Source organism: Actinomadura sp. SCN-SB (assembly GCF_043906805.1).
Classification (GTDB): Bacteria; Actinomycetota; Actinomycetes; order Streptosporangiales; family Streptosporangiaceae; genus Spirillospora.
This window is the reverse complement of the sequence record NZ_JBIMPP010000026.1, coordinates 1-55,426: the sequence shown is the minus strand read 5'-3', so window position 1 is coordinate 55,426 and position 55,426 is coordinate 1. Positions and strand designations below refer to the sequence as shown.

Sequence of the window (55,426 nt, the reverse complement as noted above, 5' to 3'; positions counted from 1 at the left end):
CGCGGATCGCGTGCTCGGGGGTGAGGTTCTCGGGATGGGCGTAGACCTGCCAGAACACCATCCTGCGTCCCCAGGCCCGGCGGGACAGCGCGGCGAGCGGCCGCCTGTTGAACCGGCACCCGAACCAGGTCGCGAACAGGCTCACGGCGCAGTACAGGGGCTGGCGCCGCCTCCACAGACCGGCGGGGGAGAGCAGGGTGAGCGAGGCGACCGGCCTCAGGCCGGCCAGTTCCAGCCCCACCCAGCCGCCGAGGGAGTTCCCGGCCACGTGCGGGTTGTCGATGTCCAGGTCGTCCAGGGCGGTCGCCAGGGCCTCGGCGTGACGGCGCGGCGTCCACGGCCGGTCGCCGTCCAGTCCCTGGGAGTCGCCGTGGCCCGGCAGGTCCACCGCGTACACGGTGTGCGACTCGGCGAGCCGGTCGATCACCGGCCCCCACGCGTGGTGCGAGCCCCCGATGCCGTGCACGAGCACGAGCGGGGGGCCGTCGCCGACCTTGACGAACGCGAGCCCGTGACGGGTCCGCTCGGGCGGGATCGCCTTCCAGTTCCGGCTGCTTCGACTCATGCCGTATGGACGAGATGGACGCTTCCGACTGTGACACGGCACGGTGAGGGCGGCTTGGCCTTTGCTTTCCTTTGTCACGGACGTTGTGCCTTACTGGGGAAGGTCTGATTCGATCACACGGCAGGCGGGTGACCTATGCGTTTCGTGTCCTTCTTCGCCGGGGACGGCGTCCACCTCGGGGTCGAGACGGAGAGCGGGGTGGTGGCCGACCTGACCGAAGCGGGCGGGGACGGCGTCCCCGGGTCGGCTCGCGAGCTGGTCGCCGGTGGGAGGGACGCCCTTGAACGGGTGCGCGCGAGACTCGCGGCCGGGGCGCCGACGCTGCCTCTGGACGGGCTGGAGCCGGCGCCGTGCGTCCCCGAGCCACCCAAGATCATCTGCGTGGGGCTCAACTACCGGCGGCACGCCGAGGAGTCCGGCATCCCCGTGCCCGAGCACCCCGTCTACTTCCCCAAGTACCGCAACGGCCTGGCGGGCCACGGCGCGAAGGTCGCCATCCCCGAGGCGACGTCGCAGGTCGACTACGAGGTCGAGCTGGTGGCCGTGATGGGCGGCCCCGTCCGGAACGTCACCGCGGCGCGGGCGCTCGACCACGTCTTCGGGTACGCGACGGGCAACGACCTGTCGGCGCGCGAGCTCCAGATGCGGTCGAGCCAGTGGACGTACGGGAAGGCCCTGGACGGCTTCGCCCCGCTCGGCCCCTATCTGGTGACCGCCGACGAGGTGCCCGACCCGCAGGACCTGGACCTGCGGACCTGGGTCAACGGGGAGCTGCGGCAGAAGTCCAGCACCCGCGACATGGTGTTCTCGGTCGCCGAGCTCGTCGCCGACCTCTCCCGGGTCATGACGCTGGAGCCGGGCGACCTCATCTACACCGGCACGCCGGAGGGCGTCGTCCTCGGCATGGAGGAGAAGGTGTGGCTGAAGGCGGGCGACCAGGTCGTCTGCGAGGTCGGCGGGCTCGGCCGGCTGGAGACCACGCTCGTGGACCGCTAGCGGCCGTCGCGGGCCAGCCGCTCCTCGATGCTGGTGAGCCGGGCCAGCACCACCTGGATGTCGTGCTTGGTCGCGTTCTGGTACTCGGGCTTGAGCCGCACGGACAGGTGGCCGCTCGGCTCCAGGACCCCGATGGCCACCTGGTCGACCGACTCGCCGTTCTGCACCCGCACCGCCTGGTCGAGATCCTCCCGGCGCAGGGAGAGCCGGCGGATCTGCCGCCGGAGCGGCCTGCCGTCCGCGATCACCGTGGTCGGCGCGCCCTCCAGCACCCGCGCCGCGGTGGGGCTGCGCGCGATCACGGCGTCCAGCAGGCTGCTGACCGCCACCAGGGTCACCGCGCCGATCAGCCCGCCGGTGAGGCTGTCATCGGGGCCGATGACCGCGTTCTGGACGACGTTCGACAGCAGGAAGATGACGACGAAGTCGAAGGTGTTCAGCTGTGAGAGCCCCCGCTTGCCGGTAAGCCGGAACAGCAGCACGATCAGCGTGTACACCACGATCGTGCGCAAAATCTTGTCGAGCACGGGAATCTGGAGGAGGTACACGTCCCGCCACATGGCCCGGCCCCGTCAGATGCGCCCGTAGACGCTCGCGGCGGCCATGCCGTAAGCGAGGTGGGGAACGACGTCGCTGACCCAGTCCGCGGCGCTCCACCGGCGGGGATCGGTGACGCCCAGCAACGTCATCGGCGCGTTGGAGCCCACCATCGCCAGGACGGTGAACGCGAGCGCGCCGGCCGGCCAGGGGACGCGCCTGCCTCCGGCCAGCAGCCCGTACCCGGCGCCCGCGGCCAGGCCGACGCCGTAGCCGAGCAGGGCGCCCAGACCCGTCTTGCGGTTCTCGGCCCGTTCGCCCGTCCCGAGGTCGACGCCGGTCGCGCCGGCCAGCCGCTCCACGCTCTGCTCCGGCGTGCTGCTCCCCGACCGGCCCCGCACGGCCATGTCCAGGTAGGACGCGATGTTGAGCGCGGTCGTCCCGACGGCCCCGGCGATGACTCCGTTCACCAAGTTCCTCATGGGCCGCCCCTACCCAGCGTCCGGGAGGCGTCACCTCGCCGTCGGAGGCGGGCTAGTCGTAGGAGGCGATGGTGCGGGCGTGGGCGTCGAGGACGTGGGTGAGCAGCGCCGGGGGACGCGTGCCGTCGCCGCCGTCCGGCAGCACCTCGGGGGTGAGCGTCCAGTCGATGCCCACCCACGAGTCGCCGACGGTGCCCTGGCTGGACGGCAGGTTGTTGCACGACTGCCGGATCCGGAGGGCGCGCACGGACTCGGCGGCCGGTGTGTCGGTCTCCACCAGCATCACCGGGACGCCGACCAGCGGCCCGTCCTCCGCCAGGCGCAGCAGGTGGTGCGCGTCGTCGCCGTCCAGCGCGGCCCCCGCGTCCATGATCACCACGAGCCGCACCGGCGGGCCGGCGCCCGGACCGGACGGCGCGTCGCCCTCGGGGCCGCCGATGCGGCGCAGGTCCACCAGGTCGAGCAGCCGCCGGAGCCGCTCGGCCGCCGCCGGCCCGGTCGCCACCCCGCCGCCCAGCAGCATGCCGCCGATGACCGGGTCCAGGGTGTTCAGCCAGCCCGCGCCCGACAGCCCGGCCGCGTCGATCACCTCAAGCCCGGCCAGTCCGGGCGGCACGGCGGCCAGGAACCGGGTGACCAGCGACCAGGCGTAGGCGGCGGAGTCGCCCGGCACCGTGCCGCGCGAGATCCACACACCGCGCCGCCACGGCACCGGCAGGACGAGCGGAACCCGCAGCTCGGGCAGCTCCGCGGTGGACAGCCGTCCCAGCAGGATCCCTTCGGCCAGGTCGGCGCGGGGGCGCCAGGTCAGCCAGGACGGCGCGTCGAACGGCGACGCCTCGGGGGCGACGTGCGGCTCCACCCGCGCCAGCTCGTCGCGGAGCTGCGCGGCGTCGGCCCGCAGCCGCTGGTTCGCCGCCGCCATCAGCTCGTCGAAGCGCCCGCGCGGCGCCCGTCCCGCGATCTCGTCGTCGCGGATGGTGAGCGCGTGCTCGGTGGACGAGCGGAACGCGGCCATCGACCGGCTCGCGTCCTCCCAGACCAGCCAGCACCGTTCGAGGTACCCGACCTCCGAGGAGGACGGCGCCTGCTGCTGGGGAGGCGCCGGGTCCGGAGGTGTCGGGTACGGGGGCGCCGAGTGCGGGGGTGGCGTCTGCGGCGGGACCCGCGGCCCCGGTGGCGCGCCGACGGTCGGGCCGGGCGGCGGCGCGCCCATGCCGGCCTCGGCGTCACCCGGGTCGTCGACCTCCACGCCGTGCGTCTCGACCAGCTCGGCCAGCCCGCCGGCGTAACCCTGCCCGACCGCGCGCACCTTCCACCGGTCGGCCCTGCGGTAGACCTCCAGCCCGATGATCGCCTTCTCCGGGCCCAGGCCCGCGACGGTGAACAGCGCCATCGGGTCGCCGTTCGCGGTGGTGAGCTGCACCTGCGGCGGCGGCACCGCCCCGAACGAGACACCGCCCCCGGCCAGGCTGACCGCGATCAGCACCGCCTGCACGTCCGCCGGGACGGCGTCCAGGTCGAGGTCGATGCGCTGGCGGGCGCCGCCGTCGCTCCAGCGCACGCCCGGCGCCTCGGGGGCGTTGTAGAACACCAGGTCGGCGTCGGAACGCACCCGCAGGTCACCGCCCACCAGCAGGGCGCTGACGTCCACGGGAACGGCACAGGACACGGTGGCGGTCACCCGCCGTGCGGGCAGCGGGGTGTTGGCGCCCCGCGCGAGTTCGAGCATCGCCGGTCAGGCCAGGCCGGCGATGGTCGGCAGCATGTCCTCGAAGGTGCGGCCGTGGCACGGCTCGCCGATCGCGTTCATCTTCCATTCCTGGCCGTGCCGGTACAGCCGGGCCATCACCATCGCGGTGTGGGCGCCGCCGCCGGTCAGCGTGTACCGGGCCAGCTCGCCGCCGTCCACCTCGTTGACCAGCCGGCAGAACGCGTTCTCCACCTCGTCGAAGGTCTGCCCGTTGAACGAGCTGACGGTGAACACCAGCGAGCTGACGTGCACCGGCAGCCGCGCCAGGTCCACGATCACCGACTCGTCGTCGCCGTCCCCCGCGCCGGTCAGGTTGTCCCCGGTGTGCCGGACCGAGCCGTCGTCGCTGACCAGCTTGCCGAAGAAGACCACGTCGGCGATGCGGCCGTCGGCGAAGAGCACGCAGGAGGCGTCCAGGTCGATCTCCCGCTGCCGGGAGCCGAAGAAGCCCTTCTTGCGCACCGCGTCCCAGCCCAGGCCCATCCGGACCATGCGCAACGCCCCGCCCGCCTTGTCCAGCGAGATCCGCTGGCCCTTCACCATCGAGACGGTCACAACCCGTCGCCTCCTCATGTCCCATATGCCGCACCGCTCCCCGAGAGCGCGCCGGCCCCGTCATCCCGATCACCGCAAAGGCGAGCAGGGTGCGACAAAGCCTCGCAGCCCGGCCACCCGGTTGTCATCCGGTTCACTGCGGATGACCAGCGATGGCACCGGCGGGAGGGCGCCGGATCAGCAGGGTGCCCGCGAGGACGACGGCACCGGACCCCACCAGGACGACCTGCGACGGTTCCAGGCCGAACAGGATGACGTGCGAGCGGTTCAGCAGGTCGGCCACGAGCCCGGAGACCAGCGCGGCGAGGGCCAGGCCGAACCGCAGGACGGCGTGGAAGGCGGTCAGCGCCAGGTTGCGCCGGTCGCCCTCCAGGCTTTCCTGGAGGTAGGTGATCCCGCCGATCAGCGCCGCGGCGGCCGACGCGCCGAACAGCACGGCCCCCAGGTAGGCCCAGGCCGTCGAGCCGAGCCCGCCCATCACGGCGATCACCACGCCCTGGGTGGCCGTCCCCAGCCGGACCTGGGCGAGGAGGTTCTTCCCCTTGCGCCTGCGCAGCACGATCAGGCCGATCAGCGCGCCGATGCCGAACAGCATCACCAGCAGGCCGAACCCGATCGGTCCCGCGTCCAGGACGTTGCGGACGAACTCCACGCCGAGCGAGAACAGCGCGCCCAGTCCGAGCGCGACCAGGGCCATCCCCGGGAGGACGGCGCGGACCACGGGCAGCCGCAGCGCCGCGACGAAACCGCCGGACGGCTCCTTCTCCGCGGTCGGCCTCCGCTCTCCGGGACCTTCGGGCTCTTCGGGACCTTCGGGCTCTTCGGGACCGGGGCCGAGGTCCGGGATCGACCTCACCACGAAGTAGGAGACCAGATAGGTGAGGGCGTTGACCCAGAACACGATCACGTAGCGCCAGTGGCCGCCCCAGCCCACGGTGTCGGAGAACCACAGGACGAGCCCCAGCGCCCCCGCCGCCACCGGGATCATTCCGTAGGACGTCGCCATGGTGATCCCGTTGGCGACCTCCAGCGTGCCGGTCTCGTGCTCCTTCTCGCCGTCCTCGATGAGGAACGGGATGGCGGCGTCCCGGGCGGGCAGGAAGCACAGGCTGACCACCTCGATGGCGAACGCCCAGAAGTACACCCAGCCCAGCCAGGGCAGGAGGGGCAGCAGCACCGCCATCCCGACGCGGATCAGGTCGGAGGTCAGCATCACGTCCCGCCGCCGCCACCGCGTCACGACCCGCGCGGCCAGCGGCGCGCCCAGCGCCGAGGGCAGCAGCCGCAGCACCAGCACCCCGCCCACCGCGGTCGTGGAGCCGCTCAGCTCCAGCACGAGGTACATCAGGGCGAGGGTGCCCATCCAGTCGCCCAGCACGGAGATCGTCTGGCCGATCATGAGCCGGCGGAAGTCCCGGCGGTTCAGCTGCTCCTTGAGGCCCATCCGGACGTCTTCCCCACCGGGTCGCCGCTCAGGAGGGCGTCCAGCCGATCGGCCGCCCGCTGCCAGCTCCAGTGCTCGCGAACCCACGCGCTACCGGACCGGCCCATCGCCCGTGCCCGGTCCGGATGGGACAGCAGGTCGTTCAGCGCGTCCACGAGGACGCCGGGGCGCTCCACGTCCAGCAGGACGCCGGTCTTCCCCTGCACGACCGACTCAGGGCTGCCTCCGGAGCGTCCCACCACGACCGGAAGCCCGCACGCCGACGCCTCCAGCGTGGACAGCCCGAGCCCCTCGGTCTGGAGCCCGCGGCGGTCGTCCCGGCACGGCATGACGAAGACGTCGGCGGCGGCGTGGTAGGCGGGCAGGTCTTCGGACGGCACCTCCCCGGTGAGCGTGACCTTGCCGGGGGACAGCTCGTCCGCCAGGGAGCTGAGGCGGGGCCGCATGGGGCCGTCGCCGACGATGACCAGCCGCGCGTCCGGGAAGCGCCGGACGACCTCGGGCCAGGCCCGTATCAGGACGTCGTGCCCCTTCCTGTGGACGAGGCGCGCGATGCTGAGCACCACTGGACCATCGCCCAGTCCATGCCGGTCGCGGATCGTGCCGCCGTCCAGGCCGGGACGGAACCGGTCGGTGTCCACGCCGCCCGCGAGCTGCACCAGGTGCGTCCGGTCGCCGACCACCCGTTCGAGGACCTGCCGCGTGGACGCGCTGAGATAGGTGAGGACGTCGAACTGGCGGGCGGCCACGCCGAGCGCCGCCCGGGTGGGCGCCACCCGGCTCCAGCCCAGCTCCTGCCCGTGGGTCGAGCAGATCAGGCGCTCCACCCCCGCCGCCCGGATCAGCGGCGCGTACAGGCCGAACGGCGCGGCGGCGGTGATCCAGCCGACCTTGGCGCGGTGCCGCGCGACCAGCCTCCGCAGCCCTTTGAACAGCAGGTATCCGTGCCGCCTCACCACCGGGAAGTCCAGCCCGGCGTCGAACTCCGCCGCCCCCGGCCACGCGGGCGCCACCACCAGCAGCCGGTCGGCGGGCAACCGGCGCACCAGTTCCCAGGTGAACGTCTGGACGCCGCCCACCTCGGGTGGAAAGTGGCCGGTGAGCACCAGCGCACGGTAATCCCCCATAGCACCGGGCTTCCCCCCGAGTGCCCCGCCATGCGCCGACGCGCGCATCGGACCGACGCGCCCGTACGGGGGCCCGGCACCGGGCGGACCCGGAAGCCCAAACGGAGGTCATCCGGCGGTATGGAACCGTCGCGAGATCGGGTCTGGTCATCACGGCGCGGAAATGTGACGTTACATCTCAGGCACGCAACGTGAACATCGCGGGACAGCTCCCATGACAGCGCGGTGGGCGCCGCGGTCGGGCTCGCGTCCGGCGCGTTGTCCTCAGGAGGCGGCCAGGACCGCGGCGCCCCCGGTGACGAGCGCGATGACCTTGACCGCCTCCAGCGCGATGTAGGCGTGGTGGGCGTGGGAGCGCGGCGCCTCCTCACCGGCCAGGATCCGGTCCGACCGGCGGGTCAGGCGCGGGCGTACCAGCGCGAGCTGCGCCGCCAGCGTCACGATGGCGACGGCCAGGGCGACCGCACCGGTCGTGGACGGGTCGCCGAGCAGGAGCCCGGCCACGACCATCACCGCCAGCACGGTCTCGGCGGCGTTGAGCGCCCGGAACACCAGCCGCCCGATGCCCAGTCCCAGGGGGATCGTCACCCCGGGGGCGCGGAACTTCAGCGGCGCCTCCATGAAGGAGATGGCCAGGACCATCCCGAGCCAGGTGAACGTCGCGGCGGCGGCCAGCGAGGTCATGGGCGCTCTCCTTCCCTGCTGGGGTCGTCGGCCTCGCCGGGAGTGCCGGGGGCCGTGCCGAGGTGGACCAGGCACAGGTCCGGCTCGGCGTACGGCGTGAGCCGTTCGACGGTGATCGGTGTGTTCAGGGCGGCCATCGTTCCCTGCATCAGGCCCAGGTGGATGGAACAGATCACCTGCGGCCTGTCCGAGGCCAGTTCGAGGAACGGACAGTGGCGCAGGCCGATCTGGCCGGGACGGCGCTCCGGCTCGTGCTCGGGGGCGAAGCCCAGGTCGTCCAGCATCGTCATGAGGTGGCCGATCGCCTCGTCCTGGGCGGCGAACCCGTCTTCGGTACGCGCCGGGCCGGACGGTGCGGCCGTGCGCCGTGCCCAAGCGCGCCCCACCTCGGTGGCCTTCTCCACCGGGTCGGGCTCGGAGGCGAAGGCGTCCGCCAGGATCCCGGCGAGCAGCCGGTAATTGCGCGGCCCCGCCGGATCCATGCCGGCGGGGGCGCGGAACATCAGCGGCGGTCGCCCCGGCCCGGCCGCTTCCGGCTGGGCCTCCTCCACCTGGCCGTTCTCCAGCAGGGCGTTGAGGTGGAAGCGGACGGTGTTCGGATGGACGCCGAGGCGCCCGGCGATGTCGAGGATGCTGAGCGGGGACGCCGACGCGCGAACGGTCGCGAGGACCTCCTGGCGCCGACCGTGGTCCCGCCGCTTGGGCGTTCCCGCGCCGCGTTCCTTCATGACACGGGCCTCGGCTGCTCCGCCACCAGAGGCGCGTCGGCGGCGACAGGGCCGAGCCGGGACGCTCCACCCGGTGAGCCGAGCGGCGCGTCCCGGCCGGGCAGCGTCAGCGTGAAGAATTCGGCGTTGTCCTCCAGGTAGGGCTTCCACTTCTGGGGGAGGTCGTCCTCGTAGTAGATGGCCTCGACGGGACAGACCGGTTCGCAGGCGCCGCAGTCGACGCACTCGTCCGGATGGATGTACAGGCTGCGCGCGCCTTCGTAAATGCAGTCGACCGGGCACTCGTCCACGCACGCCCGGTCCATCACGTCCACGCACGGCTCGGCGATCACGTACGTCACGAGGCCGAGTTTACACAATCTCCTGTTGTATAAATCCCCGCCCCCCCGGACGGACCGCCAGTAACATACACTCGTGTATGTATGTGCGCGGGAAGGGAGCGAGCGATGCGGGTGCTCACCTGGAACGTGTGGTGGCGTTTCGGGCCCTGGCAGGCTCGCCGGCAGGCGATCGCCGACACCCTCGAACGGCTCGACTGCGACCTCATCGGCCTGCAAGAGGTCTGGGACGACGGCCAGGAGAACCTGGCCGGGTGGCTCGCCGACCGGCTCGGGATGCACTGGACGTGGGCGGCCTCGGACCGTCCCGGACGCTGGCACAAACGGTCGGGCGAGGACGGGATCGATGTCGGCGACGCCGTCCTGACCCGGTGGCCGATCGGCGACCGCGCCACCTTGCGGCTCCCCACCGCGGGCGGCCGGGACGACGGCCACCAGGCGCTTCACGTCCGCGTGGACGCCCCCGGCCATCCCATCGCGTTCTTCACGACCCACCTCAACTCCGCCCCGCACGAATCGGCGGTTCGCTGCGCCCAGGTCACCGCCCTGGCCCGGTTCGTCGCCGAACACGGGGCGCACACCCCTTTCCCCGTCGTCCTCACCGGTGACTACAACGCCCTGCCCGATTCCGACGAGATCCGGTTGCTGGGCGGCTACAAGACCGCCCCCGCCGTGCCCGGCCAGGCCCTGATGGACGCTTGGGAGTACGCCGATCCCTCCGCGCCGGGCGATACCTGGGACAGGGCCAATCCCTATGCCGCTCGCATGCACGAGCCCTCGGGACGTATCGACTACATCCACGTCGGCCCCGCCGGTCCTGGCGGGATCGGCCGTGTCCTGTCCGTACGCCGGGTGGGCGACGGCCCGGTCAACGGTGTCTGGCCCTCCGACCACGCCGCCGTCCTCGCCGAACTCGCCACCCGATCCGACGACGAGGAGTCGTGACCATGCCGCCCTCACCATCCCGGCAGGCGGGATCCCCGCGGAAGCGCGGGCTCGCGTTCGGCCTGAGCGCCGTGCTGTCCCTGCTCCTGTCGCCCATCACGGCGATCTACGCGGCGCTGATCGGCACCTTGGGGTTCGGTGCCGCCCTGATCGCCGGGCGGGGCGTGACCCTGCCGGCGGCGGTGTTCGGGGGCATCGCCGCCGGCGCCCTCCCGTACATCGTGGCCGGGCTGGTCATGTGACGCGGGATAACGTACGTACATGAACGTAGGTAAGTCGGCCCAGCTCGCGCGCCGCCGGCCGACCCAGGCGGAGCGCAGCGCCCGCACGCGATCCGCCCTGCTCGAATCCGCCGCCAGAGGGCTGTCCCGCTACGGCTACGGCCACCTCGTGCTCGAAGAGGTCGCCCGCGATGCCGGATACACGCGCGGCGCCCTGTACCACCAGTTCAAGGACAAGCAGGACCTGGCGCTCGCCGTGATCGACTGGGTGCACGAGAACTGGTTGCGCGAGGTCGGCGAACCGGCCCGGCGGGAACCCACGCCGGTCGCCGAGCTCCTCGCGATGGCGCGCGGGCACGCCGTCTTCTGCCGGCGGGACATCGCCCGGGTGATCATGGCGCTCAGGGTCGAGTTCAGCGGTCAGGACCATCCGGTCGGCCAGGAGATCGAACGGGCCGTCGAGACGGCCGTCAAGCGCATCACCCGCCTGGTGAACGCGGGACGCAAGGACGGAACGATCCCGTCCGGCCCGCCCGCCCGGGCGGTCGCGCTGGCGTACATGGGAGCGCTGGAGGGCACCGCCATCGCGGTCGCCGGGCATGCGCCGCACGACGAGGAACTGACCGCCCGCGCGGTGGCGGGCGTCCTCGGCCTGGACGGCGCGAAGGCGGGGGCCTAGCCGCATGCTCCTCACGTCGCGCTCCTATGCCGAATACCGTGCGATGTTCGACCTCGCCGACGAGGACCTGACGGGTGTCACGGTCGACTGCGCCGCCGGTGGGTCGAGCTTCGCCGCCAAGGCCGCCGGCGACGGCGCCCGCGCGATCGCCATGGACCCGCTCTACGCGCAAGGAACCAAGGCGGTGGCCGATCGACTGCCCGCCGATCTGGCCCGGTGCCAGGAGATGTTCCGGGCCGAGAGGAGGCGTTTCGTATGGGACTGGTACGGCTCGCCTGACCGGCACGAGGAGATGCGCCGGGCCGCCGCGTCCGAGTTCCTCGCCGATCTGCGGCGGCACCCGGGCCGCTACGTCGCCGCCGGCCTCCCCCGCCTGCCGCTGGCGGACGCGAGCGCCGACCTCGTCCTGTGCTCGCACCTGCTGTTCACCTGGGCCCGCGACCACGATCGGGACTGGCACCGCAGGGCGATCCTTGAGCTGTGCCGGGTCAGCCGGCGCGAGGTGAGGATCTTTCCGCTCGTCCACATGGGCCATGGCGAACCGGTCGCGTTCCTCGACGCGCTCCGCGCCGACATCGAAGCGGCGACCGGCGCGCACAGCGAGTGCCCGACCGTACCGTACGAGTTCCAACGCGGCGCGAACCGCATGCTCAGGATCTACACGACCGCCGAAAGGTCGTCGCCGGGTTAGCCCGCCCTACCGATGGGGTTCCGCAGGGTGTGCGGCATGGGCCAGGAGGGCGGCGGCACCGGCGGACAGCGGGATCTGCCAAACACGCAGCAGCCCGCAGCGGCACCGCGCGTACACGATGAGGCCGGTCGAGGTCAGATGGCGCGACACGACGTGCATCGGCTCATCTTCGCGACGCCCGCACCAGCGGCAGCGGTCCGGCTCGGGTACGGTGGTCGGCTCCACGATGCTCGTCGATTCCATGCGGCCAGTCTGGAACCCAAAGAGCATGTAGGTCTATCTACTATTTTTTGGGGATTTTATTTAGAGTCACCTTAATGATTGATCTGAGGCGACTCCAGGTCCTGCGGGTCCTCCATCAGCACGGCACCGTGACCGCGGCGGCCGCCGCGCTGAACCTCACCCCGTCCGCCGTCTCGCAGCAGATCCGGCAGCTCTCCCGGGACGTCGGCGTGGAGCTGCTGCTCCATGAGGGACGGCGGGTGCGGCTGACCCCGGCGGCCCACACGTTGCTGGCCCACGCCGACACGCTGCGCACGCAATGGGAACGCGCCCTGGGCGACCTGGCCGCCCACAAGGACGCGCAGGCCGGGCTGCTCCGGTTCTGCGGGTTCCCCACCGGGCTCGCCGCGTTGGTCGTTCCGGCGGCCTCCCGGCTGCGGGCGGCGCATCCACGGCTCGATCTGCGCATGATGGAGGCCGACGCCCATCAGTGCTTCGACCTGCTGCTGACCGGGGACGCCGACATCGCCGTCGTGGTCGTCACCCCCGACGCCCCGCCGCTGGACGACGCCCGCTTCGACCAGCGCCCGCTGGTGAACGACCCGCTCGACCTGGTGGTGCCCGTGGACCACCCGCTGGCGGACCGCGAGAGCGTCGAGCTCGCCGAGGCGGCCTGCGACGACTGGATCGTCCCGGTGGGGGAGGCCTCGCACCGGCAGGTGATCCTCGCGGCCTGCGCCGCCGCCGGCTTCGCGCCGAGGATCACGCACAACGCCAAGGAGTGGCCGGCCGTCATCGCCCTGGTGTCCAACGGCTTCGGCATCTGCCTCATCCCGCGCCTGGCGCCGCTGCCGGCCCATTCCGCCGTCGTCCGGATCCCGCTGAGCGGCGACCCGACGCCCGCGCGCCGTATCGCCAGTTGCGTACGTCGCGGAAGCCACGACCAGCCGGCCATCGCCCATGGCCTGGCGGCGCTCGACGAGGTCGCCCGGCCGCTCCCGCCCGAGCTGGTGCCGCCCGGCCCGATCGAGGAGATCATCCGGGCCGCGGCGCAGCCGCCGCACCGCCACTCCGGTTGAGCCAGGCGCCCGTCTCCGCGGCGCAGCCCGAGCGGATCACTACATTCAGTAGGGTTGCGGTTACTGAGCGGGCGCGTCGGTGGTCCGGGGGGACGCGGTGATCGGTGATGTCGTCCACTACATCCTCATGCTCCACGGCGTCGCGGCGCTCACCGTCATCTTCGCGTTCCCGTTGCTGGAGTCGGCGGTGTTCGCCGGGTTCGTCTTCCCGGGGGAGATCGCGGTCCTGCTCGGCGGTGTACTGGCGTCCCAGCATCGGGTCTCCCTCGCGGCCGCGATGGCCGCCGCCTCGGCCGGGGCCATCGCCGGCGACACCATCGGGTACGAGGTCGGGAAGCGGTGGGGGCGGCGCCTGATCCACATGACGGCGGGACGCCTCGTCAAACGGCGGCATCTGGATCGCGGCGAACGGTACCTCGCCGAGCGCGGCGGGAAGGCGGTCTTCGCCGCACGGTTCACCGCCGCGCTCCGGGTGCTGGTTCCCGGCCTGGCGGGGACGGCCCGCATGCCGTACCGGACGTTCGCCCTCTACAACGTCACGGGCGGGATCGCCTGGGCGGTCACGACCACGTTGATCGGTTACCTCGCGGGAACGAGCCTGGAGCGTGCCGAGCATCTGGCCACTCGTACCGGTCTGGCCGTCCTCGGCCTGGTGCTGGTGTTCGTCGCCACGGGCGCGCTGGTCAGGCGGCTGCGGCGGTCGGACCGCCGGCCGTTCGCGATCGCGGGCCGGTGGCGCGACAGCCGCCTGCGCCGTCGCTTCCCCCGCCAGGCGGCCTGGGTCGAGCGGCGGCTCGACCCGGCCCAACCGACCGGGCTTCCCCTCACCACCGCTGTGGCGGTCGCGGCGCTCGGCACCTGGACGTTCGCTGCGCTGGCGCAGGACGTTCGGGAGTACGAGGAGATCGCCCGGCTGGACCCGTGGATCATGGAGTTCGCCCAGGACCATCGCGTCGGCGGGATCACCCAGGCCATGGAGATCATCCAGTGGCTCGGCTCCTGGGGCGTCCTCACGTTCATCCTGGCCGTGGCGTCCGTGACGCTGCTCCGCCGCCGTGACCTGCTCGGTACGGCCGAGCTGTGGGTGGCGTTCGCGGGCGCCGGGCTCCTCAACGAGGGCGTCCGCGTCCTTGTCGGGAGGCCGCCGCCCCCGGTGGCGGACATGCTCGCCCAGCGTCCCGCCTACCCCTCCGGCCATGCCGCCATGAGCATCGCCGCCTGGGGCGTTCTGGCCCTGTTGCTGGCGCGCGGTCACCCGCTCCGCGTCCGCGCCGCTCTCCTCGGCGGCGCCGCGGCCGTGATCCTGCTGGTGGGCGTCTCACAGGTCTATCTCGGCGCGCACTGGTTCACCGACGTGCTCGGCGGCTACATCCTCGGCGGAACCTGGCTCGCGCTCGCCGCCGCCTTCGACCTCGTCCACCGCCGGCGAGGCCGCGACGGATCCCAGGCGCCCCCGGCCGTCCGCCGCTGAGCGCCGCTCACCAGCGGCCGGGCCGGACCGTGGCCTCGTCGGGGCTGTCCACCGGCCAGGGTGGGACGGTCGCCGCCACCACGCGCAGGCCCTGCTCCCCCGCGCGGAACTGGAACGTCGTGCCCAGCGGGATGGTCAGGCACACGCCCGGCTCCAGCGTCGTGATCTCCTCGCGGCCGTCCTGGGCGCGCCACATCTCGCCCGCGCCGTCGGTGACGAACCAGATCTCCTCGACGGTGGCGTGCGACACCGCCTTCGCCGTCTGCCCCGGTCGCAGCTCGAACTGGGCGAAGCCGGCCGCTCCGGGGAGCACGCACAGCGGCCGGACGGTGGCACCGTCGGGCGCGATGACCTCGGGGGCCTGGTCGAGTCGCGCCGTCGCGAAGGGTTCGGTCATAGGGCCGCAGCATAGGAGGTTATGGACCTGACACCCGAACCAGAAGCAACTCGGACGAAGGGGTGCACGGGCGGCCGACCGGCACCCGTTCGACTCTCCATATAAGGGGTGATGCGGTACTAAGGTGTGTATGCGCGGCTAGCGTGCCATGCGCTGGAGGCCGGTCCGGCGCCGCGCGGCGCGGTTGTCGAATGGGGGCGCGGTGGACGCTGAGTTCATCCAGTCGGTGGCTCGGGTCGGCGACTACGTCGAACTGTCCCTCATGAACGGGGCGACTTTCGAGGGCGTACTGGAAGAGCTCACTCTCGTCCGGTTGAAACTCCGCCGACCCGATCAGCAGCCGGTGGTCATCGCCCTCGCGTCGGTGGTGATGGTGACGCCGAAGACGCCTCCCGTCGCCGAGCCGGCGGCGGCATCCCCCGTAACGCCCGCGGCGCCTGTGGCACCTCCCGCCCCCGTAGCGCCGGCGCCCGCGCCGGCCGCTCCAACGCCGCCCGCTCCTGCGCCTTCCGCCGCGCCCGAGCCGCCCGCCCCGCAACCCGCCCCCGCCGCCCCGGCCGAGGAGCCGTCTGCGCCGCCACCCGCCGCCGAAGAGCCCCCGGCTCCGGTGCCGCCCGCCCGTCCCGCGCCCGAAGGAAAGCCCGCGGGCGAGACCCCGGATCTGCGGGACGCACTCGCCGAAGTGGCGGCCCTGGATACGGTCCCGGTCGACTTCGACGTTTATGTGAGGCCGGACGCGCGCCCCGCCCTCCAGCAGATCCGCAATTCCTACGAATACGCGGAGCGGATCAATGAGCTGGATCTCAAGTTCAACCGGGTCGGCCATTTCTACACGCGCGCTCTGCACCTCTGGAACGGGGACCAGACGAACGCGGAGCTGACCCGTCTGCTCGGTGCCCTCGCGCTGCTCAAAGGGGACGAGGAAACGGCGCAGCGCCGCCTGGCGTTCGCCGCCGACGCGGGGGACGTACCGGCGCACCGGCTGCTGGCCATCGCGGCGGCACGCCTCGGCGACGGGGAGACCGCGAAGTACTCGCTGCTCCAGTACTTCCACGCGGTCGCTCCCGACTACGACGTGCCCGCCTGGGACGCGCTGCTGGACCTTCTGGACGCGCAAGGCAACCGCGACCAGCTCGGGGAACTGCTCGGCTCCTCCGCCTACGACGAGGCCGCGGAGGAAGTGGTCCGGCGGGCGCTGTCCGGCAAGCAGCCCGTCACGACGCCGATGCCGAAGCCGGCCGGTGCCGTTCCGAAGGCGGCCGTTCTCAAGACCCCGCCCCCGCCCGCACGGGACCCCGCCCAATCCGCGCACACCGGGAACTCAAGGCAGGGGACGCGGCGCCTCTCCGAACACGCCCGCCGCAGGGAGGACCCGTACCAGCGCGCCAAGTTCCTCGAACACCAGGTGAAGGACCTGGACGCCGCGAAGAAGGCGTACCGCGAGGCCATCCGCAAGGGAGGGCCCAAGCGGGAGAGCGCCGTCAAGGACCTGGCGTGGCTGACCAAGCGCACCGAGGGCGCGGAGGCGGCGCTGCGCATCATCGAGGAGGAGTGCGAGGGGATGGTCCGTCCCGGCGACAGCCTGGACAACATCCTCATCGACTTCCTGACCGGGGCGCGCCGGTACACCGAGGCGCTGAAGGTGCTCGACCGCCAGTTCCGGCGCAGCGACCTGACCAGCAGCAAGCGGTACCACCTCCGCCACCAGATCGCCTACGTCAAGCTGGCCGCCGGCGTCGACTCCTCGACGGAGTGGCGGCAGCTCCTCGACCAGGCGCCGGACAACCCGGCGGCGCAGCGCGGCCTGGCGCTGGCCCTGATCCAGCGCGGCAACCCGGCGGACCTGGCCGAGGCCGAGCAGGCGATCGAAGGGCTCACCGACGACCGGGCCGCGAACATCCGGATGCAGATCGAGGCGCTGCTCCAGGGCGAGGACCCCGGCTCGGGCACGACCAGCCTGGTCCAGCACCTGTTGCAGTCGGAGATGCCCGGCCTCGGCGACCCGACTCCCCCGCTGGTCGCCTACGTCGTGGGGAAGTTCTCCGACGAGGCCCGCACCGGGAAGGGCGGCAAGCCGTTCAGCCAGCGCGACCTGAACGTCATCGCCGAGTCGGCCCGCCAGTTCGCGCTGACCCACCCGGAGAACAGCGCCCGGTTCTACATCACCGCCGCGAGCATCGCCAAGGACCTCGGCGACCGCAGGGCCCAGGAGTTCCTCTACCTGGGCCTGACGACCCTGGCCGACATCGTCCTGGACCGGCAGGAGCACGAGTCGGCGCGCGACCTGTACTGCGCGGCGCTCGCCGCGGCCGACGAGCGCGAGGACAGCGACGGGGTCCCGGACGTGCGCTGGGCCCTGATCGGCTATCTGCGCTCGCTGCGCGGCCGGACGACCAAACAGAACCGGCGGCGCGACCGGGAGAGCACGGCGCCGCTGACCGAGGCGGTCGGCAAGATCCTTTCCGACGAGCGGCGGCACGGGCGGGACTCGTTCCTGCTGATGCCGCAGCTCATCGCCGACACCAGCCTGGCCAGGGACCTGGTGCTGACGGCGGTGACCTCGCGTCCCGAGCTGATGGAGGCCAGCGTGGGCTTCCTGCGGGACGAGTACGGCATCGAGGTCGAGCCGGTCGGCCAGCAGGTGCGCCAGGGCTGGCAGCAGGCCGGTGAGCAGTGGAGCCGCAGCCGCCGCAGGATCGTGCACGGGCTGGCCGAGCTGCGGAACCTGACGATCTCGGAAGTGGACCTGGAAGCGGCGCTGAACCGGCTCGGCGACCACGAGCAGCCCGCGTCCGAGCCGCTGCGGGTCGCGCTCAGCCAGATCCGCGAGGCGCTGCTGGAGCTGCGCCGGTACGGCAACGAGCAGTCGTTCGAGGAACGCGAGAACTGCCTGCGCCGCGCCGGGCAGACGGCGCGCGGGCTGCGCGCCGAGGTCGAGCGCGGGCCGACCAGCCTGACCGTGGAGCTGGTCGAGCCGATCGCCGAGCGGGTCGAGCACCTGGTGAAGGACACCCAGCAGCAGCTCGTGGAGAGCCAGCCGCCGCTGCCCGGCCTGACGCTGGCGCTGGAGCAGAGCAGCGGGCCGCAGAAGGGCATCGTGACCGTCCAGATCAAGGTGGCCAACGCGTTCGGCCACGCGCCGCTGGAGTCGCCGGAGCTGACGATCAACTCCGATCCGCTGCTGTTCAAGGTGGACCAGCCGAGGATCCAGCTTCCCGCGGCGGTGCGCGGCGGCGACCACCGGATCGAGCAGGTGCGGCTGCGGGTGACCGAGCAGGGCGTGGAGGCGGGCGCGTTCTCCCTGCCGGTGGAGCTGCGCTACCAGCCGCGGTCCAGCGACACGACGGTCGTCTTCGAGGCGACGCTGCCGGTGCGGCTGGCCCGGCAGGAGGAGTTCCAGGCGATCCCCAACCCGTTCCAGGACGGCGCGAGCGGCCGCCCGGTGATCGACGAGAACATGTTCTTCGGCCGGGACGAGCTGATCTCCAGGATCCGCGCCAAGCTCCGGGACGCGCACTCGCCCGGGATCGGCATCGCGGTGTTCGGCCAGAAGCGGGCCGGCAAGACCTCCATCAGGCACCACCTGAAGGGGCAGCTCGAACAGGACGACGGGCTTCCGGTCGTGGACGTCGGCAACATCGGCGACCTGCCGGTGGGCAACATCACCGACATCGAGGAGCTGCCCGCCGAGACCCGGCAGACGATGAACAGCCGGCTGCTGGCGCTGCTGATGTGGCGGATCCTGGAGCAGGCGGACACGGCGCTGCGCAAGCTCGACCCCGGTGGCGGCGTCGAGCCGCTGCTGCCGCCCGACCTCGACCGGGCCCGGTTCCTGGAGAGCCCGGAACCGGTGTACGACTGCGCGATGCTGATCGAGCGGTACCGGGAGCGGACCGGGGGCCGCCAGCCTCCGCTGGTCGTGCTGATCGACGAGTTCCAGTACATCGACCAGTGGATCCGGGAGGGGCGGCTGTCCCCCTCGTTCATGCAGGCGTTCAAGGCGCTGATCGAACGCCGGCTGTTCCACCTGGTGATCGTCGGGCAGGACGCGCTGGACCGGCTGATCCAGGCCGACCCGAACGTGTTCGGGGTGTTCGCCATCGAGCGGGTCACCTACCTGGCCGACTCCGACGCCAGGCGGCTCATCGTCGAGCCGATCTGGATCGGCGGGGCCGAGAAGCAGATCAGCCGCTACCAGGAGCGTGCCGTCGACCGGATCCTGGAGCTGACCGGCGGCAGCGCCTTCTACATCCAGCGCTTCTGCTACCAGCTCGTCAACTACATGAACGCCGAGCACGCGCCGGTGGTCACCGAGGCCGACATCGAGCGGGTCAGGGACGAGTTCATCAGCGGGCTGGGCGCCAACGACTTCGACAACCTGGAGTCGCCCGGGTACACCGATCCGGAGTTCACGCCGCAGGACTACCAGCAGGTCCTGCTGGCGATCGCGCGGGCGTCCCGGCACCAGGCGGCGACCATCGCGGCGATCAGGGCCGAGTACCAGGGGCCGCGGCTGGACGAGATCCTCGCCGACCTGGTGCTGCGCGACGTCATCCGCAGGGACGCGGGCTCGTACCGGATCGTGGTGCGCATCTACCAGGACTGGCTGTTGCAGCACTTCGGCGAGAAGTCCGGGGGACGGGGCTGATGGCGCCGTCCGGCGAGCCCTCCGGCGGCACGGTCCACGTCAACCCGTACCGGCTGGTCGGCCAGGTCGCCGAGGGCGACCGGTTCATCGGGCGCGCCCATCTGCTGCGCCGGGTGCGGGCGACCTGGGCCGAGCCGGGCCGGCCCGCGAACCTCCGGGTGCTCGGGCACCACAGGGTCGGCAAGACCAGCCTGGTCCGGCGCGCGCTCGGCACGGCCGCCGACCGCCCGGACCTGACCGCCGTCGTGATCAACGTGGGCACCTGCGCGAGCGGCGACGACATGTTCCGCTCGATGGTCAGGTCGGTGATGGAGCAGCTTGAGGACGCCCCGGGCGTGGACGGCGCCCTGGCCGCGATCGGGTCGGGCGTGCAGATGGCCGACGGCTGGTACGACCTCAAGGAAGGGGTGCGCGCGTTCTTCAAGGCGGTGCGCAAGGCGGGCCGCCACGTGCTCCTGGTGCTGGACGAGTTCGACCGCGCGGCGGGCGTCGCCAAGCCCCCCGACTTCCAGTTGCTGCGCGACCTGGCCAGCGAGCCGGAGTTCCCGCTCGGCCTGATCACGATCTCCCGGCGGCCGATCGAGGTGATCGAGTCGGCCGAGGCGGCGTCCCAGGCGGGCTCCATCCTCGGCGCCGTGGTGATCAACCCGCTGTACGTCGGGATGTTCACCGACGAGGAGGCCGACCTGATGCTGGCGCGGGCGGCGTCCGCCGGGATCGGCCTGGCCTCGGTACGGGACGAGATCGTCGACCGCACCGGGCTGCACCCGTTCCTGCTGGAGCTGATGTGCAACCGCGTCGTGCAGGCGTACGCGGAGACCGGCAAGGTGGACGTGGCGGCCTGCTACGAGAGCGAGGCCATCGAGTTCCACGCCCAGTTCGACCGGCTGATCGGCAACATCGACGCCGACACCGGCGGCAACGGTTCCGCGCTGCTGCGCCGGATCGCCGCGGGAGCCCCCGGGATCCAGCCGTCGGCGGACCTGTCCCGGCTGATCCAGATGGGGGTGGTCTCCCGGACACCGGAGGGCGGGCTCAGCCTCTTCTCCCGCGAGTTCGGGCGGCACGTCCTGACCCTGGGCGAGGGCTGACCTCAGTTCGCGCCCTTTTCGAGTTCCGCCGCTTGGGTGTAGTGGCCGCTGCGCCGCAGTTCGGCGGCGACGCCCCGTACCGACTGGGCGTCGCCTGCGCGGGCGGCCTGCCGCTGGAGGCGGTGGGCTTCCTCGTAGCGGCCGTTGCGCCGCAGCTCAAGGACCCGGTCGGCCAGTGCCTGCCCGGTGAGGGCCGGAACCTCGGGCGGCGGTTCTGAGGGAGGCGTCTCCGGCGGACGTGCGGCGGCCGGGTTGCGGGCCAGGATGAGCCGCGATCCGTCGCCCGTGCTCGCGAGCTGCGGCATCGGGACGCGCCTGTCCTTCTTCGCGCGGTCCTCCAGTTCGCTCTTGAGCGCGGTGAAGACGGTGCCGACGTCCAGCAGCGGCTCGCCGTTCCGGACGCCGCCGTCGAGGATGCCGAGCAGCGCGCCGGTGAACGCGGTGTACGTCATGCCGGGAGGCGACAGCGCCTGCCTGGTCGAGGCCGCGGCGGTGAGCACGGCGCTGCCCTCGATCGCGGTCGCCGGCATGCCGGTCTCGCCCAGCCCGCCGTCCAGCGCCAGGCCGCTCCAGCAGCAGTCCAGGATCACGATCTTGTGCGGGACCCGGGCGGCGGTCAGCCGGAGCTCGTGACGCACGAGCCGGTAGGAGATGGAGACATGGGCGCCGCCGGGCTCGTACGCGCCGGGCAGCGCAAGGCACAGGTCCCTTCTCACCGCGGGATCGACGAACCCGTGCCCGGCGTAATAGAACAGCAGCGTGTCCTCGGCGGCCTCCGCCTCCCGGCGCAGCGCCGTGATGACGGCGTCCTCGTTCTCGGGCTGGTGCAGCACCGTGCAGTTCCCGTCCGGCAGTCCCCAGACCCGTTCGTCGCGCAGGACGGCCGCCAGGCGTTCCAGGTTGTTCTGGACGGCCGGCAGTTGCCGCTCGTCCCCCAGCTTCGGATAGCGCGACACCCCGACGAGCACCGCCCGGGACGCGCGCGGGTCCGGGAGGGCCGGGGCGGGCATCACCGATCGTCGGCCGTCTCGGCCTGGCGGGCGCGCTCCAGCTCGTCCCGGAACAGCCGCCCGAGCACCTCCTCGGCGTCGGTGCCGAGAAGGACGAGATCCCCGTCGACCTGCACCCGGATCGTCGGTTCCGGGCCGCCTCCGGCGCGCCGCTGCTGAAGGAAGGTGGCGATGGACACCCCCAGGCCGCCCAGCGCGATCACGTTGGGGATGATGAGGTTCAGCAGCTCGAACCCGGACCCCATCGTCCCTTCGGACGTGTGGTCCCCCGCGGTGACGCGGACGTCACGGACGACCTCGGCGTCGTTGACCAGCCACTCGTACAGGTCCCGGCCCACGTCCTCGCCGCCGGTATGGACGGTCAGTTCCATCGCCCGCTCCCCGCATTCCGGAAATGGTCGGTCCCGCACCGATCAGGCTCATCCTAAGCGCCGGGCACGCGCCGGTGGCCGGGTTCGGGCGCGGCGAGCCGGTCGGCGAGGAGATCGATGAAGCGGTCGGCGATCCGGTAGACCTCGCTCATGTCGTGGCCGTGGTAGAGCGCCGCCGTGAGGTTGGAGTGGATGATCGACCACAGCATGGTCGCGGCGTCGTCGGCGTCCGGGCCCAGCACCGCGAACTCCTCCGCCAGCATCGCCCGCGACGACGTCGCGAACTCGGCGAGCAGCAGCCTGGCGTTCGGGTCGGTGCTCCCCTGGAGCAGGACGGTCACCTTGAAGAACTGGGGACGGCGCTCGAAGGCGGAGATGGCGGCGCGCACCCGCGCCCTGACCCGCTCCTCCGGGGTACGCGAGGCGGTGCGCCCCCGCAGCCGCCGCCCGGAGTCGAGCCATGCCTGGAGCACCGCGGCGTACAGGTGCTCCTTGGACGAGAAGTAGCGGTAGAGCGTCCCCAGCGCGACGCCCGCCGCCCGCGCGACCTCCCCGATGCGGATCCGCTCGTACTCCTGGCGCTCCAGGGCTCCGAGCGCCGCCTCGACGATCCGGTTGCGCCGCGCGGCCTGCCAGCCCGGCATCTCCGCCACAGGCGTCTCCGCGACGGGACGTCCGCTCGCGACGGCGCCGGCCTCCGCGTCGGCCATGGGTCACCTCGCGCACGTTGACGAAGCGGGAGTCCGGTTTCACCATACGCCCGCGCCTTTCGCGCGGAGCGGAGCCGACCGAGGATGGCGGTATGGCGAAGAAGGTTGTCGCGTGGTGCGCGGTCGTCGCCGGGGTGGGGAGCGTTGTCGCGCTCGGGATCGTCTTCGCCTCGGCAGGGCTCGACAAGGCGGACAAGATGGCCAGCGTGTGCGGCGCGTTCATCGGGATCGGCGGGCTCGCGGTGGCGATTCATGGGCTGAGGGCGGCTCGGCGGGATGGAGACGACGCCGGGTTCCGGAACTCGGTCAGCGGCGTCGTGCACGGCCCCGTGGTTCAGGCCCGTGACGTTCGAGGACGGATCGAGGGACCTGCCGCCGACGGGACCGAGCGCGTCTGGGACGAGGATTCCTGACCGTCCCCGGACGCTCCTTTAGACGAATGGCGAGAGGTGCGCAAACCCTCTTTCGCCTGCCGGCAGACGATCTGGACGGGAACGGGCCGAAGGGCAAGACTTCGGTCACCACCTCGCCCTGGAGGCTTCACCATGACCGAACTCGCCGACCGGCCCGCCGTCCACACGGGCCTGATCGTCAATGGCAAGACCGTGGAGACCGACGACCACACGGCCATCCACAACCCCGCGTCCCCCGAGGAGGTCGTCGGCTACGCCGCGGCCGCGACGCGGGAGCAGGCCCGCGACGCGGTCGCCGCCGCCTACGACGCCTTCCCCGCGTGGGCGGCCACGCCCGCCAAGCGGCGCGCGGAGATCATCGAAGCGGCGCTCGGCCTGCTGGACGGCACGGCCGGGGAACGCGCGGAGCTGATGACCCGCGAGAACGGCAAGATCGCCTTCGAGTCGAACGTCGAGATGGACGTGTTCGGCATCCGCACCCGGCACGCGCTCAGCCTGGTCGGCACGCTCGGTGAGGTGCGGCGCTTCGACGGCCCGCCGCTCACCTCCGAACTGCACACGCTGCCGGTGGGCGTCGTCACCATCATCGTGCCGTTCAACTGGCCGATCGCGATCCTGGCGGCGAGCCTGCCGTACGCGCTGGCGGCCGGGAACACCGTCGTGATCAAGCCGCCGCCCAGCGTGCCGTTGTCGCTGGTGCGCACCATCGAGCGCTTCGCCTCCGGGTTGCCCGCGGGCGTGGTGAACGTGGTGACCGGCAGCAACGAGGCGGTGTCCCCGGTGGTCTCCGACCCCCGGGTCGCCAAGATCGTCTTCACCGGGAGCACCGCGGCGGGCAAGCGGATCATGGCGGCGGCGGCGCCGAACCTCACCTCCGTCACCCTGGAGCTGGGCGGCAACGACCCCGCGATCGTGCTGGACGACGCCGACCTCGGTGAGGAGAACATCGGCCGCCTCACGCTCGGCGCGTTCCTCACCACCGGCCAGGTCTGCATGGCCGTCAAGCGGGTCTACGTGCACCGGTCCCGGTACGACGAGCTCGTCGAGGCCATGACGGGCGCGCTGAACGCCCACCGGGTGGGACCCGGCCAGGACCCGTCCACCACCCTCGGCCCGCTCAACAGCGCGGCCCAGCGCGACATCGTGACCTCGATGCTCCAGGAGGCGAGCGACGCGGGCGCCGAGATCCGCGAGCTGGGCACGCTCGCTCCCGAGGCGGCGTCCTCCGGAGGCCACTACCTGCGTCCCTCGCTGGTGCTCGACCCCGACCCGTCGCTGCGCATCGTCACCGAGGAACAGTTCGGCCCGGCGCTGCCGATCCTGCCGTTCGACGACCTCGACGCCGTGCTCACCGAGGTGAACACCGGCTGGTCGGGGCTGTGCTCCTCGGTGTGGAGCGCCGACCCGTCCCGCGCCGCCGAGGTCGCGCGGCGGCTGCGGACGGGCACCACCTGGATCAACAACGCCAACGCCGTCGCCTGCGACGACCGCGTTCCGTTCGGCGGCTTCCGGCAGAGCGGGCTGGGCCGCGAGATGGGCCCGGACGGCCTGCTCGCCTACACCGAGCCGCACTCCATCACCTGGTGACCGGCGCACCACCGCCCCGAGAGCCCGTCCCGGCCGCTCCCGGGGCGGTGGTGGACGGTACGGGCGGCCGGTTCAGGCGGGCGGGAACAGGCCGTCCACGTAGGCGTTGCGGAACTTGCCCTCGGGGTCGAGGGTGCGCGCCAGGCGCGCGAAGTCGGGGGCATGACCGTAGGCGGCGACGATCTCGGATGGCGCCGCCGTGGTGAGCTTGCCCCAGTGGGGGCGGGCGCCCAGCGGGAGGAGCCGCGCGTCCAGCTCGGCGACCACCGGAAGGACACGGTCCGGGTCCCTGATCCAGGTGAAGTGGAACGCCACCGAGTCCCGTCCCTGAGCCGGGCTCAGCCACAGGTCGTCGGCGCGGACGGTACGGATCTCGGAGATGTGGAGGACGGGCGCGACCAGGTCGCCGAGGTCCCGGAGCGCGGCGATGACCTCGGGCGCGGTCTCGCGGGGCAGCAGCCATTCCGATTGCAGTTCCTCGCCCGCGCTCGGCGTGAACTCGGGACGAAAGTGCGGCAGGCGCTCGTGCCACGGCCCGGGAACGCCCATCTGGACGGTGCAGGCGGCCGGAGGCATGCCCGGCACGGGATGCAGCGGCTCCGAAGCCGGACGCCCGCCGTTCCACGCCCCGCTCTCCGCCCCGGCCTCTCGTCCGGGTCGGTCGGTGCGGCGTTTGAGCCACACGTTCGCCTCGCCGCTCCGCCAGTCGGTGAACGCGCTGACGCTGTACGCGGCGCCGAAGACCTCGCCGAACCGGGACGCGATCTCGTCCAGCGGGACGTGCACGCGGACCTGCTGCGCCACCTCGAACGCGGGCTCCACCCGTAACGTGAGGCGGGTGACGACGCCCAGCGCGCCCAGCGCGACGACCGCGCCGGGGAAGGTCCCAGGATCGGTGTCGCGGCGCAGTTCGAGCAGGTCGCCGTCCGGGCCGACGAGCTGGAGCGCGACGACCTCCGCCGACAGGGTGCGCTGCCCGTCCCCCGAGCCGTGGGTGCCCGTCGCGCACGACCCGGCGACCGAGATGTGCGGCAGGGAGGCCATGTTCGCCAGCGCGAGCCCCCGCCGGTGCAGTTCCGCGGCGACCTCCGCGTACCGCATGCCCGCGCTCACCGTCGCCGTCGAACGTCCCTCGCCGACCTCCACCTCGGGGGGCAGCCCGTCGAGGCGCACGAGGTCATCGACGGTGTCCGCGACGAGGCTGAAGGAGTGGCGGCTGCCCAGCGCCCGGACGCGCCGTGCCCCGGCGACGATCCGGCGCAGCTCGTCGACCGACCGCGGGCGGTGCGTCCGCGCCGCCCTATAGGTGACGCTGCCGGACCAGTTGGTCACCGCCATGTCCGCCGTCCTTTCCTAGCGGCGCCACCTGAGCGGGCCAGGTCCCTTGCAAGTGTAGAGGCGGCCGTCGGCGATACCGATCGCGCCCGCTTGGTCGCAGAAGTCGCCCGGGTCGACCGCGCGAGGCCGCCTGGCGTCGTCCCCTGGCGTCCCCCAAGGGTCGCGGTCCCTCTCCCTCGGCGTCGGGGTGGGCGTACGGGACGGGGACGGCGAGGCGGTGACCGTCGCCGTGGCGGTGGCCGTGGCCGTCACGACCGGACTGGCCGTGACGGTCACGGACTCGGTCACCGTCACCGGAGCGGTCGGCGTGCCGAGGCCCGCGAGAGGTTCCGGTTCCGGGTCGCCGGCGAGGACGAGCGCCCCGAGGATGAGCCCCGCCAGGAAGACGGCGGCACCGGCCAACCAGATCCCTTTGCGGTGCTGTTTCGGCGCCGCATGCGACCGCTGTGGAGGCGGGTAAGGCGAGGGCCGCGGGGACGGAGGAGGGGAAGGTGCCATCTGCGTTCTCCGAGGTCTGAGTGACACCCCAATTGAACGCTACAAAAGGATGGAATGTCCGTCCGAAACCCAGACTGGTGCGGCCACCGTGGGCCATTCTCAGGAGCCGCCGGAGGAATCCCCTTCCCGAAGGCCGGTGACGAAGGACTTCAGGGCGTCCAAGGCGTGCAGGTACGGCATGGGCCCGTACGAGATGCGCGCGACGCCCAGCTCGGCCAGGCGGCCGGGCGTCACGCTGATGGCGTTGGCGTTGACCGGGCCCGGGATGCCCTTGGTGAGGGCGGCGATGTCGTCCTCGGCCGAGGCCATGATGGGGTACACGCAATCGGCGCCCGCCTCCAGGTAGAGGCGGCCCCGTTCGATGGCCTCTCCGACCGGCTCCGGCGACTTGGTGATGAACGTGTCGGCGCGGGCGTTGATGACCAGGTCGGTGCCCGCTGCCGTGGCCGCCGCCCGCACCGCGGCGATGCGGTCGGCCTGGCGGGCGGCGGGGGCGAGCTCGCCCGTCCCGTGGTCGGTGTCCTCCAGGTTGCAGCCGACCGCGCCGATGCCGGCCAGCCGCTCGACGAGCTCGGCCGCCGGCAGCCCGTACCCGGCCTCGGCGTCCACCGTCACCGGCACGGTCGCGGCGCGGATCACGCGGGCCGCGGCGGCGAACATCTCGTCCACCGGGGCGCCCTCGTGGTCGGGGTAGCCGAGCATGGCCGCGATGGCGGCACTGGCGGTCGCCAGCGCCGGGAAGCCCGCCTGCTCGACGATCGCCGCGCTCCCGGCGTCCCAGACGTTCGGCAGGATCAGCGGGTCGCCCGGACGGTGCAGCTCGCGAAGCAGGGCGGCCTTCTCGTTGTGGTCGGTCATGCTCTCCCCCGATGGGTCGGATGGTGAACGGCACTTCGTCTCAAGGACCGGAAAAGGCCCCGACTATGTGACATGACCCCCGATGACCCGCCGGTATCGCACGAGAGGACCGCGGCCGGGGGCCGCTACTCGCCGTCCTCGAAGGTCTTCTTCCCCCCGAACTTGGCCTGGAGCTCGTCGTCGTACTTGTCCGCGGCACCGCTGATCAGCGCGCAGGCCCGCTCCAGCTCCTCGGCCCTCAGGGTCTCCGCGAGCAGGTCCGCGCTGAAGATCACCCGGCCCTTGCGGTAGTACGCCTGGATGCCGTAGATCCCGGCGTTGATCTCGTTGAGGGCGCGCAGCAGCTCGTAGCTCTCCTCGACCTCGCTCAGCACCGAGGACACGACCTCGACGCGGTACGGCTCATGGCGGCCGACGCGGACGTAGTACAGGGCGCTGCCCCGCCGGATCGGGACGTCCCCCTCCTCGTCGCGGACCAGCTCGTCGGTCTCCAGGTACGCCCGGAGGATCTTCTCCACGTGGGCGACGGTGCTCTCTCGGCTCATGGGGCATCCCTCTGCTGGGTCTCGGACTGCATCTGTCGGCCGCTCGGCCGGCCGCCCGGCCGGCCGCTCAGGCGTGGCGCCAACGGCCCGAAAGGCTAGCAGACAACGACAATCACGGCTTTAGCGATTGCCGCGATTAACGTCCGGAACAATTGCCGGAACGGGAACGCGAGAGCACGAAACACGCGCATGGGATAGCGTCGGCGGGTACGGACAACGGACGACCTCCACGAAGGAGTGGCCATGCTGCCCTGGTCCGCCGACCTCGCGGGACGCATCGACGAGCACGTCGTCACCAGCGAGCTGCTGCGCGGCAACCCGCTGGACGACCCGCACGAGCGCCCGCTGTGGGTGTACGTGCCGCCCGGCTACGACGACGATCCCGGCAGGCGGTACCCGTCGGTGTACGTGATCATGGGGTTCACCGGGCATATCGCGATGTGGCGGAACCGGACCCCGTTCCGGCGGCCGTTTCCCGAGACCGCCGACGCCGTCTTCGCACGCGGCGAGGCGCCCCCCGCGATCGTGGTGTACGTCGACACCTGGACGTCCTACGGCGGCAGCCAGTACCTCGACTCGCCCGGGACGGGCCGCTACCACTCCTACCTCTGCGACGAGATCGTCCCCTGGGTGGACGCGCATTACCGGACGCTGCCGGAGGCCCGGCACCGCGCCATTTCCGGGAAATCGTCCGGCGGTTATGGAGCCATGATCACGCCAATGCTCCGGCCGGATCTGTTCGGGGCGCTCGCCACCCACGCGGGTGACGCGTTGTTCGAATACTGCTATCTTCCCGATTTCCCGGACGCGGTCCGTTCTCTGCGCGACTATGACGGCGACATCGGCCGCTGGTGGGACGACTTCAATGCGCGGGTGTCGTTCACCAAGCCGTACGACGCCAAGCTGCTGGAACTCCTCGGCTACACGGCGTGCTACACCGCCCGCGAGGACGGCACCCCCGAGCTGCCCTTCGACACCCTCACCGGCGTGCTCAAGCCGGACGTCTGGCAGCGCTGGCTGGACCTCGACCCGGTGCGGATGGTCCCGCGGCACGCCGAGGCGATGCGCTCCCAGCAGGCCATCTGGATCGACGGCGGCACCCGCGACGAGTGGTACCTGGACATCGGCGCGCAGGCGTTCCACCAGGCCCTGCTCGACAACGGCGTGGACGAGAAGAAGATCTACTTCGAGCTGTTCGACGCCGAGCACGGCGGCATCGAGTACCGCTACCCGCTCTCCCTCGCCTGGCTCTGCGAACGCATCGCGCCCACGGCTTCGTGATCCCCGTCCCGGCCCCCTCCGCTCATCGGCGGGGGCCGGACCGTCCGAGGCGTTGGTCACAATGGGGGCATGTGCCGCAGCATCAAGACCCTCAGACCACCGTTCACCGAGGGCGTCACCGAGGAGGACGTGCGGGCCGCCGCGCTCCAGTACGTCCGCAAGATCTCCGGGTTCCGCGCCCCGGCCGCCCACAACGCCGAGGCGTTCGACCGTGCCGTCGAGGAGATCACGCGGGCGTCCGCCGTCCTCCTGGAATCCCTGGAAGTCAGGGGCGCCCGCGGCTGAGCGACGAGGCGCCCGGTCGCGGGTCGGCCGGGGTCAGCCGGTGGCGGCCACCAGCTCGGCGATCTGGACGGCGTTGAGCGCCGCGCCCTTGCGCAGGTTGTCGCCCGAGCAGAACAGGGCGAGCCCGTTCTCGACGGTCTCGTCCCGCCGGATCCGTCCCACGTAGGTCGGGTCCTGGCCGGCGGCCTGCAATGGCGTCGGCACGTCCGACAGCACCACGCCCGCGGCGCCCGACAGCAGCTCGGCGGCGCGCTCCGGGCCGATCGGCCGCTCGAACGAGGCGTTGATCTGCAGCGAGTGGCCGGTGAACACCGGGACGCGCACGCAGGTGCCGGAGACCTTCAGATCGGGGATCTCCAGGATCTTGCGGCTCTCGTTGCGGAGCTTCTGCTCCTCGTCGGTCTCCGCCAGCCCGTCCTCGACGATCGAACCGGCCATCGGGACCACGTTGAACGCGATCGGCCGGACGTACACCTGGGGCTCGGGGAACTCCACGGCCCGCCCGTCATGGGTCAGCCGGTCCGCGCCCTCGACGACCTTGCTCGCCTGGTCGTGCAGCTCCGCCACGCCGGCCAGCCCGCTGCCGGAGACGGCCTGGTACGTGGACACCACCAGCGCGGTCAGCCCCGCCTCGGCGTGCAGGGGCCGCAGCACCGGCATCGCGGCCATGGTGGTGCAGTTCGGGTTGGCGATGATCCCCTTGGGGCGTACCGCCGCCGCGTGCGGGTTGACCTCGGACACCACCAGCGGGACGTCCGGGTCCATCCGCCAGGCCGAGGAGTTGTCGATCACGACGGCGCCGGCGTCGGCGACCCGTGGCGCCAGCGCCTTGGACGTGACCTTCCCGGCGGAGAAGAGCACGATGTCGAGCCCGTGGTAGTCGGCGGTGGCCGCGTCCTCCACCGTCACCTCGGTGTCCTGCCACGCGATCCTGCGCCCGGCGGAACGGGCCGAGGCGAACAGCCGCAGCCCGTCCACCGGGAATCCGCGTTCGGCCAGGATCCTGAGCATCACGCTCCCGACCTGCCCGGTGGCGCCGACGATCCCGATTCTCATGCCGCTCCCTCGCTCGCCTGTCTGCTCACATCCGACGTACGTCACTGACCTGGGACGACGAGAGTCTGCCCGGATCCGCACCGGCACGTCCAATCAGAAACCCTTCCACCCAACCTTAAGCAAGGCTTCGAGGACGCCACGTCCGTCCGGACACGGGGGCGTGCGGGCGGGGGGCGCCGGACTCAGCGGAACGCGTCCAGACCGGTGATCGCCTTGCCCAGGGTGAGCAGGTGGATCTCCTGGGTGCCCTCGTAGGTGAGCACGGACTCCAGGTTGTTCATGTGCCTGATCACCGGGTATTCGAGGGTGATCCCGTTCGCGCCGAGGATCGTGCGGGCCTCCCTGGCCACGTCCAGCGCGGCACGGACGTTCGCGAGCTTGCCGAACGACACCTGCTGCGGCGTGATCGCGCCCTCGTCCTTGAGCCTGCCGAGCCGGAGCGCGACCAGCCCCGCCTGGCTCAGGGCGACCTCCATCCAGGCCAGCTTCTCCTGGGTGAGCTGGAACGCGCCGATGGGCCTGCCGAACTGCTCCCGGGTCTTCGCATACCGGACGGCCGCCTCGTAGCAGGAGCGCCCCGCCCCGACGGCCCCCCACACGATCCCGTACCGGGCCTCGGACAGGCAGCTCAGCGGGCCCTTCAGCCCGGTCACGTCCGGAAGGACGGCGTCGGCGGGGAGGCGCACGTCCTCCAGGATCAGCTCGGAGGTGACCGAGGCCCGCAGGGACAGCTTGCGGTGGATGCTCCCGGCGGAGAACCCGGGCGTCCCGGCGGGGACGAGGAAGCCCCTGATGCCCTCGTCGGTCCGGGCCCACACCACGGCGACGTCCGCGAGCGACCCGTTGGTGATCCACATCTTGGCGCCGTTCAGCACCCAGTCCGACCCGTCCCGGCGGGCCCGGGTGCGCATGTCACCGGGATCGGAGCCGCGGTCGGGCTCGGTGAGGCCGAAGCAGCCGATGGCCTCGCCCGCCGCCATCCGCGGCAGCCACTCCCGCTTCTGCTCCTCCGACCCGTACTTGTGGATCGCGGACATGGCCAGGGATCCCTGGACGGACACGAAGCTGCGCAGCCCCGAGTCGGCCGCCTCCAGCTCCCGGCAGGCCACCCCGTACGCCACCGCGCTCATCCCCGCGCAGCCGTACCCGTCGAGATGCATCCCGAGCAACCCGAGTTCGCCCAGCTCGGGGGCCAGCTCCCGGGCGGGGAAGGCACCGGCCTCGAACCATTCGGCCACCCTGGGAGCGATGTGCTCGGCCACGAACGCCCGGACCGTGTCGCGGATCATCCGTTCCTCGTCGCTCAGAGCGTCGTCGACGCGCAGAATGTCCATGGAGCTTCCTCCTCGGTCCGGCTCCGCCGCGGTCCGGGCATCGCCGTCAGGGTACGGCCAGGGACGACGGCCACCCGGCCAGGGGCCCTTTCAGGGACGAATCAGGGTGAATCCCGATGTCATACCGTTCGCCGGATGGGCAGGATCAAAACATGGACATGGAGAAGAGCACCGCGAACAGCCCCACCGAGAAGCAGCTGCTCCGCACCCGCGACGGCCGGATCATCGCCGGCGTCTGCTCCGGCGCCGCGCGCTACCTCGGAGTGGACGCCAACATCCTGCGGCTGGGCCTGGCCGCCTTCACGGTCTTCGGCGGCGCCGGCGTCCTCGTCTACGCCCTCGCCTGGGTCCTGATCCCCGAGGAGGGCCGCCCGTCCTCCATCGCCGAGGACCTGATCAAGAAGGCCAACGAGAACCCGACCGTCCAGGACGCCGTCCAGAAGACCAAGGACGCCGTGAACCGGAACATCAACAAGGAGTCCAAGGACCACAGCCACACCTGAGCGACCCCCAGCCACACCTACACCTGAGCCACCGAAGCCGCCCTGAGCCGTGACCCCGCCTCCGGCCCGCGTCCAGAGGAACCTGGGCGGCTCGCGACGGAGCGAGGAAAGCGGCGGCGAGAGGGCCACGTGCCCGCGGGGCGCGTCAGCTCTGCGTCCGCCGTTTCACCCCAAAGCGCGGCGCGCGTCCCTGACGCGGCACCGCGCCGCGCACCACCTGACGGACCTCCCCCTCGACATCGTCATCGCGGGGATGGGCCTTCTCGTCCCCCGGCCGCCCATCCCCCGCGTCCTCGGGGCCGGCCCCAGCGTCGCCGGACTCCGCCCCGGGGTCGTCCGGAACCCCGGGCGCCGCGCCGGACGCGCGGGATTCCGGGGCTTGCGAGGACGAACCCGGCGTCCTGGCGAGACCGTACGGGACGCGGGGACGCCCCATCGCGGCACCGGCCGGGCTTCCGGTCGGGTGAACGCGCATGTCCCCGATCGCGGGCCGCGCGTAGCGCGGCGCCCCGGGCGCCACACCGGCCCCGGCGCCCTCCTCCCCGCCCGGCGGCCCCTCGCCGGTGTGCCGGGCGGCGGCATGGACCAGCGTCGAGACGCGCTCGGCACCGGCTCGCGCCTCGGGGCCGAGGGCCTCCGTACTCGGCGGGCCGGGCGCGGGCCCGCTCGCGACCCCGGCGGCGGCCTCCGGTCGCGGCCCTTCCGGCCCTTCCGGCCGTTTCGGACGCAGGGAGGCGCGCTCCTGCATGGTGGCGATCACACGGCCGCGGATCTGGTTCCAGGAGAAGGTGAGCGTCGTGGCGGCGGCCAGGCCCAGCGCCCCGGCGAACGCGACGACGATCTCGGGGCCCAGCACCTGCGCCGCGGCGCCGCCGATCAGGATGCCGAGGCCCTGACCGGCCAGGATGCCCGACTGCGCCAGCCCGAACGCCTGCCCGCGCCCGGACGGCGGGACGGCGGCGACGAACGCGGCGTTGGCGGCGAGCTGGTAGGCGCTGCCGATCCCGGACAGCGCCCAGAGCGCCACGACCACCCACAAGGGCGGATAGGCCGCCGACCCGATGAGCGGGGCGCACGCCAGGATCGACATCCATCCCAGGGACCGGATCCGGTTCGTGGGCCTGACGCAGCGGCTGAACAGGAACGCCCCGATGACCATGCCGGTGGGCATCGCCGACATGAGCAGCCCCACCGTCACCGCCCCGCCGCCGAACGTGGCGGCGTAGGGCGCGGCCAGCCCCTCCGGGATCACGTAGAACCCGCACAGCCAGGCGAACGACACCAGGGAACGCAGCATCCGGTCGCCGAAGACCAGCCGCCCGCCCTCCACGGTGCCCTTCCACAGGCCGAGCGACTCCCGTTCCCGCCGCTTGGGCGCGGGACGCCCGCGCAGCCCGCCGAGCAGGATCAGCGCCGACGCCAGGAAGGTGATCGCGTCCAGGCCGAGCGCGCCGCGGGCGCCGACGGTCGCCACGACGGCGCCTCCCGCCAGGAACCCCAGGACCTGGGTGGCCTGGTGGGTGATGTTGGTGATCGCCGAGCCCGCGACGTACCGGTCCCCGTCCAGGACGTCCGGCAGCACCGCCGCCCGCGCCGCGCTGAACGGCGCCCCCATCAGCACGATCAGGAAGACCAGCGCGCACAGCCCCCAGAAGGGCATGGCCGGCAGCGCCATGACCGCCACCAGCGCGGCCCGCAGGACATCGCAGACGATCATGACGCGCCGCCGCGGGAACAGGTCCGCCAGTCCGGACAGCACCGGCCCGCCGACGATCGAGGGGAGGTAGGTCAGCGCGTAGGCGAGCGCGGTGAGCAGCGGCGAGCGCGTCCGCTCGTACACCAGGACGGCCAGCGCGACCTGGGCCAGCTGGTCGCCCACGAACGACAGCGCCTGCGCGAACCAGAGCGCGCGGAACTCGCCCACCGCGAAGACCTCGCGATAGGTGGCCTGGGACTCCGGTGGACGCCGGTGCCGACCGGCTTGCCTCTCCGCCACGCACGCTCCAGTTCGGTCCGCCCGTCCGGGGACGACGACCCTCCTATTAACTCACGCTGCGTGGCAGTTATGTGACCTACCGTGCCCATTTCGTGAAGGGATTTGCCCTGCCTGCCCCAAATGCTGGGAAATCGACGCGCCGAATCTCACCTGACGGCGCCAAAGAAGGACCGGAACGGTCAGTAGCCGAGCTCGTGCAGCCGGCGGTCGTCGATCCCGAAGTGGTGGGCGATCTCGTGGACCACGGTGATCCGGACCTCCTCCACCACGTCCTCCTCGGTGTCGCAGATCTGCAGGATCTCGTTGCGATAGATGGCGATGTGATCGGGAAGTACGCCGCCGTACCAGTCGCCCCGCTCGGTCAGGGGTACTCCTTGATACAAGCCGAGCAGGCCGGGCTCGGGCGCGTCGTCCTCAACGACGATGACGACGTTGCGCATGTGCGCGGCCAGCTCCGGTGGAACCGTGTCGAGGGCCTCACCGACCAGTTCCTCGAACGCTTCGCGCGTCATCTCGATCACGACATCATTGTGCTCGACGGAAAGGAGAGACCGTGCTCGTAGCGCACCTCCGGACCGCGCTAGGCAAGGCCCGGACCGCGCTGGCCAAAGCCCGGACCCCCCTTGCCAGGCACCTCTCAATGACCAGGAGCACCATCGCCCGCATACGACTCCCCCCGTACCTCACCGGCCCCAGGGCCCGCCGCTGGAGCCGCGCCACCGCGGTGGTGCTCGCCGGCCTCGCCGGTGGCCTCGTCGGCCTCCTGCTGGGCGGACGCATCGAAACCCCCATCGGCCCTACCGACGTCTCCCTGCTCCTACGCGCTCACTGGGGCGGCGGCACCACCATCCAGATCCCCCCACTTGGAGCGTTGCAGCTCGACACCCATTGGGGCCCCATATCCCTTGAGGCCCGCGTCACCGAACTACGTCCCGAACCCGCCCGCGAGCTGATAGAGAACCCCACCGGGCTGGACGAACTCACCGACCAGATAGGCGACCAGCTCCGGCACGGCGTCATCGTCCTCCTCCTCCGCGCGACCGCCCTCGCCTTCGCCCTCTCCTTCCTCACCGGCCTGGTCCTCTTCCGTTCCTGGCGCAAGGCCCTGGTCGGCCTGGGCTCCGCGTTCGCCGGGATGGTCGCCCTGACCCTCCTCACCTGGCTCACGTTCAACCCCCAGGCGATCGCGGAACCCCGCTACACGGGCCTCCTCGCCAACGCACCCCAGGTAGTCGGTGACGCCCGCAGCATCGTCGAACGCTTCTCCGCCTACCGCGCCCAGCTCGCACGCCTGGTGGGCAACGTCTCACGCCTGTACGCCGCCACCTCCACCCTCCCCACCTACGAGCCGGACCCGTCCACCCTGCGCGTCCTGCTCGTCTCCGACATCCACCTCAACCCGGCCGCCTGGTCGGTCATCCGCTCGGTCAGCAGCCAGTTCAAGGCGAACCTCATCATCGACTGCGGCGACCTCACCGACCACGGCAGCGACCCCGAGGAACGGTTCGCGGACGACATCAAATCCCTGAAGGTCCCCTACGTCTTCGTCCGCGGCAACCACGACTCCACGGGAGTCGCCCGCGCCGTAGACCGCCAGAAGAACGCCATCGTCCTGGACGACGATCTCAAGGAAGTCGAGGGCCTGCGCATCTACGGCGTAGGCGACCCGCGCTTCACCCCGGACAAGACGACCCGCGACGACAACCTGGGCACCGCCCAACTCCGTACACGCGGCGCGCAACTGGCCCAGAAGCTCCGCAGCACCGGCGAGACCCCCGACATGGTCGTCACCCACGATCCCGCGGAAGGCGAAGGCTTCTCCGGCGTCACCCCGCTCGTCCTGTCCGGCCACAGCCACCAGCGCTCCACACGCCTGCTCCCCACCGGCACCCGCATCTTCGTCCAGGGCTCCACCGGCGGCGCCGGCCTCCGCGGCCTGGAACACGAACAACCCACCCCGATCGAACTGTCCGTCCTCTACTTCAGCCGCGCCACCCACCGCCTCCAAGGCTGGGACGACATCCGCCTAGGCGGCCTGGGCCTCACCTCGGCCCAGATCGAACGCCGCCTGGAACCCAACCCCGACCGCACCATCGGCGTCCCCACGACCACCCCGCCCACCAACTCCCCGACCTTCCCGTCCCTGCCCCCATCCCAATGGCCCACCGAGACAACCCCGCCAACCAGCCCATCCCCGACCCGTCCAACCGAGGGCGACTAACCGTTTATGCTTCCGGCCTGGTTGTCCCCTATGCTGGACCGGTCGAGTGGCAGCCGACGCTGCCACGAGGGCCCCCTTCGTCTAGCGGCCTAGGACGCCGCCCTTTCAAGGCGGTAGCGCCGGTTCGAATCCGGTAGGGGGTACGCCACAGAAGGGTGCAAACCCGACATAAGTGGATCCTTGCCCTCATCTGGGCCTTTGTGATCGCGCGCGTGCCGTAGCGCGCCCTGTGCCGTCCGGCTCTGGAGATCGAGGACCGGTCCGGCGATCGTGACGCGGCAGGAGGCGCGGTTGGCGTCCAGGTCGTAACGCATCTCAAGGTGGAATGCTTCGAAGAGGTCCCGCCGGATCTGCTCGGGCAGCGCATGGAAGTCGATGGGTCCTGCTGGCAGCAGGTCAAGGAGTTCAGGGCTGGGTTGGGGCGGTTGGGTGCCTTCCAGCTTCGCCAACTCGGCGCGCTTGTCGGCCTGTTCGGCGCCGAGTTCCGCTGACCGGGCCTTGATGTCGCGCATCAGGGCGTCATCGATGTCGTCGCTGAGCTCGAGCTTGCGGACAAGGCGTTGGCGGCGCTCCTCCAGTTCACGGATCGCGTTCCGAGCGGCTTTGATCTTGGTCTGGTGATCGAGCACGGCGCGCTCTTCGGCCTGGGAGAGAACCGCGCCGACGTGGGCGCGACGGTTCGGGCTGAAGATGTAGTTGGTGAAGAAGTCGGCCAGCCCGTCCATGAGCTGGTCCTCTCGGACCCAGAAGCTCTTGGGATGCCCCGGTGGCGCATAGCCCTTGGGGGGCTCGCAAACGTAGTAGACGGTGGCGTGTCTGACCTTGCCGCGCATCCGGCGGCCACAGTCGTCGCAGATCAGGTGCGAACACAGGCTGTAGGAACGCTGGGTCATGGGATGGCGGGTGTTGCGGCCGGTTCCGCTTCTGGATCGCTCGCGCGCCTTGCCCACCTGATGAGCGGCGACGAATTCTTCCTTGGTCACCAGCGGCTCGTGGGTGGGAGCCGGTGACCACACCCATGCGTGCGGCGGGTTCACTTTCCCACCGGCGGTTTTGGTGGCACGCCGGTTCCACACCATGTAGCCGGTGTACTTCGGGTTGTGGATGATCTCCCGGACGGCGGACTGGGTCCACCGGCCGACGGCCCGGGCCGGGTCGACCGGCACCGGGGGAGGGAACCGATCAAGGTCGAGGTTGAGCCGCTCGGCGATCGCCTTGTAACCGAGGCGTTCACCCACGCGCAGCGCGAAGATGTGCGTGACCACCGGCCCGCGGTCCGGGTCGGGGGCGAGCTTGTGTTTGGACGCTCCGTCTGCCCGACGCGCGGCGACCGGGTGGGGGATCTTGTTCTGGGTGTAGCCGTAGGGTGGCTTGCCGACGTTGAAGCCCTGCTGGGTGTGGACCTCGAAGCCGCCCCATGACTTCTCCAGCAGTTCCAGGACGTACCACTCGGCGATGCCCTGCTTGACGCGCCGCGTCAGAACCTGAGTCGCGCGCATGCTGCCGCTGAGAGTGATCGGCTCGTCGGAGGCCAGCAGGGGGACACCGACCTGTTCGAGGCGGTTCTCGATCTGGGTGCCGATGTAGGTGCGCCGAGCGATGCGTTCCACCGATTCGCAGATCACGGCGTCGAAGCGGCGGTCGGGGCGTTCGGCTTCGGTCAGGAGGTCCTGGATGCCTCCTTCGCGGGGAACCGGGATAACGAAGCGCTCGTGCCCGCGTCCCCGGCCGCGGGCGGCCAGATCTTTGCGGCCGGACTCGATGTCGTAGAAATGCGCGACGATGACCACCTGGTCGGGCAGGGCTTCGCGGCACTTGTTGAGCTGCCGGGGGATCGACAGGGTCGGGTCCTGTTGTTCCTCGGTCGAGGTACGCCCGAGGAAGGCGACGCGCAGCGGTCCGGGAGGCCGGTGAGCGCCGCCTAGTCCGATCCGTCGTCCTCGGTGGGCGCCGCGGGATCCGGCGCCGAGTGCTTCGAGATCGATGGGTGGCGTGTTCGCTGCCATTGCAGAACCTCCCGGATCACACGGGCTTGCGCGATGTCCAGTTGTTGCGCTGCTTCGCCGTCCGCGGTGTCGATCGTCCAGATGAACTCTGGCGGCTTTTCGCCTGGCCGCCGGCTAGCGCCGAAGCGTTGCTGACGCGGTTCATCCGAGGTGGTCGCTCGGAACTCGCCGCTGTTCCCGGTCACCGCTCGCCTTGCCGTGGGCCGGGTTCGCGCTCCTGTCGGTCACTTGCGCGGAACGTGTGTGCAACCGCGTGTTGACCCCCATATGACCGCTCACCTTGGGGCGCAAGGTCAAGGCAAGGGTGGTCCCGCGTCGGCGGAACGATGCCGGTGAAGTGCGATGTGTCACACCATGAGCGGTCGCCGGGGGAGGCAACGGGCCAGGGTGCGTTTCGGCAGTGAAATGCCGCGAACCTCAAGGTGTGGAATCGGCTGTCCCACATGAAAGCCCCAGGCGGTGCCGGGGAGGAACCCCCCTCGCGCCCCTCTCGCTTCGGACACCGCCTGGGACGGCCCCGATTGGCGCTCGGCTGTGCGATCGTGGTCAAGTCGGTCCGGACGGGTGCCGTGATCGGCTTCTGAGAGCCCGGAGGGCCTTCGCAGGATGGGAGGGTGTTGCGGCTGAGGCCGTCATGGTGCATGACCTGGCTGATCGGATGGTCGAGTACGGGCGTGTGGTTCTCAGTCCACGCGGTGTCGACTCGCATGTCCCTGGCGGCGCATGCGCTGTCCCTGGCATGCCGCATCAGGTGCCGCCTTCCGCGCCGCTGAGTGGGGCGAGTGGTTTGCGGAGGACCAGGACGTCCTCGTGGGCCGTGACGTGCAGCGGGAGTCCGGCGGCGCGGGCTTTGCGGGTCTCGTGGGCAGCGAAGAACGACGCTCGGGTGACCAGGTGGTCGTCTTTCACTCCGCACAGCAGCGCCACCAGCCGCTGGACCGGCTCCAGCCCGGCGTCCTGGGCGGCGGCCCAGACCTCGCCGGGGAAGTCGATGAGCCGGCCGTGGCGGCGGAACGGGCGGGTGGTGATGGCCACGATCGCACCGGGCCGCAGCAACGGCAGACACGCCGACAGGATCTCGGTGAACCCGGCCAGCAGTCGTCGCCGGCCGCCTCGCACGAGGTTGCCGGGGGTGTTGCCGTAGGAGTAGTCCGTCTTGTGGACGCCGGGTTGGCCGGAGTCACGGGTGGAGCGGACCTGCCCATGGACGCTGTCTCCGTACGGGGGTGAGGTGAGCAGCAGCGCTACCTGTCCGAACAGGTGCGGGTCGGTGGCCAGGGCGTGGGCGTGGCGGGCGTCGTCGGTGACAACGGCGCCCGAGCCGGAGGCGCCCTGAGTTTGGGCGTGGTCGAGGTTGCCGCGGGCCAGGTCGGCCCAGCGTGGTTCCAGTTCGATGCCGACGGCGTTGCGGCCGAGGTGGACGGCTTCGACCAGGGTGGTGCCGATGCCGCACATCGGGTCTAGGACCAGGTCTCCGGTTCGGGTGTAGGCGGTGATGGCGGCGGCGGCCACGGCGGGCAGCATTTTGGCAGGGTGGGCGGTGGAGGCGGGCAGGTAGCGGCCGCGGCGCTGGCTGGCGGCGGGGCGCTGGGCGCCCAGCCACACCGACAACGGCGCCGGCGAGGAGTGAGTGGTGGCTGCCGGGGGGTCGGGCAGATGCTGTGGGCGGTGGGTGTGGTGTCCGGAGGGTTCGGGGTTGTGGGGACGGTCGGGCATGATCGTGCGCTTCTGCGTATCCACCCATCAGGACGGCACGCTTTCCAGGGAACCGGGTGGCGTAGGCATTTCTTAGGCACCGGGTTAGGCACGCCATCGGCACACCCGTAAACGCCCATAGGCATGCCTGTGGCACGCCCACCCACGCGGGTGAACGTCTTCGGACGGGTCACTCCCATGCGCTTAGGCGCGACCGAACCTGCCCCTGGTCTCACAGTTGGGCGGGTCCATCAGCTGGGGCAACGACGGTGTCACACCGTCATCACGGCCGATCGGGCGCGTAGGCACGCCTAACTGCCGCCGTGTCCGGCTTTGGCACGGGCTTGGGCGCGCTTACGTTTTAGGCATTTCGTAGGCAGCCGATCGGTAGGCACCGGGTTAGGCGCGGGTGCCTAAGAAATGCCTAAGCCGCCTGGCTTCATGGACTCCCAGATATTCGTCCCGCAGCCCTTGTGAAGGGAGTCCGGCACGTGATGGGAGCCGACGGCCAGCACCACGCCCACCCTCACACCGCCCCGCCCGGCACGCCTCAGCCCGGCACGGCCCAGCCCGGCCGGGCCCGGCCCGATGCCGCTGTCCCGCCCGGTCGGCCCACTGATCCCCGGCCGACGCGCGGCCACCGCCCGAACCGCGAGCGTGGCCGAACATCCGGGCGCGCGCCCGGCAGCGTGCAGGACCGCGCGCAAAGCGGGCGGCGCCGCGGGTCTGGACACGCGGCTGCGCACACCTCGCTGGAGACCGCGGCTGAGGCGTTCGCCATGTTGACCACGGGCCCGGCGCCGCTGGCGGTCGATGGCGCCGCGGTGGGGCACGGGCTACCGCGCCGGCAGATCCCGTTGAACGAGCTGCGGTCGATTCTGCTGCGCCCGGCCACCGGCCGCCGGGCGTGTGATGCCGCCTGGCGGCACGTAACCGAAGAGGCGCAGTCCGGAGCGCCCGCCTGGGTGATCGGCGCCGTCGGGTTGGCGTTGCCCGCCCTGTGGCGGATCGCCGGTGATCTGGCCGAGGGCTACCGCGGCGAGGCCGAGGAGTTGCACGCGGCGATGCTGGCGGGGTTCGTGGACGCGCTGCACCGCCTCGACACCGGTCGGCCCGCGATCATCACCCGGTTGCGGTGGGCGGCCTACCGGGCTGGGTTGCTGGCCCGCTACTCCCGCCAGGCCCTGCTGCCGATGTCGCAGTCGCGGCCGGAGTCGGCGCCGCCGCCGCAGCCGTGGGGCCACCCGGACCTGCTGCTGGCCGACGCGGTCGCCAAGCGTGTGCTGTCCCCGCTGGCGGCCGAGTTGATCGGCCGGTCCCGGCTGGAGGACATGACCCTCAAGCAGGCCGCCGCGGAGCTGGGCGTGGGCGTGCAGGCCGCCTACAAGGCCCGGCAGCGCGGCGAGCGCCGCCTGGTGGCCGCGATCGTCTCCGGTGACGTCGATCACCAGATTTCTGGAACCGGGATGTCCAATCCGGAGCTGAAGTCCGGATTTTCCTCGGCGCAGGCATCTGACTCACGCCCGGCCTCCCGTAGCCGCGCCGGGGCGGCTGAGCAGAGGCCGGGCGCGCAGACGGCTGGGGTGCGGGGTCGGTCCGCCCGGTCGGACGGCACATCCGACACGGAATCTGCCGCACAAGGAGGTGAAGCCTTCTGCGGCCCCGCACCCCAGTCCCCACCACAGCGGCAGCCCTCCTCCCCCTCCCCATCCCCGTCATCGTCATCGCCGTCATCGCAGCGATCGTCCTCGTCCCGGTCTGGTCGCCGCCGCGGCCGCGGCAAGCGGGAAACGCCAGGTCGTTCCCGGGGGACACCATGACCCGCCCGCTTGATACCGCCCGCGCGCTCGATGCCGCCCGCGCGATGGCCGCCGTGGTGCTGCGCGCGGTGGCCGTGGCCGCGCTGATCGCGAGCACGGTTGTCGCGGGCGCGGCTGAGGCGCTGGCCGAGCCACCGCAGGACCTGAACACGGTGATCAACAACATCACCCGGTGGCTGGTCGGCTTGCTGGCGTCGCTGGCGACCTTGTTCCTGACCGTCGGCGGAATCCGGTACCTGCTGGCCGGCGGCGACCCCGGCGAGGTCGCCAAGGCCAAGGACACCCTGAAGTACGCCGCGATCGGCTACGGCATCGCGGTGCTGGCCCCGGTGCTGGTGAACATCCTCAAAGGCTTCGTCGGGGGATAAGCAAGATGCGCGATCATCTCGTTCGTCTCCGCCGCCGCGGCACGCTCGCGCTGGTCTGCGGCGCCGCCGTCCTGGCCGCATTGATCGCGACCGGGACAGCACCCGGAGCCCACGCCCTGCCGACGTCTCAGCTACGCCCGGCCGCTGCGCCCACCCCGACACCTAGTCTCACCCCGGCGCCCACACCATCCACGGACTCTCCGCCGCGCTCACCAGCGCCCACTCCTTCCGGGCCGTCGTCACCGGCGCCCACGAGCCCGGCCCCTTCGGGGCCGCCATCCTCACCGCCGGGCTCAAGCGGCCAGGAGTGCGGCCTGTTCGATGTGAGCTGCCAGTTCAAGCAGACCGTGACCGGGTGGTTCAAGGACCTGGTGACCTCGGCGATCAATCCCGTGTTCGACATGCTGGGCACCTCGCTGCTGGCCACCCCGCGCCTGGATCAGGCGCCCCGGGTCTCAGGGCTGTGGACGGCGTCGCTGACCGTGGCCAACTCGGTGTTCGTGCTGTTGGTGCTGGCCGGCGGGCTGATCGTGATGGGCCACCAGAGCGTGCAGACCTCCTACACGGTCAAGGACATCGCGCCGCGCCTGGTGATCGCGGTGGTGCTGTCCAACACCAGCCTGCTGTTGGTCGGGCATGCGATCGAGTTGGCCAACGGTCTGTCGGCCGGGTTGCTGGGCGAGGGCGTGAACGCCGAGCAGGCCGCCGGGCAGCTGAAGAAGATCATTGTGCACGCGCTCAACCCCACCGACGTGAGCGCGTTCATGGTGTTGGTGATCTTCTGGGTAGTGCTGCTCGCGCTGATCCTGACGATCATCTACATCGTCCGGATCATGCTGACCATCCTGCTGATCGCTGCGGCGCCGCTGGCGCTGGCCTGTCACGCGCTGCCGCAGACCGAGCCGATCGCCCGCCTGTGGTGGCGCGCCCTTTCCGGTGTCCTGGCGATCCAGGTGGCCCAAGCGCTGGTGTTCATCACCGCGATGCGGGTGCTGCTCACCACCGACATGGTGTCCTGGTTCGGGGTGCGCACCCCGGGCGATCAGCTCGATCTGTGGATCGCGATGTGCCTGCTGTACATCCTGGTACGCATCCCCTCCTGGATCTCCCGCCAGGTCTGGCGGGGTGGCCTGTCGCGCAGCCCGCTGGTACGAGCAGCGCGGACCGCCGCGATGCTGGTGATCTTCCGCGGCGTGCTCGGCAAAGTCCGGGGCAGTCGTAGCGCGGCGGCAGTTGGTGGGCGAACCGCTCCACCACCATCACCCCCACCGGGACCACAGCCGGGACCGGCACTGCCCCCGCCACCACCACTCCCATCCGCGCCCGAGCCGCAGGCGCAGCCGCGCTGGGGCCGCCCCGAGCAGCGGTGGACGCCACCGGACCCGGCCGGTCACCAGCGCGCGCACCGCGGCCGCCCCGATCCCGACAGCACCAGCCAGCAGCAGCGCTGGGGCAACCCGCAGACCACCTGGGCCCCGCCGTACGCCGGGGACTGGCGTCAGCCCCCCGCGCCCCGGCCTGGGTCGGCCTCGCCCGGCCAGCAGGTGTGGCCGCCGCCCAATCCGCGCCATCCGCCGAACCCGCCGACCTAGCACCCCCGCCAGGCTCGGCTGGCCCGGCCACCGTGTTCGCACGTGCCTTTCTCGTGCCCGATCTCGCAGCTAAGGAGCCTTCAAATGAGTGAGCAGTACCGGGTGATCATCCCCGCTAATGTCGAGCGGCCCGATGTGATCGTGGGGACCTTCACCGCCCGGCAGCTGGCGATCCTGATCCCCGCCGCCGCGCTGGTATGGCTCGGCTATCAGGCCACCCGTTCGGTGGTGCCGTTGCCGGTGGCCGCCGGGTTCGCGGTGGTGGTCCTGGGCGCCGCGGCGGCGCTGGCGCTGGCCGAACGCGACGGCGTCTCCCTGGACCGGCTGGTGCTGTTCGCGCTGGCCCAGCACCGCCAGCCCCGCCTGCTCGTCCCCGCCCAGCAGGACGCCCCGCCCCTGCCGGGCTGGGCCGCAGCCGGCAGCACCCACCAGGCAGGCAAAACACAGGCGCCGGGACCGTTGCGGTTGCCCATCCGGGCTGTCGGTCCGAACGGCGTGCTCGATCTGGGCGCCGAAGGTGTGGCCGCGGTGGTGGCGTGCACCACCGTCAGCTTCACCTTGCGCACTGCCGATGAGCAGGCCGGTCTGGTCGGGGCGTTCGCGGCGTGGCTGAACTCGCTGTCGGGCCCGGCGCAGATCCTGGTGCGCGCGCAGCCGATCGACCTGCACCCGGCCATCGACGGCCTCCGCCACCACGCCGGGGGCCTGCCGCACCCTGCACTGGAAGAAGCCGCACTCGACCACGCCCGCTACCTGGCCGAGCTGGCCGCCTCCCGCCAGTTGCTCGCCCGGCAGGTGCTGGTCGTGCTCCGCGAGGCGGCCAGCCCGTCCGGCACCGACAGGACGGGCGGCACGGGGGGACGCGGCCAGGATGTGGCGGGCGCGGCCACGCGGGTGGTGCGGCGCGCCGAGCAGGCCGTCCGCGCGTTGTCGGCCGCTGGGATCACCGCGCGTCTGCTGGACGCCGCGCACGCCGCCGCCGTGCTGGCGCAGGCGGCCGACCCGACCGCGCCGCCCAGGCAACCGGGCACGGCGGCCTCCGAGGAAGCGATCACGGTCACACCGCGCCCCACCAACGGTAACCGACACGGGCACGCCCGCACCGAATCCCGCACCGAATCCCGCACCGAATCCCGCACCGAGTCCCGGGCGGAGTCCCGGGCTGAGATGGGGAGGTGGTGAGCCAATGCGCATCAGGCTGCCTAGCCTCACCCGGCACCTGTCCGGAGCCGATCAGGCCGGGCCGTCGCCCCTGGAGATCGGACCGCCCGCGATCGAGGTCCAGCCCCGCCGCCTGGACCTGGGCGGAGAAGGGGCGTGCGCGTCGCTGGTGGTCACCGGGTACCCGCGCGAGGTCGGGTTGGGCTGGCTGGAACCGCTGCTGACCTACCCCGGCCGTCTGGACGTCTCGCTGCATATTGAGCCGATCCCGCCGCAGGTGGCCGCCGCGCGGCTGCGCCGCCAATTGGCCCGGCTGGAGGCCTCGGCCCGCGCCGACCACGAGCACGGCCGGCTGGTCGACTTCGAAGGGCAGGCGGCGGCCGAGGACGCCGCCGAGCTCGCCTCCCGCCTGGCCCGCGGCGAGGGCCGGTTGTTTCGCGTCGGGCTGTATTTGACCGTCCACGCCCACGACCCCCGGCACTTGGAGGAGGAGGTGTCGCGGGTGCGGGCGCTGGCCGCCGCGATGCTGATCGACGCCAAACCCGCCACCTTCCGCTCCCTGCAGGGCTGGATCACCACCCTGCCGCTCGGCATCGACCTGCTACGCACCCGGCGGACCTTCGACACCGCGGCGTTGTCGGCGGCCTTCCCGTTCACCTCCCCCGACCTGCACGCCCCGCTTGGCGAGCACGCGGTGCTGTACGGGGTCAACGCCGCCTCCTCGTCGCTGGTGATGTGGGACCGCTTCGCCCAGGACAACCACAACGCGGTCATCCTGGCCCGCTCCGGCGCCGGCAAGTCGTATCTGGCCAAGCTGGAGATCCTGCGCTCCCTCTATACGGGGGTCGAGGTGTGCGTCATCGACCCCGAGAACGAATACCAGCGGCTGGCCGAAGCGGTCGGCGGCGCGCGCATCGCGGTCGGCGCGCAAGGCGTCCGGCTCAATCCCTTCGACCTGCCACCCGGCGCGCACCGCACCCCCGACGCCCTCACCCGCCGCGCGTCGTTCATCCACACCCTGATCAGCGTCCTGCTCGACGAACCCCTGGACCCGGCGGCGCGGGCGGCACTGGACCGCGGCATCGTGGCCGCCTATCACCAGGCCGGACTGTCCGCCGACCCGCGCACCTGGACCCGCCCCGCCCCCGTCCTGGCCGGCCTCGCCGCCGCACTCAACGACGACACCGACCCCAAAGCAGGCGACCTGGCCGCGCGGCTGGCGCCGTATGTGACCGGGACCTGGTCGGGGCTGTTCGACGGGCCCACCACCACCCGCCCCGACTCCCATCTGATCGTCTTCAGCCTGCGAGACCTGCCCGAGGAGCTGAAAACCGTCGGGACCCTGCTCACCTTGGACGCGGTGTGGCGGCGGGTGTCGGACCCGGGCCAGCGCCGTCCCCGGCTGGTGGTGGTCGATGAGGGCTGGCTGCTGATGCGCCAGCACGAGGGCGCCCGCTTTCTGTTCCGGATGGCCAAGGCCGCCCGCAAACACTGGGCCGGGCTGACCGTGGTCACTCAGGACGCCGCCGACGTGCTGTCCACCGATCTGGGGCGGGCGGTGGTGTCCAACGCCGCCACCCAGATCCTGCTCCGCCAAGCCCCCCAGGCCCTCGATCAGGTCGCCGAGGCGTTCGCGCTCACCGACGGCGAACGCCACCTGATCGCCTCCGCCCGCCAAGGCCAGGCCCTGCTCGCTGTCGGTGCCGACCGGGTCGCCTTCGACGTGGTCTCCAGCCCCGCCGAACACGCCCTGGCCACCACATCCCCAGCATTCCTGGCGAAGCTGGAGGGCGCCGGAGTCGGCTCCGCCGGGGTCAGCGAGGTTGCAGCCGACGCCGACGAGGACTTCCTATGATGCTCCAGCTTCTCACCACGACGCCGTCCCTGAGAGCTGTGACCGGCCGACCGTCCTTCCCCGTCCTTCTGTCTGCGAAATCGCGGCCCCAGCCTGCCTGGGGCGGGAGGCAGGAACGGCCGCTGGGCGAGGGTCGGCTGCGGCAGGGCTCGCCGGTCGAGCAGTGGCTGAACGATCCCCTCGGCACCCTGGCACGCTGGGGGCAGTCGGCCCAGCAGTTCCTGCTGGAGTACCTACCGCTGATCCTGGTGGTGGCGGGCACCGTCGTGGTCGTGGCCGTGGTGGGACGGCGGCGGCTGGTGCGCTGGCGGCAGGAGCGGTCGGCGCAGGGTGCTCGGGTGGTGCGGATCGCGATCCCGCCCGAGGTCGACCCGCCGGCCGCCGCGGCGTTGTGGGCCAACCTGGCCGGTCTGCTGCGCCCCCGCTGGAAGCGGATCGTGTTCGGGCAGCCGCACGTGGCGTTGGAGTACTGCTGGCACGGCCCCGAGCTGACCGTCCAACTGTGGGTGCCCGGACTGATCCCGGCCGGGTTGATCGCGCGGGCGGTCGAGGCCGCCTGGCCCGCCGCCCGCACCCAGACCACCACCCCCGAACCCCTGCTTCCCGCTCAGACCGCCGGGACGGTCTGCACCGGCGGGGCGCTGCGGCTGGCCCGCCCCGATCACCATCCCATCGCCACCGGCCACGGCACCGGGCACGGCACTGGGCACGGCGCTGATCCGCTGCGGGCGCTGCTGGGCGCCGCCGCCGGGATCGGCCCGGGCCAGCACGCCATCGTGCAGGTGCTGGCCCGCCCCGCGACCGGACGGCGCCTGGCGCGCGCGGCGCGGGCGGCCGCGCAACTGCGCGGCGCCAGGTCGCCCAGCCCGATCGGCCGCCTGCTCGATCTGCTCATCCCTGCGGTGAGCACCCCGCCGGCCCGCCGGCCGGCCGCGGTGGCCGCCGCGCACCCCGAGCGGGCCGGGGAGATCCGGGCGATCCTGGACAAGGCCGCCGCGCCCCGTTTCGAGGTCGTGGTCCGCTACGCCACCGCCACCACCCTCACCAAAGACCCCGAGGCCGCTCGCGCGTGGACGCGGGGCCGCGCGCACGCGCTCGCGTCCGCTTTTGCGGTGTTCGCCGGGCGCAATCACTTCGACCGGCACCGCCTGCGCCACCCCGCCCGCGCGATCAACCAGCGGTGGATGGGACGCGGGGACCTGCTGTCGGTGCCCGAACTGGCCGCGATCGCGCACCTGCCCTACGACCCGGCCGTGCCCGGCCTGGCCCGCGCCGGCGCCGCGTCCGTGCCACCACCACCCACCGTCCCCACCACCGGGACGGCCACCAAACCACTCGGGGACAGCGACGCCGGACCCGCCCGCTCGGTCGCGATGCGCATCGGTGACGCGCGCCAGCACCTGCACATCATCGGCGCCACCGGCTCCGGCAAATCCACCCTCATCGCCCGCCTGTTGCTGGCCGACGCGCAGGCGGGACGCGCCGCCGTGGTCATCGACCCCCGCGGCGACCTGGTCAACGACCTACTCGGACGGCTGCCCGTGGCGGTGGCCGAGCGGGTGTGGCTGATCGACCCTGACACCGCCCCGCCGCCCGCGCTCAGCGTGCTGTCCGGCGCCCACCACAGCACCGACGGCAACCTGGTGGCCGACAACCTCGTCGGGATCGTGCACCGCATCTTCGCCGACTCCTGGGGACCCCGCACCGACGACATCCTGCGCTCAGCCATCCTCACCCTCCAGCAACACCCGGGCGCCACGTTCGCCGACGTGCCCCGGCTGCTGACCGAGGACGCCTTCCGTGCCCGCGCCACCCGCCGCATCGGCGGCCCCGCAGGCGACGACATCCTGGCCGGGTTCTGGTCCTGGTATGCGGGCCTATCGCCCGAGGCGCGCGCCAACGCCATCGGGCCGGTGATGAACAAACTCCGCCACTTCCTGCTGCGCCCGTTCGTCCGGCAGATCGTCGGCACCCCCGGCCCCGGCCTCAACGTCGCCCGGCTGCTGGACACCGGCGGCGTCCTGCTGATCCGCGTCCCCAAAGGCACCCTCGGCGACGACACCGCCCGGCTACTCGGGTCGCTGGTGCTGGCGCAGGTCTGGCAGACCATCACCGCCCGCGCCCGCCACCACGAGCACGCCCGCCACGACGCCGCCCTCTACATCGACGAGGCACACGCCTTCCTCAACCTGCCGCACGGGCTGGAGGAAATGCTGGCCGAGGCCCGCGCCTACCGCCTGTCGGTCGCCCTGGCGCACCAGAACCTCGCGCAGTTCCCACCCGGCATGCGTGACGCGGTCGCCGCCAACGCCCGCAACAAGATCTTCTTCGCTGTCTCCCCGCAGGACGCCCGCGACCTGGCGCACCTGACCCGCCCCAACCTCTCCGATCATGACCTGGCCAACCTGGGCGCCTTTCAGGCCGCCGCCCGCCTCATCGTCGGCAACACCGAGACCCCCGCCTTCACCCTCACCACCCGGCCACTTGCCGACGAGGTTCCCGGTCGCGCCGAGACGCTGCGCCGCGCTGCGCGCGACAACGCCGCGCGCACCCGCCAACCGCCCGTGGTCGGCGACCCCCGGCACACCCGCGCCCACCCCGCCGGACCCGAGCCCGAGCCCGCCGACGGCGGCGCCTGTCCCGGTGACGGTGACGGCGGGCTAGCGGGCGGGCCACCACCGGCTTCTCCGCCCACCTGAACCACTTCACCCCCCGCCCGACACTACCGGGGAGAACTCATGGACACCGACACCCCACGCACCGAGCCGACGGCACGCTCACGACGCTCCTATGTGGGGCCGGGCAGCACCCGCGAGCCCGCCCGGCCCCAGGTCAGCGCCGAGCTGATCGCCGCGCTGGCCGCCCGGCTACGGCCCCGCGACACCTGGCTGCTGGAACTGCTGCACGAACACCGCGTGCTGACCACCGCCCAGATCTGCGACCTGGCCTTCACCAGCATCTCCGCCGCCACCCACCGCATGCTCACGCTGTGGCGGCTACGCGCCGTCGAACGGTTCCGGCCCTCCGTGCCAGCAGGGTCCGCGCCCTTGCACTACGTGCTCGGCCCCGCCGGCGCCGCCATCCTCGCCGACCGCCGCGGCATGAGCACCGCCGAGTTCGGTTACCGCCCCGACCACGCCATGGCCCTGGCTTCCTCCGCCCGACTCGCCCACCTGGTTGGCTCGCACACCCTGTTCACCTCCCTGATCGCCCACGCCCGCGCCCACCCGGGCACGGAACTGAAAGAGTGGTGGTCCGAACGGCGCTGCGCCGCCATGTGGGGAAGGATCGTCCGTCCCGACGGGTATGGCACCTGGCGCCAGGACGGCCACCGGGTCAGCTTCTTCACCGAGTACGACACCGGAACCGAACCCCTCAACCGTCTGCTGGCCAAGATCGGTGACTACACCGCGCTCGCCGAAATGACCGGCATCACCGACACGCCCGCGCTGTTCGTGCTGCCCAACCCCACCCGTGAGCGGCACCTGCATGCCCACACCCATCCCAACCTCCCGCTGGTGGCCACCACCACCCCCACCGCGCTTCAAGCGGCGGGCGGCCCCGCCGGACCCGCCTGGCAACCCACCCAGGCCACCTACCGGCGGCAACGCCTGATCGACCTGTCCGCCCTCACCCGCACGACGGAGGTCCAGCCGTGAACCCCAGGACCACGCTGCTCATCCTGGTGGCCGCCGGGTGCGTGCTGCTGACCGCCACCCTGCTGGCCCACCGCCACCGCACCCAACCAGGCCGCACCCCCGCCCAGGGCACCCCGCGGCCCCCGGCAACAGCGGCTTCCACGCCGGACTCGATCGCCTCCACCCGCCCGTCCATGGCGGCCGCCGAGATCGTGCGGTTGCTGCCCTTCCGCCAGGAGGAGATCGCCGCCGGGGTGCAGGTGGCGCGCCGTTTCACCGCCGCCTACGGCACCTGGCGCTACAACGAAGACCCACGGCAGTACCTGGCCCGGCTCACCCCGATGGCCAGCGATCAGCTGCGCCCTCAACTGGAACGCGCCGCCACCGACCCCACCACGACCAGCCACCGGCGCCGCCTGCACCAAACCTCGACCGGTCAGGCCCGCGCCGAGGCCATCCGCGGGCTGGGCCCGACCTCGATCACCGTCATCCTCACCGGCACCCAGCACTTGGCCACCCCCCACACCGCCTGGCAGGACACCTCCCGCTACGCCGTCACCCTCACCCACCACGGTCGCGGCCGGGGCTGGCGGGTGTACGCCTTCGACCTGGCCGCCACCGGCGACGCCGGAGACACCCCCACCAGCGAGCGCGGACGCAACGGCCCATGACCATGAACCGCCGCCTCCGCGCCCCTTCCACCGGCGGAGACCAAGGCGCCGTCCACGCGCCCGTCGCGGTCGCCCTCGCCGCCATCGCGTTGCCGCTGCTAGCCCTACTGATGGGCGCCGGACTGATCACCACCCAAAACCCCAGCGGAGCCTGCGGGCCGCAGGCAGCGGCGCAGCCGGGCGCCTCCACCGACGCCCGGACCGGCATCCCCACCACCTACCTACGGCTCTACCAGGACACGGGACGACGGTACGGGGTGCCGTGGAACCTGCTCGCCGCGATCGGCCAGGCCGAGTCCGACCACGGCCGCGACCCCAGCCCGGGCGTGCGCTCGGGCGCGAACTGGGCCGGTGCCGCCGGCCCCATGCAGATCGGCATCGGCGGCAAAGCGGGCAACACCTGGGGCGGCCCGCCCCGCCACCGCGCCGACCGGCACACCGGCGGGTTCGGCACCGACGGCAACGGCGACGGCTGGGCCGACGTGCACGACCCCGCCGACGCCGTCCCTGCAGCCGCCCGCTATCTCCTCGCGCACGGCGCGCCCGCTGAGGTGAACAAGGCGGTGTTCGCCTACAACCGTGACCCCGGTTACGTCCGCCATGTCCTCGCCCAAGCCGCCCGGTACGCCACCGGCCACCCCCCGCCCGTCCCGGCCACCGGCCTGCACGGCTGCCCAGGTGAGGCCAGCGGCTACGCGGCCGTCCCCGGCGGCATCGCGGCCAAAGTCATCGCCTTCGCCCGCGCCCAACTCGGTAAGCCCTACGTCTACGGGGCAGAAGGGCCGGATGCCTTCGACTGCTCGGGGCTGACCATGCGCGCCTACCAGGCCGCCGGGATCACCATCCCGCGCACCTCCCAAACCCAATACCGGCACGGACCCCGCATCCCACCCGGCACCGAGCAGCCCGGCGATCTGGTGTTCTTCGCCGGAAGCCAGGGCACCCCCACAGCCCCCGGGCACGTCGGCATCGTCCTGGGCGGCGGCCGCCTCCTGGAAGCACGCTGCAGCACCTGCGGCCCCATCGCCACCGCCTCCTACACCCACCGCAACCCCGTCGCCTTCACCCGCCCCGCCGCCCACCGTCACCGCTGAACCAACACACCTCGACACGGCCCCGCGCGGCCCCGGACTTGTCTCACCGCCCAAAGCCAGGTCATCGTCCGCGCCCAAGCAGCACGCCATGTCCCCCTTCGCCATCAACGGCTCATCTGCTGCCAGACACCAACAAGGCCCAGCAACCCCATCACGAGAGGAACGCAGGGTGAGCATCCTGTTTGACGATCCTTTCGCCCACAACCCCCGCTCGGACGCGGTGTGGCGGACGCCGTACTTCGCCGTCCAGACGCTACTCACCAACGCCGCCGACATCGCCGCCGACGACGACATCGCCGTGACCGCCACGATGCTCCAGGCGGGCGCCATCTGCGAATGCCAAGCCCACCACCTCTACGAACACCTCACCGTGCAATGGGTCCTGCAGCAGGCGCGCTACCAGATCGCCCGCACCCTCACCGACCTGGTACGCCAACCCCACGACCCTCTCATCGACCTGATCCTGGACGTCCTGGCCCACCACCCACCCCACCTACAAGCCCGCGTCCTGCGCCGCGCCGCCGAACACACCGCCGCCGACGTCGACCGCCGCTGACCCGGAGACACCCCATGCCCGACCACCCCCGCCGCGATCCCGCCGATGTCCTCGACCACGCCACCGGCAAGGTCCGCGTCCTGGCACGCCAATGCGCCACCTGCATCTTCCGCTCCAGCGACCCCATGCACCTTGGCCCCGAACGCATCCGCGAGGTCATCGAGGAAAACCTGAAGGCGGGCGCGCTGCTGACCTGCCACGCCACCCTGCCCTACGGCCAGTACCCGCACTTCGGGCCCGCGGTCTGCGCCGGGTTCTGGGCCCGCCACCGCAACGCCGTGCCCGCCGGGCGCCTGGCCCAACTCCTCCTTGGGACCATCCGCATCCCGCCCCCCGCCCACGACAATGATCACTGTCAGGAGGCTCCGATGCCCCACGACTCATATGGCAGGAGCCCTGGAAAGGGACAGGTCGACTCCGCGCCGCTGCGCGGCCGCCGGATCCGGCTCATCTGCACCTGCGACCCCCACACCCGGCTGCAGCCCGGCGCCCTGGGCACCGTCACCGGCGTCGACAGCCTGGGCACGCTCCTCATCCACTGGGACGAGGGAAGCCGTCTGGGCTTAATCCCCGACGAGGACGAGTTCGAGATCCTCGACCCGACGCCGCCGGACACAGGTGACACCTGCTGACAGACGACCGCTTGGCTGCGCTGTCCGGGTGCATAGCAGTCGATGTGCATTGCCCCACCGCTGTAATCGTACCGATGCGGTGCTCGGGGAGCGGTCCCCGCTCTCCCGGCCCAGCAATCGCCGGATCAACCCGACGCGGCACATCACGGCCCGAGGGTGCAGCTGCGCAACCCACCCGGGCCGTACGGCCGTGCCTACGTTGACGCCCAGAAGGCCGCCGAGAAGACCTCGATGGAGGCCATGCGTGCCCTCAAACGACGGCTGTCGTCCTCCGCAGGGCGGTCGGCCTGGCTCGTTCGGCGGCCGACTTCGGTCATCGCCAGACCAATTGCAGTGCCGCACTGTACACATTTAGTTCCACCGAGTTAGCGGCCCAACATGGACCGAGGGTACACGTGTGATCGGGCGAACGGTGTGATGGACAATGCAGACGGTGGATGAGGGAGGCGAGCGGGGTGGCGTACACGACCAAGATGGCCGCGGCGTTGTCCGGCGCGACAGTCAGCCAGCTGCGCCACTGGCGCCGCGAGACCCCCGCGGGGGTCGTCCTTGAGCCCGAGATCGCCACGTCGCCAACCGCGCTGTACTCGTTCCGCGACGTCCTGGCGCTCCGTACCTGCGTGCGGCTGCGTCAGCTCAGCTCCCTGCAGCGAGTGCGAAAGGCCATAGGAAACCTGCGTGATCTGGGCGAGCGTGAGCACCTGTCGCAGTACCAGCTCGTCAGCGATGGGAAGCGGATCCAGCTGGTCACCGACGAGGAAGCGGTCGACCTTATCGGCAAGCCGGGCCAGCGACAGCTCGTAGTCGTTATGGGCGAGATCGTCGAGCCCTTCCCGATACGTGCCGGCGTAGTGATCCCCCACCTATTCCACCCCAACCCGCACGTGGAAGTGGATCCGGCGACCCAGGGCGGGCATCCGGTCGTACGCGGCACACGGGTGCCGTACGACCTTGTCGCCGAGCTCGTCGACGACGGGGTGCCGCCCGAGAAGGTCAGCGACTTCTATCCCGCTGTGAGCGCCGATGCCGCGCGGGACGCCGTCGCGTTCGCGCAGTACGTCAACAGCTACGACCTGCCCCGCCGCGCCGCCTGAGCCACTCCCGCCCGGGCGCCACCGCCCGGCCCGACCCCCCGTTGAGCTGAGTCTGGGATGCGCATCCTCATCGATGAGAACTCCCCCATGCAGCTAGTCCAGGTGCTCGAGGTCCTGCTACCGGGGCACACCGTCCACCACGTCATCTCCAACAAGTGGACCAACAAGCGCGACATCCCGCTGCTACGCGACGCACGCACCCGCAAGTACGACCTGTTCCTGACGCGCGACGGCCGCCAGCTCGACGACCCAGGCGAGACTACCGCCATCAAGAAGGCCAAGCTGCACCACGTGCGGTTCGGGCAGCGCCACAAAGGCCGCGAAGGCCTGGCACTCGCCATGGGCGCGGTCATCGGCGCAATGCCGCGCTTGGTCGCCGAGCTCGAAGACACCGACAGCCAGCGCCTGGTACGCATCGCTGGCCTCAACCCCGCTGGCCGGTTCGAGATCATCGACCCTCGCAAGGACCCCCCGAAATACTGGCCTCGATAGGTGCTCCGGCCGTGATCGCTCTTAACGCGCCCACCGTTAGCGAGTCCGTCCTGGTGACCTCCGGTGGCAAGGGAACCAGCGATGCACTAGACG

General features: G+C 71.8%; 55 protein-coding genes, 1 tRNA gene and 1 pseudogene (1 of these 57 cut by a window edge). 31 read left to right on the top strand and 26 right to left on the bottom strand.

Translation table 11 applies throughout. The features are described from left to right. Positions 1-565, bottom strand: partial view of an alpha/beta fold hydrolase gene (locus ACGWYJ_RS18650; RefSeq protein WP_395107309.1) — the 5' portion only. 278 nt of this gene lie to the left of the window's left edge; only the first 565 of its 843 coding nucleotides appear in the window; the start codon lies at positions 563-565; its stop codon lies beyond the left edge, outside the window. Positions 566-700: 135 nt separating this feature from the next. Between ACGWYJ_RS18650 and ACGWYJ_RS18645 the strand changes: the two genes are divergently transcribed. Then, entirely contained in the window at positions 701-1,561 is an 861-nt protein-coding gene (locus tag ACGWYJ_RS18645; protein WP_395107308.1) for a fumarylacetoacetate hydrolase family protein, read from the top strand. Here ACGWYJ_RS18645 and ACGWYJ_RS18640 read toward each other — a convergent pair. The 9 genes from ACGWYJ_RS18640 to fdxA all read right to left on the bottom strand — a co-directional run bounded on the left by ACGWYJ_RS18640 (position 1,558) and on the right by fdxA (position 9,212). Next, the gene (locus ACGWYJ_RS18640) at positions 1,558-2,121 is read right to left on the bottom strand and encodes a DUF421 domain-containing protein (protein WP_395107307.1); all 564 of its coding nucleotides are present in this window, start codon (positions 2,119-2,121) and stop codon (positions 1,558-1,560) included. The genes ACGWYJ_RS18645 and ACGWYJ_RS18640 overlap by 4 nt on opposite strands. A gap of 12 nt (positions 2,122-2,133) precedes the next feature. Beyond that, the gene (locus ACGWYJ_RS18635; RefSeq protein ID WP_395107306.1) at positions 2,134-2,580 is read right to left on the bottom strand and encodes a hypothetical protein; all 447 of its coding nucleotides are present in this window, start codon (positions 2,578-2,580) and stop codon (positions 2,134-2,136) included. Positions 2,581-2,632: 52 nt separating this feature from the next. After that, entirely contained in the window at positions 2,633-4,312 is a 1,680-nt protein-coding gene (locus tag ACGWYJ_RS18630) for a TerD family protein (protein ID WP_395107305.1), read from the bottom strand. 6 nt (positions 4,313-4,318) lie between these two features. Next, positions 4,319-4,888, bottom strand: coding sequence for a TerD family protein (locus tag ACGWYJ_RS18625; protein WP_285701323.1), 570 nt, complete (start codon positions 4,886-4,888; stop codon positions 4,319-4,321). Between the two features lie 133 nt (positions 4,889-5,021). Further along, complete coding sequence (locus ACGWYJ_RS18620) at positions 5,022-6,332, bottom strand: MFS transporter (protein WP_395107303.1); 1,311 nt, start codon at positions 6,330-6,332, stop codon at positions 5,022-5,024. Then, positions 6,311-7,459, bottom strand: a complete 1,149-nt coding sequence (locus ACGWYJ_RS18615; protein WP_395107302.1) for a glycosyltransferase family 4 protein — start codon at positions 7,457-7,459, stop codon at positions 6,311-6,313. The genes ACGWYJ_RS18620 and ACGWYJ_RS18615 overlap by 22 nt, the downstream gene beginning before the upstream one ends. Before the next feature lie 264 nt (positions 7,460-7,723). Next, positions 7,724-8,143, bottom strand: a complete 420-nt coding sequence (locus ACGWYJ_RS18610; protein ID WP_395107300.1) for a hypothetical protein — start codon at positions 8,141-8,143, stop codon at positions 7,724-7,726. Continuing rightward, on the bottom strand, positions 8,140-8,871 hold the full coding sequence (locus ACGWYJ_RS18605; RefSeq protein ID WP_395107299.1) for a helix-turn-helix transcriptional regulator: 732 nt from the start codon (positions 8,869-8,871) through the stop codon (positions 8,140-8,142). The genes ACGWYJ_RS18610 and ACGWYJ_RS18605 overlap by 4 nt, the downstream gene beginning before the upstream one ends. Beyond that, complete coding sequence (gene fdxA / locus ACGWYJ_RS18600) at positions 8,868-9,212, bottom strand: ferredoxin (protein ID WP_395107297.1); 345 nt, start codon at positions 9,210-9,212, stop codon at positions 8,868-8,870. The genes ACGWYJ_RS18605 and fdxA overlap by 4 nt, the downstream gene beginning before the upstream one ends. 105 nt (positions 9,213-9,317) lie before the next feature. Here fdxA and ACGWYJ_RS18595 point away from each other — a divergent pair, with 105 nt between their 5' ends. The 4 genes from ACGWYJ_RS18595 to ACGWYJ_RS18580 are packed head-to-tail and all read left to right on the top strand — an operon-like array spanning position 9,318 to position 11,745. Continuing rightward, entirely contained in the window at positions 9,318-10,154 is an 837-nt protein-coding gene (locus ACGWYJ_RS18595; protein ID WP_395107296.1) for an endonuclease/exonuclease/phosphatase family protein, read from the top strand. 2 nt (positions 10,155-10,156) lie between these two features. After that, positions 10,157-10,396: a hypothetical protein gene (locus ACGWYJ_RS18590; protein WP_395107295.1), complete on the top strand. Its 240-nt coding sequence runs from the start codon at positions 10,157-10,159 to the stop codon at positions 10,394-10,396. A gap of 19 nt (positions 10,397-10,415) precedes the next feature. Next, the gene (locus ACGWYJ_RS18585; protein WP_395107294.1) at positions 10,416-11,054 is read left to right on the top strand and encodes a TetR/AcrR family transcriptional regulator; all 639 of its coding nucleotides are present in this window, start codon (positions 10,416-10,418) and stop codon (positions 11,052-11,054) included. A gap of 4 nt (positions 11,055-11,058) precedes the next feature. Beyond that, positions 11,059-11,745: a methyltransferase domain-containing protein gene (locus ACGWYJ_RS18580; protein ID WP_395107293.1), complete on the top strand. Its 687-nt coding sequence runs from the start codon at positions 11,059-11,061 to the stop codon at positions 11,743-11,745. Positions 11,746-11,751: 6 nt separating this feature from the next. On the opposite strand, the gene ACGWYJ_RS18575 is transcribed toward ACGWYJ_RS18580, so the two are convergent. Then, the gene (locus ACGWYJ_RS18575) at positions 11,752-11,988 is read right to left on the bottom strand and encodes a hypothetical protein (protein WP_395107292.1); all 237 of its coding nucleotides are present in this window, start codon (positions 11,986-11,988) and stop codon (positions 11,752-11,754) included. 74 nt (positions 11,989-12,062) lie between these two features. Here ACGWYJ_RS18575 and ACGWYJ_RS18570 point away from each other — a divergent pair, with 74 nt between their 5' ends. After that, positions 12,063-13,046: a LysR family transcriptional regulator gene (locus ACGWYJ_RS18570; RefSeq protein ID WP_395107290.1), complete on the top strand. Its 984-nt coding sequence runs from the start codon at positions 12,063-12,065 to the stop codon at positions 13,044-13,046. Positions 13,047-13,143: 97 nt separating this feature from the next. Then, a complete protein-coding gene (locus ACGWYJ_RS18565; RefSeq protein ID WP_395107289.1) occupies positions 13,144-14,517 on the top strand; it encodes a bifunctional DedA family/phosphatase PAP2 family protein in 1,374 nt (457 codons plus the stop codon). A gap of 7 nt (positions 14,518-14,524) precedes the next feature. Here ACGWYJ_RS18565 and ACGWYJ_RS18560 read toward each other — a convergent pair whose 3' ends face one another. Continuing rightward, positions 14,525-14,914, bottom strand: coding sequence for a cupin domain-containing protein (locus ACGWYJ_RS18560; protein WP_395107288.1), 390 nt, complete (start codon positions 14,912-14,914; stop codon positions 14,525-14,527). Positions 14,915-15,116: 202 nt separating this feature from the next. Here ACGWYJ_RS18560 and ACGWYJ_RS18555 point away from each other — a divergent pair, with 202 nt between their 5' ends. Then, positions 15,117-19,562 carry a hypothetical protein gene (locus ACGWYJ_RS18555; protein ID WP_395107287.1) on the top strand — a complete coding sequence of 1,482 codons (4,446 nt, stop codon included), beginning with the start codon at positions 15,117-15,119 and terminating at the stop codon, positions 19,560-19,562. After that, complete coding sequence (locus ACGWYJ_RS18550; protein WP_285701341.1) at positions 19,562-20,653, top strand: ATP-binding protein; 1,092 nt, start codon at positions 19,562-19,564, stop codon at positions 20,651-20,653. Before ACGWYJ_RS18555 ends, ACGWYJ_RS18550 begins: the two co-directional genes overlap by 1 nt. A 2-nt stretch (positions 20,654-20,655) precedes the next feature. Here the strand turns inward: ACGWYJ_RS18550 and ACGWYJ_RS18545 are convergent, their stop codons facing one another. The 3 genes from ACGWYJ_RS18545 to ACGWYJ_RS18535 are packed head-to-tail and all read right to left on the bottom strand — an operon-like array spanning position 20,656 to position 22,744. Further along, on the bottom strand, positions 20,656-21,663 hold the full coding sequence (locus ACGWYJ_RS18545; protein ID WP_395107286.1) for a caspase domain-containing protein: 1,008 nt from the start codon (positions 21,661-21,663) through the stop codon (positions 20,656-20,658). After that, positions 21,663-22,034, bottom strand: a complete 372-nt coding sequence (locus tag ACGWYJ_RS18540) for a hypothetical protein (RefSeq protein ID WP_395107285.1) — start codon at positions 22,032-22,034, stop codon at positions 21,663-21,665. Before ACGWYJ_RS18540 ends, ACGWYJ_RS18545 begins: the two co-directional genes overlap by 1 nt. 53 nt (positions 22,035-22,087) lie before the next feature. After that, positions 22,088-22,744 (bottom strand): TetR/AcrR family transcriptional regulator, encoded by a 657-nt coding sequence (locus ACGWYJ_RS18535; RefSeq protein ID WP_395107284.1) that lies wholly within the window; start codon positions 22,742-22,744, stop codon positions 22,088-22,090. A 17-nt stretch (positions 22,745-22,761) separates the two neighbouring features. Between ACGWYJ_RS18535 and ACGWYJ_RS18530 the strand changes: the two genes are divergently transcribed. Next, positions 22,762-23,157, top strand: a complete 396-nt coding sequence (locus ACGWYJ_RS18530) for a hypothetical protein (protein WP_395107283.1) — start codon at positions 22,762-22,764, stop codon at positions 23,155-23,157. A gap of 132 nt (positions 23,158-23,289) precedes the next feature. Further along, the gene (locus ACGWYJ_RS18525; protein ID WP_395107282.1) at positions 23,290-24,744 is read left to right on the top strand and encodes an aldehyde dehydrogenase family protein; all 1,455 of its coding nucleotides are present in this window, start codon (positions 23,290-23,292) and stop codon (positions 24,742-24,744) included. A 72-nt stretch (positions 24,745-24,816) separates the two neighbouring features. Here the strand turns inward: ACGWYJ_RS18525 and ACGWYJ_RS18520 are convergent, their stop codons facing one another. The 4 genes from ACGWYJ_RS18520 to ACGWYJ_RS18505 all read right to left on the bottom strand — a co-directional run bounded on the left by ACGWYJ_RS18520 (position 24,817) and on the right by ACGWYJ_RS18505 (position 27,983). Beyond that, positions 24,817-26,082: a D-arabinono-1,4-lactone oxidase gene (locus tag ACGWYJ_RS18520; RefSeq protein ID WP_395107281.1), complete on the bottom strand. Its 1,266-nt coding sequence runs from the start codon at positions 26,080-26,082 to the stop codon at positions 24,817-24,819. A gap of 15 nt (positions 26,083-26,097) precedes the next feature. Further along, positions 26,098-26,484, bottom strand: a complete 387-nt coding sequence (locus ACGWYJ_RS18515; protein ID WP_395107280.1) for a hypothetical protein — start codon at positions 26,482-26,484, stop codon at positions 26,098-26,100. Between the two features lie 195 nt (positions 26,485-26,679). After that, complete coding sequence (locus ACGWYJ_RS18510; protein ID WP_395107279.1) at positions 26,680-27,438, bottom strand: isocitrate lyase/phosphoenolpyruvate mutase family protein; 759 nt, start codon at positions 27,436-27,438, stop codon at positions 26,680-26,682. Between the two features lie 125 nt (positions 27,439-27,563). Then, entirely contained in the window at positions 27,564-27,983 is a 420-nt protein-coding gene (locus tag ACGWYJ_RS18505) for a YbjN domain-containing protein (RefSeq protein ID WP_285701351.1), read from the bottom strand. A 243-nt stretch (positions 27,984-28,226) separates the two neighbouring features. Here ACGWYJ_RS18505 and ACGWYJ_RS18500 point away from each other — a divergent pair, with 243 nt between their 5' ends. Both ACGWYJ_RS18500 and ACGWYJ_RS18495 read left to right on the top strand, forming a co-directional pair. Further along, positions 28,227-29,264, top strand: coding sequence for an alpha/beta hydrolase (locus tag ACGWYJ_RS18500; RefSeq protein WP_395107278.1), 1,038 nt, complete (start codon positions 28,227-28,229; stop codon positions 29,262-29,264). A 69-nt stretch (positions 29,265-29,333) separates the two neighbouring features. Next, positions 29,334-29,549, top strand: a complete 216-nt coding sequence (locus ACGWYJ_RS18495; RefSeq protein ID WP_395107277.1) for a DUF2277 domain-containing protein — start codon at positions 29,334-29,336, stop codon at positions 29,547-29,549. 33 nt (positions 29,550-29,582) lie between these two features. On the opposite strand, the gene ACGWYJ_RS18490 is transcribed toward ACGWYJ_RS18495, so the two are convergent. Both ACGWYJ_RS18490 and ACGWYJ_RS18485 read right to left on the bottom strand, forming a co-directional pair. Then, positions 29,583-30,605 carry an aspartate-semialdehyde dehydrogenase gene (locus ACGWYJ_RS18490; RefSeq protein ID WP_395107276.1) on the bottom strand — a complete coding sequence of 341 codons (1,023 nt, stop codon included), beginning with the start codon at positions 30,603-30,605 and terminating at the stop codon, positions 29,583-29,585. Between the two features lie 182 nt (positions 30,606-30,787). After that, on the bottom strand, positions 30,788-31,939 hold the full coding sequence (locus ACGWYJ_RS18485) for an acyl-CoA dehydrogenase family protein (protein WP_395107275.1): 1,152 nt from the start codon (positions 31,937-31,939) through the stop codon (positions 30,788-30,790). A gap of 152 nt (positions 31,940-32,091) precedes the next feature. Between ACGWYJ_RS18485 and ACGWYJ_RS18480 the strand changes: the two genes are divergently transcribed. Then, positions 32,092-32,442, top strand: coding sequence for a PspC domain-containing protein (locus ACGWYJ_RS18480; RefSeq protein ID WP_395107274.1), 351 nt, complete (start codon positions 32,092-32,094; stop codon positions 32,440-32,442). A gap of 145 nt (positions 32,443-32,587) precedes the next feature. Here ACGWYJ_RS18480 and ACGWYJ_RS18475 read toward each other — a convergent pair whose 3' ends face one another. Further along, positions 32,588-34,438, bottom strand: coding sequence for an MFS transporter (locus ACGWYJ_RS18475; protein ID WP_395107273.1), 1,851 nt, complete (start codon positions 34,436-34,438; stop codon positions 32,588-32,590). Between the two features lie 179 nt (positions 34,439-34,617). Continuing rightward, the gene (locus ACGWYJ_RS18470) at positions 34,618-34,959 is read right to left on the bottom strand and encodes a metallopeptidase family protein (RefSeq protein ID WP_395107272.1); all 342 of its coding nucleotides are present in this window, start codon (positions 34,957-34,959) and stop codon (positions 34,618-34,620) included. A 119-nt stretch (positions 34,960-35,078) separates the two neighbouring features. Here ACGWYJ_RS18470 and ACGWYJ_RS18465 point away from each other — a divergent pair, with 119 nt between their 5' ends. The 4 genes from ACGWYJ_RS18465 (at position 35,079) to ACGWYJ_RS18450 (ending at position 37,669) form a co-directional block, all read left to right on the top strand. Further along, positions 35,079-36,659, top strand: a complete 1,581-nt coding sequence (locus ACGWYJ_RS18465; RefSeq protein WP_395107271.1) for a metallophosphoesterase — start codon at positions 35,079-35,081, stop codon at positions 36,657-36,659. Between the two features lie 70 nt (positions 36,660-36,729). Beyond that, positions 36,730-36,802: transfer RNA gene (locus ACGWYJ_RS18460), tRNA-Glu, on the top strand. Positions 36,803-36,979: 177 nt separating this feature from the next. Further along, positions 36,980-37,150 carry a hypothetical protein gene (locus ACGWYJ_RS18455; RefSeq protein ID WP_395107270.1) on the top strand — a complete coding sequence of 57 codons (171 nt, stop codon included), beginning with the start codon at positions 36,980-36,982 and terminating at the stop codon, positions 37,148-37,150. Positions 37,151-37,219: 69 nt separating this feature from the next. Continuing rightward, the gene (locus ACGWYJ_RS18450) at positions 37,220-37,669 is read left to right on the top strand and encodes a hypothetical protein (RefSeq protein ID WP_395107269.1); all 450 of its coding nucleotides are present in this window, start codon (positions 37,220-37,222) and stop codon (positions 37,667-37,669) included. On the opposite strand, the pseudogene ACGWYJ_RS18445 reads toward ACGWYJ_RS18450, so the two are convergent. The 3 genes and pseudogenes from ACGWYJ_RS18445 to ACGWYJ_RS18435 all read right to left on the bottom strand — a co-directional run. Beyond that, positions 37,670-38,158, bottom strand: a pseudogene (locus ACGWYJ_RS18445) (recombinase family protein); the annotation flags it as partial. Positions 38,159-38,580: 422 nt separating this feature from the next. Next, positions 38,581-38,850, bottom strand: coding sequence for a hypothetical protein (locus ACGWYJ_RS18440; protein ID WP_395107268.1), 270 nt, complete (start codon positions 38,848-38,850; stop codon positions 38,581-38,583). A 562-nt stretch (positions 38,851-39,412) separates the two neighbouring features. Further along, positions 39,413-40,405: a TRM11 family SAM-dependent methyltransferase gene (locus ACGWYJ_RS18435; RefSeq protein ID WP_395107267.1), complete on the bottom strand. Its 993-nt coding sequence runs from the start codon at positions 40,403-40,405 to the stop codon at positions 39,413-39,415. A gap of 734 nt (positions 40,406-41,139) precedes the next feature. Here ACGWYJ_RS18435 and ACGWYJ_RS18430 point away from each other — a divergent pair. From ACGWYJ_RS18430 to ACGWYJ_RS18370, 13 genes are all read left to right on the top strand, one after another. Further along, positions 41,140-42,180, top strand: a complete 1,041-nt coding sequence (locus tag ACGWYJ_RS18430) for a hypothetical protein (protein ID WP_395107266.1) — start codon at positions 41,140-41,142, stop codon at positions 42,178-42,180. Continuing rightward, positions 42,177-42,548 (top strand): pilin, encoded by a 372-nt coding sequence (locus ACGWYJ_RS18425; RefSeq protein ID WP_395107265.1) that lies wholly within the window; start codon positions 42,177-42,179, stop codon positions 42,546-42,548. Before ACGWYJ_RS18430 ends, ACGWYJ_RS18425 begins: the two co-directional genes overlap by 4 nt. Positions 42,549-42,871: 323 nt before the next feature. Further along, entirely contained in the window at positions 42,872-44,140 is a 1,269-nt protein-coding gene (locus ACGWYJ_RS18420; RefSeq protein ID WP_395107264.1) for a hypothetical protein, read from the top strand. A gap of 84 nt (positions 44,141-44,224) precedes the next feature. Beyond that, positions 44,225-45,322: a PrgI family protein gene (locus ACGWYJ_RS18415; protein ID WP_395107263.1), complete on the top strand. Its 1,098-nt coding sequence runs from the start codon at positions 44,225-44,227 to the stop codon at positions 45,320-45,322. Positions 45,323-45,326: 4 nt separating this feature from the next. Then, positions 45,327-47,156 carry a VirB4 family type IV secretion system protein gene (locus ACGWYJ_RS18410; RefSeq protein WP_395107262.1) on the top strand — a complete coding sequence of 610 codons (1,830 nt, stop codon included), beginning with the start codon at positions 45,327-45,329 and terminating at the stop codon, positions 47,154-47,156. Then, on the top strand, positions 47,153-49,855 hold the full coding sequence (locus tag ACGWYJ_RS18405; RefSeq protein WP_395107261.1) for a type IV secretory system conjugative DNA transfer family protein: 2,703 nt from the start codon (positions 47,153-47,155) through the stop codon (positions 49,853-49,855). The genes ACGWYJ_RS18410 and ACGWYJ_RS18405 overlap by 4 nt, the downstream gene beginning before the upstream one ends. A gap of 39 nt (positions 49,856-49,894) precedes the next feature. Then, entirely contained in the window at positions 49,895-50,815 is a 921-nt protein-coding gene (locus tag ACGWYJ_RS18400) for a replication-relaxation family protein (RefSeq protein ID WP_395107260.1), read from the top strand. Further along, a complete protein-coding gene (locus ACGWYJ_RS18395; protein WP_395107259.1) occupies positions 50,812-51,465 on the top strand; it encodes a hypothetical protein in 654 nt (217 codons plus the stop codon). The genes ACGWYJ_RS18400 and ACGWYJ_RS18395 overlap by 4 nt, the downstream gene beginning before the upstream one ends. Next, positions 51,462-52,559 carry an NlpC/P60 family protein gene (locus tag ACGWYJ_RS18390; protein WP_395107258.1) on the top strand — a complete coding sequence of 366 codons (1,098 nt, stop codon included), beginning with the start codon at positions 51,462-51,464 and terminating at the stop codon, positions 52,557-52,559. Before ACGWYJ_RS18395 ends, ACGWYJ_RS18390 begins: the two co-directional genes overlap by 4 nt. Before the next feature lie 169 nt (positions 52,560-52,728). Further along, on the top strand, positions 52,729-53,115 hold the full coding sequence (locus ACGWYJ_RS18385; RefSeq protein WP_395107257.1) for a hypothetical protein: 387 nt from the start codon (positions 52,729-52,731) through the stop codon (positions 53,113-53,115). Between the two features lie 14 nt (positions 53,116-53,129). Then, positions 53,130-53,747, top strand: coding sequence for a DUF4314 domain-containing protein (locus ACGWYJ_RS18380; protein ID WP_395107256.1), 618 nt, complete (start codon positions 53,130-53,132; stop codon positions 53,745-53,747). 455 nt (positions 53,748-54,202) lie between these two features. Further along, positions 54,203-54,841: a DUF433 domain-containing protein gene (locus ACGWYJ_RS18375; protein WP_395107255.1), complete on the top strand. Its 639-nt coding sequence runs from the start codon at positions 54,203-54,205 to the stop codon at positions 54,839-54,841. A 57-nt stretch (positions 54,842-54,898) separates the two neighbouring features. Further along, positions 54,899-55,333 (top strand): hypothetical protein, encoded by a 435-nt coding sequence (locus ACGWYJ_RS18370; protein ID WP_395107254.1) that lies wholly within the window; start codon positions 54,899-54,901, stop codon positions 55,331-55,333. The last annotated feature ends 93 nt before the right edge of the window (positions 55,334-55,426 follow it).

Bases quoted from the DNA above. Each gene is read 5' to 3' on its own strand.
- ACGWYJ_RS18645 (WP_395107308.1), top strand. From the start codon at position 701: ATGCGTTTCGTGTCCTTCTTCGCCGGGGACGGCGTCCACCTCGGGGTC.
- ACGWYJ_RS18430 (WP_395107266.1), top strand. From the start codon at position 41,140: ATGTTGACCACGGGCCCGGCGCCGCTGGCGGTCGATGGCGCCGCGGTG.
- ACGWYJ_RS18540 (WP_395107285.1), bottom strand. From the start codon at position 22,034: ATGGAACTGACCGTCCATACCGGCGGCGAGGACGTGGGCCGGGACCTG.
- ACGWYJ_RS18405 (WP_395107261.1), top strand. From the start codon at position 47,153: ATGATGCTCCAGCTTCTCACCACGACGCCGTCCCTGAGAGCTGTGACC.
- ACGWYJ_RS18585 (WP_395107294.1), top strand. From the start codon at position 10,416: ATGAACGTAGGTAAGTCGGCCCAGCTCGCGCGCCGCCGGCCGACCCAG.
- ACGWYJ_RS18490 (WP_395107276.1), bottom strand. From the start codon at position 30,605: ATGAGAATCGGGATCGTCGGCGCCACCGGGCAGGTCGGGAGCGTGATG.
- ACGWYJ_RS18535 (WP_395107284.1), bottom strand. From the start codon at position 22,744: ATGGCCGACGCGGAGGCCGGCGCCGTCGCGAGCGGACGTCCCGTCGCG.
- ACGWYJ_RS18465 (WP_395107271.1), top strand. From the start codon at position 35,079: ATGACCAGGAGCACCATCGCCCGCATACGACTCCCCCCGTACCTCACC.
- ACGWYJ_RS18605 (WP_395107299.1), bottom strand. From the start codon at position 8,871: ATGAAGGAACGCGGCGCGGGAACGCCCAAGCGGCGGGACCACGGTCGG.
- ACGWYJ_RS18380 (WP_395107256.1), top strand. From the start codon at position 53,130: ATGCCCGACCACCCCCGCCGCGATCCCGCCGATGTCCTCGACCACGCC.
- ACGWYJ_RS18370 (WP_395107254.1), top strand. From the start codon at position 54,899: ATGCGCATCCTCATCGATGAGAACTCCCCCATGCAGCTAGTCCAGGTG.
- ACGWYJ_RS18595 (WP_395107296.1), top strand. From the start codon at position 9,318: ATGCGGGTGCTCACCTGGAACGTGTGGTGGCGTTTCGGGCCCTGGCAG.
- ACGWYJ_RS18580 (WP_395107293.1), top strand. From the start codon at position 11,059: ATGCTCCTCACGTCGCGCTCCTATGCCGAATACCGTGCGATGTTCGAC.
- ACGWYJ_RS18410 (WP_395107262.1), top strand. From the start codon at position 45,327: ATGCGCATCAGGCTGCCTAGCCTCACCCGGCACCTGTCCGGAGCCGAT.
- ACGWYJ_RS18570 (WP_395107290.1), top strand. From the start codon at position 12,063: ATGATTGATCTGAGGCGACTCCAGGTCCTGCGGGTCCTCCATCAGCAC.
- ACGWYJ_RS18635 (WP_395107306.1), bottom strand. From the start codon at position 2,580: ATGAGGAACTTGGTGAACGGAGTCATCGCCGGGGCCGTCGGGACGACC.
- ACGWYJ_RS18480 (WP_395107274.1), top strand. From the start codon at position 32,092: ATGGACATGGAGAAGAGCACCGCGAACAGCCCCACCGAGAAGCAGCTG.
- ACGWYJ_RS18575 (WP_395107292.1), bottom strand. From the start codon at position 11,988: ATGGAATCGACGAGCATCGTGGAGCCGACCACCGTACCCGAGCCGGAC.
- ACGWYJ_RS18550 (WP_285701341.1), top strand. From the start codon at position 19,562: ATGGCGCCGTCCGGCGAGCCCTCCGGCGGCACGGTCCACGTCAACCCG.
- ACGWYJ_RS18485 (WP_395107275.1), bottom strand. From the start codon at position 31,939: ATGGACATTCTGCGCGTCGACGACGCTCTGAGCGACGAGGAACGGATG.
- ACGWYJ_RS18610 (WP_395107300.1), bottom strand. From the start codon at position 8,143: ATGACCTCGCTGGCCGCCGCCGCGACGTTCACCTGGCTCGGGATGGTC.
- ACGWYJ_RS18510 (WP_395107279.1), bottom strand. From the start codon at position 27,438: ATGACCGACCACAACGAGAAGGCCGCCCTGCTTCGCGAGCTGCACCGT.
- ACGWYJ_RS18620 (WP_395107303.1), bottom strand. From the start codon at position 6,332: ATGGGCCTCAAGGAGCAGCTGAACCGCCGGGACTTCCGCCGGCTCATG.
- ACGWYJ_RS18390 (WP_395107258.1), top strand. From the start codon at position 51,462: ATGACCATGAACCGCCGCCTCCGCGCCCCTTCCACCGGCGGAGACCAA.
- ACGWYJ_RS18520 (WP_395107281.1), bottom strand. From the start codon at position 26,082: ATGGCGGTGACCAACTGGTCCGGCAGCGTCACCTATAGGGCGGCGCGG.
- ACGWYJ_RS18495 (WP_395107277.1), top strand. From the start codon at position 29,334: ATGTGCCGCAGCATCAAGACCCTCAGACCACCGTTCACCGAGGGCGTC.
- ACGWYJ_RS18525 (WP_395107282.1), top strand. From the start codon at position 23,290: ATGACCGAACTCGCCGACCGGCCCGCCGTCCACACGGGCCTGATCGTC.
- ACGWYJ_RS18425 (WP_395107265.1), top strand. From the start codon at position 42,177: ATGACCCGCCCGCTTGATACCGCCCGCGCGCTCGATGCCGCCCGCGCG.
- ACGWYJ_RS18630 (WP_395107305.1), bottom strand. From the start codon at position 4,312: ATGCTCGAACTCGCGCGGGGCGCCAACACCCCGCTGCCCGCACGGCGG.
- ACGWYJ_RS18415 (WP_395107263.1), top strand. From the start codon at position 44,225: ATGAGTGAGCAGTACCGGGTGATCATCCCCGCTAATGTCGAGCGGCCC.
- ACGWYJ_RS18560 (WP_395107288.1), bottom strand. From the start codon at position 14,914: ATGACCGAACCCTTCGCGACGGCGCGACTCGACCAGGCCCCCGAGGTC.
- ACGWYJ_RS18505 (WP_285701351.1), bottom strand. From the start codon at position 27,983: ATGAGCCGAGAGAGCACCGTCGCCCACGTGGAGAAGATCCTCCGGGCG.
- ACGWYJ_RS18400 (WP_395107260.1), top strand. From the start codon at position 49,895: ATGGACACCGACACCCCACGCACCGAGCCGACGGCACGCTCACGACGC.
- ACGWYJ_RS18640 (WP_395107307.1), bottom strand. From the start codon at position 2,121: ATGTGGCGGGACGTGTACCTCCTCCAGATTCCCGTGCTCGACAAGATT.
- ACGWYJ_RS18615 (WP_395107302.1), bottom strand. From the start codon at position 7,459: ATGGGGGATTACCGTGCGCTGGTGCTCACCGGCCACTTTCCACCCGAG.
- ACGWYJ_RS18500 (WP_395107278.1), top strand. From the start codon at position 28,227: ATGCTGCCCTGGTCCGCCGACCTCGCGGGACGCATCGACGAGCACGTC.
- ACGWYJ_RS18590 (WP_395107295.1), top strand. From the start codon at position 10,157: ATGCCGCCCTCACCATCCCGGCAGGCGGGATCCCCGCGGAAGCGCGGG.
- ACGWYJ_RS18545 (WP_395107286.1), bottom strand. From the start codon at position 21,663: ATGCCCGCCCCGGCCCTCCCGGACCCGCGCGCGTCCCGGGCGGTGCTC.